The sequence below is a fragment of the Sphaerospermopsis sp. FACHB-1194 genome (assembly GCF_014696235.1).
Classification (GTDB): Bacteria; Cyanobacteriota; Cyanobacteriia; order Cyanobacteriales; family Nostocaceae; genus Sphaerospermopsis; species Sphaerospermopsis kisseleviana.
The window spans coordinates 1-57671 of sequence record NZ_JACJPU010000005.1; the positions used below are offsets into that span (position 1 = coordinate 1).

General features: G+C 36.3%; 40 protein-coding genes, 1 pseudogene, 1 CRISPR repeat array and 2 riboswitches (1 of these 44 running past the window's edge). Of the genes and pseudogenes, 24 read left to right on the top strand and 17 right to left on the bottom strand.

Annotated features, from left to right (window positions below; translation table 11 throughout):
- Positions 1–497: 497 nt before the first annotated feature.
- The 3 genes from H6F45_RS04425 to H6F45_RS04435 all read right to left on the bottom strand — a co-directional run bounded on the left by H6F45_RS04425 (position 498) and on the right by H6F45_RS04435 (position 3034).
- On the bottom strand, positions 498–2141 hold the full coding sequence (locus H6F45_RS04425) for a DNA methyltransferase (protein ID WP_096572711.1): 1644 nt from the start codon (positions 2139–2141) through the stop codon (positions 498–500).
- Between the two features lie 258 nt (positions 2142–2399).
- Positions 2400–2783: a type II toxin-antitoxin system VapC family toxin gene (locus H6F45_RS04430; protein WP_190346572.1), complete on the bottom strand. Its 384-nt coding sequence runs from the start codon at positions 2781–2783 to the stop codon at positions 2400–2402.
- The gene (locus H6F45_RS04435; protein ID WP_228051855.1) at positions 2780–3034 is read right to left on the bottom strand and encodes a hypothetical protein; all 255 of its coding nucleotides are present in this window, start codon (positions 3032–3034) and stop codon (positions 2780–2782) included. Before H6F45_RS04435 ends, H6F45_RS04430 begins: the two co-directional genes overlap by 4 nt.
- A 253-nt stretch (positions 3035–3287) precedes the next feature.
- On the opposite strand from H6F45_RS04435, the gene H6F45_RS04440 reads away from it, so the two are divergent.
- Complete coding sequence (locus H6F45_RS04440; protein WP_096568799.1) at positions 3288–3521, top strand: YgiT-type zinc finger protein; 234 nt, start codon at positions 3288–3290, stop codon at positions 3519–3521.
- Between the two features lie 32 nt (positions 3522–3553).
- Positions 3554–4927, top strand: coding sequence for an NB-ARC domain-containing protein (locus H6F45_RS04445; protein WP_190346574.1), 1374 nt, complete (start codon positions 3554–3556; stop codon positions 4925–4927).
- Positions 4928–5018: 91 nt separating this feature from the next.
- Here the strand turns inward: H6F45_RS04445 and H6F45_RS04450 are convergent, their stop codons facing one another.
- The 3 genes from H6F45_RS04450 to bchD form a co-directional block, all read right to left on the bottom strand.
- Positions 5019–6071, bottom strand: coding sequence for an MAE_28990/MAE_18760 family HEPN-like nuclease (locus H6F45_RS04450; RefSeq protein WP_096568792.1), 1053 nt, complete (start codon positions 6069–6071; stop codon positions 5019–5021).
- Between the two features lie 6 nt (positions 6072–6077).
- The gene (locus H6F45_RS04455) at positions 6078–7250 is read right to left on the bottom strand and encodes a DUF262 domain-containing protein (protein WP_190346576.1); all 1173 of its coding nucleotides are present in this window, start codon (positions 7248–7250) and stop codon (positions 6078–6080) included.
- A gap of 139 nt (positions 7251–7389) precedes the next feature.
- Positions 7390–9411, bottom strand: a complete 2022-nt coding sequence (bchD, locus tag H6F45_RS04460; RefSeq protein ID WP_190346577.1) for a magnesium chelatase ATPase subunit D — start codon at positions 9409–9411, stop codon at positions 7390–7392.
- 263 nt (positions 9412–9674) lie between these two features.
- On the opposite strand from bchD, the gene H6F45_RS04465 reads away from it, so the two are divergent.
- Positions 9675–10331, top strand: coding sequence for a Uma2 family endonuclease (locus H6F45_RS04465; protein WP_190346579.1), 657 nt, complete (start codon positions 9675–9677; stop codon positions 10329–10331).
- Positions 10332–10515: 184 nt separating this feature from the next.
- Here H6F45_RS04465 and H6F45_RS26355 read toward each other — a convergent pair whose 3' ends face one another.
- Both H6F45_RS26355 and H6F45_RS04475 read right to left on the bottom strand, forming a co-directional pair.
- Positions 10516–15045, bottom strand: coding sequence for a tectonin domain-containing protein (locus H6F45_RS26355; protein ID WP_242052555.1), 4530 nt, complete (start codon positions 15043–15045; stop codon positions 10516–10518).
- A gap of 1060 nt (positions 15046–16105) precedes the next feature.
- Positions 16106–17419, bottom strand: coding sequence for a LamG domain-containing protein (locus tag H6F45_RS04475; RefSeq protein WP_190346581.1), 1314 nt, complete (start codon positions 17417–17419; stop codon positions 16106–16108).
- Positions 17420–18009: 590 nt separating this feature from the next.
- On the opposite strand from H6F45_RS04475, the gene rnc reads away from it, so the two are divergent.
- The 6 genes from rnc to H6F45_RS04510 all read left to right on the top strand — a co-directional run bounded on the left by rnc (position 18010) and on the right by H6F45_RS04510 (position 25309).
- Positions 18010–18693: a ribonuclease III gene (gene rnc / locus H6F45_RS04480; protein WP_190346583.1), complete on the top strand. Its 684-nt coding sequence runs from the start codon at positions 18010–18012 to the stop codon at positions 18691–18693.
- Positions 18694–18846: 153 nt separating this feature from the next.
- A riboswitch (cyclic di-AMP (ydaO/yuaA leader) is annotated at positions 18847–19042 on the top strand.
- A 98-nt stretch (positions 19043–19140) separates the two neighbouring features.
- Positions 19141–19992: a nitrate ABC transporter permease gene (gene ntrB / locus H6F45_RS04485; protein WP_190346585.1), complete on the top strand. Its 852-nt coding sequence runs from the start codon at positions 19141–19143 to the stop codon at positions 19990–19992.
- Positions 19993–20197: 205 nt separating this feature from the next.
- The gene (locus H6F45_RS04490; RefSeq protein WP_190346587.1) at positions 20198–21640 is read left to right on the top strand and encodes an ABC transporter substrate-binding protein; all 1443 of its coding nucleotides are present in this window, start codon (positions 20198–20200) and stop codon (positions 21638–21640) included.
- Between the two features lie 41 nt (positions 21641–21681).
- Positions 21682–22518: a nitrate ABC transporter ATP-binding protein gene (locus H6F45_RS04495; RefSeq protein WP_190346588.1), complete on the top strand. Its 837-nt coding sequence runs from the start codon at positions 21682–21684 to the stop codon at positions 22516–22518.
- A gap of 247 nt (positions 22519–22765) precedes the next feature.
- Positions 22766–22901: riboswitch (cyclic di-AMP (ydaO/yuaA leader) on the top strand.
- Between the two features lie 296 nt (positions 22902–23197).
- On the top strand, positions 23198–23833 hold the full coding sequence (locus H6F45_RS04505; protein ID WP_137668494.1) for a universal stress protein: 636 nt from the start codon (positions 23198–23200) through the stop codon (positions 23831–23833).
- Positions 23834–23971: 138 nt separating this feature from the next.
- Positions 23972–25309, top strand: a complete 1338-nt coding sequence (locus H6F45_RS04510; protein WP_096568735.1) for an SLC13 family permease — start codon at positions 23972–23974, stop codon at positions 25307–25309.
- Positions 25310–25699: 390 nt separating this feature from the next.
- Here H6F45_RS04510 and H6F45_RS04515 read toward each other — a convergent pair whose 3' ends face one another.
- Positions 25700–25903, bottom strand: a complete 204-nt coding sequence (locus H6F45_RS04515; RefSeq protein WP_096568732.1) for a chlorophyll a/b-binding protein — start codon at positions 25901–25903, stop codon at positions 25700–25702.
- Between the two features lie 771 nt (positions 25904–26674).
- On the opposite strand from H6F45_RS04515, the gene H6F45_RS04520 reads away from it, so the two are divergent.
- A complete protein-coding gene (locus H6F45_RS04520; RefSeq protein ID WP_190346665.1) occupies positions 26675–29722 on the top strand; it encodes a YrzE family protein in 3048 nt (1015 codons plus the stop codon).
- A 243-nt stretch (positions 29723–29965) separates the two neighbouring features.
- Here the strand turns inward: H6F45_RS04520 and H6F45_RS04525 are convergent, their stop codons facing one another.
- The 3 genes from H6F45_RS04525 to H6F45_RS04530 form a co-directional block, all read right to left on the bottom strand.
- Positions 29966–30604 (bottom strand): transposase, encoded by a 639-nt coding sequence (locus H6F45_RS04525; protein ID WP_137668493.1) that lies wholly within the window; start codon positions 30602–30604, stop codon positions 29966–29968.
- A gap of 195 nt (positions 30605–30799) precedes the next feature.
- Positions 30800–30928, bottom strand: a complete 129-nt coding sequence (locus H6F45_RS26890; protein ID WP_277876955.1) for a hypothetical protein — start codon at positions 30926–30928, stop codon at positions 30800–30802.
- A gap of 1133 nt (positions 30929–32061) precedes the next feature.
- Positions 32062–33006 (bottom strand): WYL domain-containing protein, encoded by a 945-nt coding sequence (locus H6F45_RS04530; RefSeq protein ID WP_190346592.1) that lies wholly within the window; start codon positions 33004–33006, stop codon positions 32062–32064.
- Between the two features lie 152 nt (positions 33007–33158).
- Here H6F45_RS04530 and H6F45_RS04535 point away from each other — a divergent pair, with 152 nt between their 5' ends.
- From H6F45_RS04535 to H6F45_RS04585, 11 genes and pseudogenes are all read left to right on the top strand, one after another.
- Positions 33159–33773, top strand: a complete 615-nt coding sequence (locus H6F45_RS04535) for a Uma2 family endonuclease (RefSeq protein WP_137668204.1) — start codon at positions 33159–33161, stop codon at positions 33771–33773.
- A gap of 324 nt (positions 33774–34097) precedes the next feature.
- The gene (gene cas3 / locus H6F45_RS04540) at positions 34098–36152 is read left to right on the top strand and encodes a type I-D CRISPR-associated helicase Cas3' (RefSeq protein ID WP_199301752.1); all 2055 of its coding nucleotides are present in this window, start codon (positions 34098–34100) and stop codon (positions 36150–36152) included.
- A 54-nt stretch (positions 36153–36206) separates the two neighbouring features.
- Entirely contained in the window at positions 36207–39161 is a 2955-nt protein-coding gene (cas10d, locus tag H6F45_RS04545; RefSeq protein ID WP_190346595.1) for a type I-D CRISPR-associated protein Cas10d/Csc3, read from the top strand.
- 27 nt (positions 39162–39188) lie between these two features.
- Positions 39189–40172, top strand: coding sequence for a type I-D CRISPR-associated protein Cas7/Csc2 (gene cas7d, locus H6F45_RS04550; RefSeq protein ID WP_137668197.1), 984 nt, complete (start codon positions 39189–39191; stop codon positions 40170–40172).
- 66 nt (positions 40173–40238) lie between these two features.
- Positions 40239–40952 (top strand): type I-D CRISPR-associated protein Cas5/Csc1, encoded by a 714-nt coding sequence (gene cas5d / locus H6F45_RS04555; RefSeq protein WP_190346596.1) that lies wholly within the window; start codon positions 40239–40241, stop codon positions 40950–40952.
- Complete coding sequence (gene cas6, locus H6F45_RS04560; RefSeq protein WP_190346597.1) at positions 40949–41743, top strand: CRISPR-associated endoribonuclease Cas6; 795 nt, start codon at positions 40949–40951, stop codon at positions 41741–41743. The genes cas5d and cas6 overlap by 4 nt, the downstream gene beginning before the upstream one ends.
- Before the next feature lie 19 nt (positions 41744–41762).
- Positions 41763–42347, top strand: a complete 585-nt coding sequence (gene cas4, locus H6F45_RS04565) for a CRISPR-associated protein Cas4 (RefSeq protein ID WP_096568709.1) — start codon at positions 41763–41765, stop codon at positions 42345–42347.
- A 4-nt stretch (positions 42348–42351) separates the two neighbouring features.
- Complete coding sequence (gene cas1d, locus H6F45_RS04570) at positions 42352–43329, top strand: type I-D CRISPR-associated endonuclease Cas1d (RefSeq protein WP_137668200.1); 978 nt, start codon at positions 42352–42354, stop codon at positions 43327–43329.
- Positions 43326–43619 (top strand): CRISPR-associated endonuclease Cas2, encoded by a 294-nt coding sequence (gene cas2 / locus H6F45_RS04575; protein ID WP_096568703.1) that lies wholly within the window; start codon positions 43326–43328, stop codon positions 43617–43619. The genes cas1d and cas2 overlap by 4 nt, the downstream gene beginning before the upstream one ends.
- Before the next feature lie 211 nt (positions 43620–43830).
- A CRISPR array of direct repeats spans positions 43831–47253; the repeat unit is 37 nt; unit sequence GTTTCTAATTACCTAATCCCCGCAAGGGGACTGAAAC.
- Between the two features lie 134 nt (positions 47254–47387).
- A pseudogene (locus H6F45_RS04580) lies at positions 47388–47564 on the top strand (CRISPR-associated endoribonuclease Cas6); the annotation flags it as partial.
- A 154-nt stretch (positions 47565–47718) separates the two neighbouring features.
- Positions 47719–48585, top strand: coding sequence for an alpha/beta fold hydrolase (locus tag H6F45_RS04585; RefSeq protein ID WP_190346598.1), 867 nt, complete (start codon positions 47719–47721; stop codon positions 48583–48585).
- A 212-nt stretch (positions 48586–48797) separates the two neighbouring features.
- Here H6F45_RS04585 and H6F45_RS04590 read toward each other — a convergent pair whose 3' ends face one another.
- Positions 48798–49490 carry a rhomboid family intramembrane serine protease gene (locus H6F45_RS04590; RefSeq protein ID WP_190346599.1) on the bottom strand — a complete coding sequence of 231 codons (693 nt, stop codon included), beginning with the start codon at positions 49488–49490 and terminating at the stop codon, positions 48798–48800.
- 82 nt (positions 49491–49572) lie between these two features.
- Between H6F45_RS04590 and H6F45_RS04595 the strand changes: the two genes are divergently transcribed.
- Together H6F45_RS04595 and H6F45_RS04600 are read left to right on the top strand one after the other, a co-directional pair.
- Positions 49573–49890: a hypothetical protein gene (locus H6F45_RS04595; protein ID WP_190346600.1), complete on the top strand. Its 318-nt coding sequence runs from the start codon at positions 49573–49575 to the stop codon at positions 49888–49890.
- A gap of 8 nt (positions 49891–49898) precedes the next feature.
- Complete coding sequence (locus H6F45_RS04600; protein WP_190346601.1) at positions 49899–52001, top strand: serine/threonine-protein kinase; 2103 nt, start codon at positions 49899–49901, stop codon at positions 51999–52001.
- Between the two features lie 157 nt (positions 52002–52158).
- Here the strand turns inward: H6F45_RS04600 and H6F45_RS04605 are convergent, their stop codons facing one another.
- From H6F45_RS04605 to H6F45_RS04620, 4 genes are all read right to left on the bottom strand, one after another.
- Entirely contained in the window at positions 52159–53811 is a 1653-nt protein-coding gene (locus H6F45_RS04605) for a serine/threonine-protein kinase (RefSeq protein WP_190346602.1), read from the bottom strand.
- Between the two features lie 829 nt (positions 53812–54640).
- Positions 54641–56161 (bottom strand): GTP-binding protein, encoded by a 1521-nt coding sequence (locus H6F45_RS04610; RefSeq protein ID WP_137668620.1) that lies wholly within the window; start codon positions 56159–56161, stop codon positions 54641–54643.
- Between the two features lie 334 nt (positions 56162–56495).
- Positions 56496–56921, bottom strand: coding sequence for a PIN domain-containing protein (locus tag H6F45_RS04615; protein WP_096568684.1), 426 nt, complete (start codon positions 56919–56921; stop codon positions 56496–56498).
- Positions 56914–57180: a hypothetical protein gene (locus H6F45_RS04620; RefSeq protein WP_199291226.1), complete on the bottom strand. Its 267-nt coding sequence runs from the start codon at positions 57178–57180 to the stop codon at positions 56914–56916. Before H6F45_RS04620 ends, H6F45_RS04615 begins: the two co-directional genes overlap by 8 nt.
- Positions 57181–57621: 441 nt before the next feature.
- On the opposite strand from H6F45_RS04620, the gene fni reads away from it, so the two are divergent.
- Positions 57622–57671 carry the start of a type 2 isopentenyl-diphosphate Delta-isomerase gene (fni, locus tag H6F45_RS04625; RefSeq protein WP_190346603.1) on the top strand. The gene runs 1000 nt beyond the window's last position, so 50 of the gene's 1050 nt are visible here — the first part of the coding sequence; its start codon is at positions 57622–57624; its stop codon lies beyond the right edge, outside the window.

Consider the following 57671-nt stretch of genomic DNA (forward strand, 5'->3'; position numbering starts at 1 on the left):
CATAATTGGCTGTTGTTTGGTTCATGTTTAGGTTTTTTAGTTTTTTATTTGCTGGTTAATTGTATTTGATACTGATGTATTAATAAGAATTTTTATGATTTTTTAATTATTTGATTTGGTGGAGGTAGGGTAAATTATGGGTAGTATAGCGATCGCTTCAGGGAGTTACCGCTAACGCATTTCCAAAGTATCACTAAATCGTGCATCATTGATAAATTAAAAATAGTGAATTATTTACATCTGCAATTTATTTATAAGCTGTTGTGCATTTAATTTGTATAAGTTTAACAGGCAAGATGCCTGTTCCACAAGAGCTAAGAATATTATGATTATAGAATTTAGCTGCGTAACAGCTTAAAAACCGATATTTTTGTAGGGGTTTAGCAATGCTAAAGCCCTACATGATGTTCTGATGAAATAGGTTAACTGATGAAAATTTATTAAAAGTTAATATATGTGTTGGGTTTCGTTTCCTCAACCCAACCTACCAGATATTATTAAATATCTAACTCAATTTGACTTGCTTTTACTTCTTTTTGTTTTTCTGCACTTTTTAAAACTTCATAAGCTAATGTCATAGTTAATCGTTGTTTATTTTCAATAATATCTTGCACTGTGACAATTTGAATTTTATCACAACTATGAGGCATGAGTTTATTTTGATAAAAACCAGCAGACTTGGCAGTTTTTAACATATCTTTGGTAGGATCTTCTAAGGTGATAAATATGGCAATTCTGGCATTTTCTAAGGTCATTGTTCCTAATAAATCGCGGATATCTCCTGATTTTACCTTCCCAGATTTAACTTGTAAGATGATTTTTTCTTGATCTCCTTTATCACCGTAAAAATAAACAATTCCGTCTACTCCTTGATCTGATCCTTTTTTGATGTTAATTATTCCTCGGTTATTTGTATAGGTTAAAATTGCCCATTTTTCAAATTCTTTACGAGTGCGATCGTCTTTTTTATTTGCTAATGCTATTGCGCTTTCGATATCTTTGGGTATACCATGTAATTTAATGGTGTCTAAAACTCCTTTACCAAAGCTGTCTTCTAATCTTTTTAAGACTAAACTTATACTTTGATAAGTGATGTCTATTCCTATCCATTGTCTGTCTAATTTTTGAGACACTGCAACTGTTGTACCACATCCACAGTAAGCATCTAATACGATATCATTTTCGTTGGAACTGGCTTTTATTATTCTTTCTAATAATGCTTCTGGTTTTTGTGTTGGATATCCTAAACGTTCTTTCGTAGTAGGGGGAAATGATATATCTGTCCAAATATCTTGTAATACAGGATTTTTTGTTTCATGTAAATATTGTTTTAAACCATCCTTTCTAGGTCTACCATCCTTTTGTAGTAAAATATCACCATTTTCATATAATTCTTCTAGCTTTTCAATAGAAAATCTCCATTGTCTATTATTTCCAGGATGAACACCTTTCCATTCTACAGTTCTTGTTTCTGAAAATTTTGGAGCAGTTAAGTTTTCTGCTCTATATAAACCTTTTTGATCTGAATACTTATAACGAGATAATTGTTTATCCGAATGAATATTATCTATATAATTAAATATTTTTGACTGTGATTTGCTATAAAATAATATACGATCCTGAATCCTACCAAATCTTTGAGAATCGTTATGTGCGGTGGTTCTTTTCCAAATAAGTTCATTTAAAAAATCTCCACCTTGAGAACAAAAAACAGCATCTAAAACTAACTTTAAATAATGACTAGAGGTAGGATCGCAATGTAAATAAAAACTACCTGTAGGTTTTAAAACTCGATGAATTTCTGTTATTCTTAAAGTCATACTCACTAAATAAGCAAGTAAACTACCTGTTCCTAAAACATTACTTAAACCTGTAATTAAAGCTATACATTGTTGAGTAAATAAACCATGATAATTACTGGTGATTTCACTTAATCCCTTAATAGCGTGATCATCCCATTCCCAAGTATCAATAAATGCTTGCGCTTGTGCTTTATCTTCTGAACCAATATTATTATAAATTTGATTGTAATTGCGTTTAGAATTAAAAGGAGGATCAATATAACATAAGTCTACCGATTCATCTTTAATATACTTTCTTAAAACTTCTAAGTTGTCTCCATAATAAAGTTGATTAACCATAGTTTTCCTCAAAGCATTGTAATTGAATACACCTTGATTAATCATTTTTATAGATTGTTACTTTTTTGTCACCTCAGAAAATCCCTGATATTCCTTGATGTATAATTAATAAATATTACAAAAATACCTGAAAATACCTGATTTTTTGGAATCAATCTAAGTTATAATACTTGAACAGCTTATAAAATCTGGTAGGATAGGTCAGACTGCATCAATCCTGTAAATAAGCGGATTCTTGATATCTGACACATCTTACAACTAATTAATAGAAGGTTGATGTAAATTTAAGCCTTTAATAAAACGAAAATATTTAACATTTAATGTATATAAATCAATCTGATTAACTAATGCTGTTGCAGCAATTAAAGCATCAGGTATACTTAATTTATGACTAAGAGAGTAATTTTCCATTAGTGTAATAAACTGAGTAGATATCATGACATCAATAGGAAAAATATGGAGTAATTGTAAATGGGTTTTAATTTTTTTCAACTCCAAATTATTAATAGCACCATAATATAATTCAGCTTGAGTAATAGAACTAATAGCTAATTGATTAATTCCCTGAAACCGCAGTTCAGAGATAACTTGAGAATTGTTTTTATAAAATTCTATGATAATATTTGTATCACATAAAATCATTTATTTTCTGTTCTCCATGCTTCTTGACGAATGGATTGAGTGCTAATATCTCTATTTTCCCAAATTCCCGCTAAATCAAAAAATTCTTGCTCACTATCAGCTATATTATTGTTATCCTCTACTACTTCTACAGATTTGACAAAATCTAAAGCAGAAATAATTTTTAGTAGCATCTCTGCTTTTTCTTTATCAGCAACTTGAATGATTAATTGTTGCATATTTTTATAATTAATTCTATGATTATTATACATTATTTTTCTGGATTACGTCTAGTCGCAGGAAAACCATTATTTTATATGGGTTTAACAATGCTGATATTACTTGATATTTAATGAAAAAATATTAAAAAAATACCTGAAAATACCTGATTGTTTGGAAGCAATATAAGTTATAATACTTGAACGGCTTATAAAATCTGGTAAGGTGCGTCAGACTGCATCAATCCTGTAAATAAGCAGATTCTGATCCAAAAGAATGGATTAATTATTGTCAGAGGAGGTCATAATGTTGAGTTGTCATATTTGTGGTTCAGAAAATTTTACTCAAGAGTTAGTAAATGAAACTTTTGAAATTAACGGTAAACTAATTTTAGTTGAGGGTATTCCCGCTAAAGTTTGTTCTCGTTGTGGAGAAATAACTTTTAGTAGTGAAACTGCGGAAAATATTCGCTCACTGCTGAATAGTAATAAAAAATCTCATAAAAAAATTGAGATTGATGTTTTTGCTTTTTCTGCGTAGCGGATAATATCAATTTATAACATCTAGTTTTTATGACTATTACAGAAATTTTGCAATTTGTAGATAATTTAATTTTCACAGAAACAGATCAGCATTTAGATGATCTGCAAAAAAGAATTATTGAAGAATTATTTAAGGGTAAAACTTATAAACAAATTGCTGAACTTTATAATTATGATGAAGGTTATATTGGTGATGAAAGTAGAAAGTTATTTAAAACATTATCGGATAAGTTGGGAGAAAATATTAATAAATCTAATTTTGCTTGGACTATAGAAAGAGTTATAAATTCTAAAATTGTTAGTTTTGGTGGAAATCATAATATTAATTCTTATTCTAATTGTCAAAATTCAAATCATCCATCAAATAATAAAAATTCCCAAGAAACAGAAATACAAAAATCTTCTTACCATGATTTAACTTTATCACCGAGAATTATTAGATTTTATGGAAGAGAGAAAGAATTAGAATATTTATCTAATTGTATTCTCAATCAAAACACCCCTTTAATCTCTATTTTAGGTTTATCAGGAATTGGTAAAACTACTCTAGTTAAAAGATTTGTAGATTTCAACTTAGATAAATTTGAAGTCATAATTTGGAAAAGTTTAAAATATCCCAAATCTCTAAATTTACTCATTGATGATTTATTGCAAGTCTGTAAACAACAACCTGAAAAAAATCTAGATGATAAAATCAAACAACTATTTAATATTCTCTCTACACAAAAATGTTTAATCATCCTTGATGATATCCAAAATATCTTTACACCTGGTGAACTTGCGGGAAAATATCAACCAGAATATCAAGATTATCAACCCTTATTCAAACTTGTTACAGAAACCCAACATCAAAGTAATATTATCTTAATTAGTCAAGAACAATGTCCAGAAATGGAATCTTTATATCCAGAATTATATCCCATCAAATCTTTAGAAATCTCAGGTTTATATCATTCCGATATTCTCCAAAATACAGGATTAAAAAATCAGGATAGTTGGTTAGATTTAATCAAATTATATACAGGTAACTTAATGTTTTTAAAAACTATTACCGTCTTAATTGCCAAAAATTATGATGGTGAAGTTGTTGAATTTTTAGCAGAGAATACATTACATATTACCCAGCAAATCCAGTCTCATTTTCAAGAGATATATAACCGTTTATCACCTATAGAACAACAAATAGTATTACAACTGAGTAAGTTTGAAAACCCTATTTCTAGAGAAGAATTAAGACAAACGTTAATAGAAACCTTAAATTTATCCTCAGTTGATTTTAATAACGGTTTACAATCTTTACAACAACGGTATTTAGTAAGTAAACTGAAAGAAGATAAAGTGATGTTTTCATTATCTTCTGTTTTTCGGGAATATGTGAGAAATCTCTCGTTTACATTAAACTAGATCCCCGACTTCTATCATGAATGATCAATTATGAAGATCATGATCAAAGAAGTCGGGGATCTGATACCCCTATTTAGATTTTATATCTGCTTTAAGTCGTTAATTTATACAAACGCAAATCTTTTCTGGCCTCAACATCAAATTTTAACCCTACCTCCATTCCTGTGGTTGTTTTAATCTCATCAGTAATTGACTGATCATTATATTTAATACTCTCTATTTTAGCTTCTTGACAGTAGGATTCTCCTACTAAAATAATAGTGCTACCAACTGATAATGAACATTCTATATATGCTGTGAAAACACCAGCTTGAGGTTTTTTAAACCACTCTGTAATTTTACCAACTTCTTGTACTTGTCCAATTGATTCTTTACTTTGAAGCACCTGATAATTGACTAATTCAGTTAGTGCTTGACATAAACTTTCAACAAAATCACATAATTCTAACAGTGGTTTAAATCCTAACCAATCTTCTATCTTTGTACTATGTGCAGCGTCGTTGCGATAACTAATTAATGTATTAAGTTCTTTTTCCATCGAAGTTTCATTTCCTCTAATTTCTTCAATAAAATATTTTACATATCTATGTTTTATGATCCAACCCCAAGTATCAGAAATACCAGCATTTGCTAATAATCTTTCTAAGCTATTTTTGCGTAAATTCTGTTCATGAAAGAGAAAAGCATCTGGTAATAGTTGATATTTATCTTCTCCAGTTTCTCCATTCAATAACCCCAGCATGACCTTTTGTACAGATAGGTTCTTGTATCTATTATTATCTTCTTTCAATATTTCTTGCAGCAGTCTTCCTACTCCAGTTTGGTGAATCCTACGAATAGTTTCGTTTAAGTCTGAATAATTTGGATATAAACTTGGTAAAATAATTAACCAATCTCGAATTAAGTCTTCTACAAAGGTTTCATAAATAGCATACAAACGAGTGACGACAGCACAATGATCATAAACACGCCAATCAGTTGCTTCCGGGATATCTTGAAACATATCCATGAGGACTATTTTTGTTTCTTCTGGATATACAGAAACATCTCCAAAAGCAATGTCTCGAATTTTCTCATTCGTTTTGATAATGGCACGAATTGTAGAAATATTAGCTTTTACAGCCATGAGCAGATTTTGAAACATTGCTTTTTACTCTGCTATGACTTGAGATAGCATATTATCAAATATACTGATTCTTTCTTGAATATCAGTCTTGGTTTTTCCACCTCCAGTAAACAGCTTTGATGTATCTTCTCTAAACAGAATTTTAGTTTTTTCAATTACTTTTGACTTACGTTCCCATAAAATATTTGAATCTTCTAAATGTCTACTAAAACCCACCATTACTGCATCATAATAAGCTTTGTATGCTCTATCCTTCCAAGTATCAGACTGAGGATCAAAAGGTTTGAATAATTTCTCTCCATATATGTGGTGAGCTAGATTGATAGTTTTGAAAAAAATGTCTTTTAGAAATTCGATATCTTGAGCAGAAAATGATAGACTTTTCATCATATATAAGTCGAGAAATCCCTCCATACCTCTACTAAACTTATCAGTATTACGCAATGCAAAAAAACGCAGAATTAGTTCCGCATCTTCCATCTTTTTGTAGAAGTTATTTTTCTGAAGTTCTTCTTTATCATCAATGGGAATATTCCAAGCTGCTGCAAAAATTGGATTAGCTGCTAACTCTAGCAATAACTGATTAAACTGACCATAAAATGAACAATTACGTATTTCCTGATGACTGAGTGCTACTCCTCCAGTGTTGATACGCGCAAAAGCAAGCTGTTTTAAAAACAGTGCATCTTCTGGACTAGATGTTGACTCTGTAATTAAAACTATAGTCGAAATAGAACGACGATCAATTCCTGCTTTAATATTTCCAGGAAGTTCATTATATGTACGTCCATTCAGTTCTGGCCAAAGTTCTAAACCTGTTAATTGCAGACGATTTTCATAAAAATCTTTAAGAGCAGTAATTCTCTGTTGACCATCCATTACTTCATAAACATTATATTTCTTTTCATACAGAATAATTGGAGGTACAGGAATATTAATCAAAAAAGATTCTATTAGTTGAGACTGTTTTTTCTTATTCCATCTATTTCTTCTTTGATAAAAAGGTCTAAGATCCATATAACCGGGTTTTTTTAACGATTCTACAAAAGCTGGTAGCTTTTCCCGGTTCATTTCAGTTAATATTCGTTGTTCACCTTTTTCATATTTTGCATTTATTTCTTGATCAGACATTTTTACATAGTTTGTAGATGCTATTTTTTCCCACATCTTTTCTTCAGTTGGAGCTAGAAGTTGCATTGACTACATTCTCCTTCAATGGTAGTAAAAATCAATAGACTTATCTACAAATTAGCTTAACCTAAACTAGATCCCCGACTTCTTTGATCATGATCTTCATAATTGATCATTCATGATAGAAGTTGGGGATCTGATACCACTATTTAGATTTTATATCAGCGATCGCTCCTCTAGCCATAGATGCGATCGCCTTATCTGTCGCTTTCGGTAACTGGTAATATTTACCTCCCGCAGTTTTCGCTAACTCTTTCGCAAAACCAGTAGAAACAAACTTACTTTCTGTATCAATCACCAGTAATTGCATCCCTGCGGCTCTAATCCTCGCTGCAATATCTAGCAATTCCGCTTTGATATCCGGTTTTTCTCCTGGTTCTTGGGGTTCACCTAAAGAACGAGATAAAGGAATATTACCACGACCATCAGTAATTGCCACAATCACAACCTGACCGATATCTCCGCCCATTTGAGCATTAACACCAATTCTCACGGCTTGAGTTAACCCATGTGCTAACGGTGAACCACCACCACAAGGTAATTTTTCTAACCTGTTTTTTGCTAAAGCGATGGAACGGGTAGGAGGTAATAACACTTCCGCTTGTTCACCCCGGAAAGGTATCAAAGCAATTTGATCACGGTTTTGATAGGATTCGGTTAAAAGCTGCATTACTGCACCCTTCGCAGATTGCATCCGGTTTAATGCCATTGAACCAGAAGCATCAACTACAAATACAACTAAAGCGCCCGCTTTCCTAACTAACCGCTTTGTCCGCATATCACCCTGTTCAACAATTACCTTTTTATTCGGCTGTCTGGCGCGACGTGCTTTTTGATACGGGGCTGCGGCTCGCAATGTGGCATCTACGGCAATACGTTTTACCTTTCCTTTGGGTAACATTGGCTTGATATAACGTCCCCTGTCTTCTGAGAAGATTAAACTACGACTTCCAGATTTACCTTGACGTTGGGACATCTGAGCAAAATATAATACATCAGAATCCAAAATTACCCCTTCAGGATCAAATACAAATTCTTCGGGAATATCTGGGGGTTCTTGTTGTTCCTGTTCTTCCTGTTGTTCTTCTTTGTCTTCCTGTTCTTCCTCTTCCTCTTGTTCTTCCGAGTCGTCTTGACTTTGGGGTGGTGGGGGTGGTGGAGGTGGTTGATCGGGGGGTGGGGTTTGAATTATGGTAGTGCGGGGAACGATCACCAACTCTACCGCACGTCGCAAGTCTTCCGCGTTAACGGTATTACGTCCTTCTAAAGCTGCTGCTGCTTTGGCAACTCTGACAGCAAACAATTCGGCGCGATGTCCTTCTACTCCAGCGCGGATACATTCATTAACAAGGTATGTGATTTGTTCTAAAGAAATGCTGACTTCTTTTAACCATTCCCGTGCGAGAAGTATTTGGGTTTTGAGTGCGTCTATATCTTCGCTGTATTGGTTTAAAAATTCTTGGGGAGAACGGGAGTAAGCAATGACCTGTTCCACTGCTTCCACTCTTTGATCTAAACCCAGAACACCATCAGCAGAAAGGGCGATCGCAATTCTATCAAGTAAATGCTCCCTTAAAGCGCCTTCCTCTGGGTTGTAAGTTGCAATAAACAACGGTTTACAGGGATGTTGAAAACTGATACCTTCCCGTTCTATCTGGTTGCGTCCCTCAGATAATACCGCTAACAGTTGATTACTAATTTGATCATCTAATAAATTGATTTCATCCACATATAACACACCTCTGTTACAGGTGGCCAGTAACCCTGGTTGAAAAACTGTATCACCTTGTTTAACCGACTGTTCCACATCCACAGAACCTAAAAGTCGATCTTCGGTGACACCCAAGGGTATTTGAACAAAAGGAACGGGTTTTACTTCTGTTTCTATTTCCTGTCTTTGTTCCGCTAACAGTTTATCATCCCATTCTTCCGGGTGGTTTGGATCACAGTTGCTAATGGAATCTTTCACAACTTCTATAGGTGGTAACAAGGCGTGAATGGCACGCGCCATCACAGATTTAGCCGTACCTCGACGACCAGCAATTACCACACCCCCCAAACCGGGATCTACTGCTGTTAACAGTAATGCTATTTTAATCGCTTCTTGACCGACTACAGCAGTCAATGGAAAAGCTGTTGTTGTTGGGGTTATCGTAGGCGCTGGCATTTTGTTTTTATTGGTTATTATATTTTTTAGGATAGCATTTTTATGTCTCACGCAAAGACGCAAAGACGCAAAGAGAAGAAGGTAAGGGTTTTTTTATTATAATGTTTTGTGTATTTCAGACTTCTTTTTTTGTAAGAACTCCATACAATAAATTATTTAAAACTCTATTCCCTATTTATTCCCTGTACAATAATAAATAACTTGATTGAGTACCACTGTCAAATAAAACAATTATTTACCTTTGGTAAAATGGAGATATAGATATGGTACAGCAAATTACACCAGAAACCCAATCAGAAATAATCTACCCTGATAGTGATGGAAAACCGATGGCAGAAAATACAGAACACTATGAATGGATAGTTAAAATTAAGGAGAATTTAGAAATACTATTTGCATCAAACCCTGATGTATTTATAGCAGGTGATTTACTTTGGTATCCAGTTGAGGGAAGTGTAAAAACCCGTCAAGCACCTGATGTCATGGTGATTTTTGGTAGACCAAAAGGTAGACGTGGTTCTTATAAACAATGGGAAGAAAATAATATTGCTCCCCAGGTGGTTTTTGAAATATTATCTCCCGGAAATCGTAGTCAAGAAATGGCGAGAAAGTTACTTTTTTATCATCGTTATGGAGTAGAAGAATATTATATTTACGATCCAACAACCCTTGAATTAACCGGACTTATTAGAGAAGAAGAATGGTTAGAAGAAATTGAAGAAATGAATAATTGGGTAAGTCCACGTTTAGGAATACGTTTTGAATTAACATCAGATAATTTAGAAATTTATTATCCTGATGAAAGAAAGTTTCTCACATCTCTGGAATTAAATCAACAATTGGAACAGGAGCAGCAAAAATATCAAGACTTATTAGCGAAATTGCAAGCTAAAGGAATTGATATCAATACACTTTCATAACTTGAAAAATTCAGATCCCCTACTTATCAAATAATTCGGGGATCTGGTGCTGGACATTCAAAGCTGAATACCTTTCAACAATGGACAATTAACAATTAACAATTGACAATTACCCATCCATTAAACCTTGAATGAAACAATTATCAATTATCAATTATCAATTATCAATTGATAAAAAACCTACCTATAAAAACCCATAGTTATAGACTTTTTTATCACCGGAACGGGGTACAATTGCCCAAAAGATGACATCACTCATTGCATCTAGTGATAACTCAAAAATCCAATTTTCATCTACAGTTTCGCCATTTTCTGCGGTGCTACGTTTCGCGGTAGGATATAAAGTTAATACCCCATTTTCGTTGAGATAAGAACGCAGTTCTTCAGTAGCGACTGCTTTGGTAACATCATTTGGTAAATCAAAACTATCAGGATCATTGAGAATTAATCCTAAAGGACTTTCAGCATCACTTTCATCTTCTAAGAAACTGCGAATTGCTAGAGATACAGCTTCGGTAAATGTCACTTTTCCACCTAAAGACATTTGTTTGTTAACTGCATTATAAGTAGCAACAAACTTGAGTTGAGGAACTTTTAATTCTTGTTTGATACCTGCAATGGTATTTTTACCATAAGCTAAAGTAGAAACATTATTTCCTGCTGCATCAAACAATTTTGCTTCATCCCCTGCATCATTCCAAATTGCAGAACGACTACCAAAAGAGAAACCACCGGTTTCAGGATGTACTTCATTTGTGTAAACACGGAAACTCTTACCACCTTCTAACACAGTTCCTTGGGGGAAAATGAATACTTGTTTAGCACTACCCGCAGAAGTAATTTTCCAACCAGAAATATCAGCAGGAATGTTACCAAAATTGCTAATTTCTATGTATTCATCGGACTGAGTACGTTTGACTTGACCTTTGTAAGATAGTTTGGAAATGGTGACACCTTGAGTAGCAGTAATGGTAAATTCTTCTGAGTCACTAACTGGAGTTTCCGGTGTACTTTCAACCGTGGTTTCTGGTTTAACTTCTGGTGTTGGTTCAGCGACAGGTTGTGGTGTTGGTTCTGGTTTAACTTCCGGTGTTGATTCAGCGATCGGTTCTGGTGTTGGTTCTGGTTTAACTTCCGGTGTTGATTCAGCGATCGGTTGTGGTGTTGGTTCTGGTTTAACTTCCGGTGTTGATTCAGCGACAGGTTGTGGTGTTGGTTCTGGTTTAACTTCCGGTGTTGATTCAGCGACAGGTTCTGGTGTTGGTTCTGGTGCAGAAGGTTTAACAAATTCAGCAGTACCTATTAACCCTTTTCCACTACTATGAGCAAGAATGATTTGATTTAGTTGTGAATCAGTTTGTAAATCAGTAATGAAATTACCATTGTTTTGATAAAGGGTTTTGACTTCTGCAAATAGAGGATGATTGGGATTATTAACTGCTATATTACCAGTAATTGCGTTGTAGATTCCCTGGATTTTCAAACCAAAAGCAGCTAAGAAAGTATTCCAATTATTTGCTTCTGCTTGCGCTCCTCCTTGACCAGTACCAGCACAAAGGTAAACCTTACCTCCATTTTTCACATATTCAATTAAAACTTGGTTCTCTACAAGATCACCACCAATAAAAATCCCGTCATATTTTTGCAGGGTTTCTAGGTTAATAGGAATATTCATTCCCTTAGTCCAAGTATGACCTGCTTTGGTCATTGTTTGTTCTAGAGATGCTCCTGTTAACCCAAAATTATTGGAAAGTACATGAAACTTACCTTTGTTTTCTCCTACAAAATATTTGGCAATATTCAGAGCAAATGTAGCTGCATCAGGTGTAGTTTTGATTCCTGCATCACTTATAGTCCATTCGTCTGCATTAACGACAATTCTACCTAAAGATTTCAACACTGCTGTAGTGTCTGCTTTAACTTCTGTTGTAACTTCTGTTTGATTCTTGGGTGCTAATGCTACACCTGAATAACATACAATCCCCAATACAGAACCACTATTAGCAATATGTTCCCAATTACTGGTTAAGGTCTTTCTGGTATATAGTTGATTGTTCATGCCTATACCAACTATTGTACCGTCTGGCATTACGGTAATACCTAAGACAGAACCACTATTAGCAATATGTTCCCAATTACTGGTTAAGGTCTTTCTGGTATATAGTTGATTATTCGTGCCAATACCAACTATTGTACCGTCTGGCATTACGGTAATACCTATTACAGAACCACTGTTAGCAATATGTTCCCAATTACTGGTTAAGGTCTTTCTGGTATATAGTTGATTATTCGTGCCAATACCAACTATTGTACCGTCTGCCATGACGGTAATACCTATTACAGAACCACTGTTAGCAATATGTTCCCAATTACTGGTTAAGGTCTTTCTGGTATATAGTTGATTGTTCATGCCAATACCAACTATCGTACCGTCTGACATTACGGTAATACCTAAGACAGAACCACTGTTAGCAATATGTTCCCAATTACTGGTTAAGGTTTTTCTGGTATATAGTTGGTTGTTCATGCCTATACCTATCACACCTGGTATGGTTTTATCACTTGTAGAAATAATTTCTACTACCCATTCATTACCGATACCAGTACCCCAAGATGTAACGCCTTGTGCTGAGTCAGGACGATGTAAGTAATCTCCTTTCCAAGATTTGAGTTGAATTTTGTTCTCACCTATGAACTCAATTACCCATTCATTACCGATACCAGTATTCCAAGATGTAACGCCTTGTGCTGAGTCAGGACGATGTAAGTAATCTCCTTTCCAAGATTTGAGTTGAATTTTGTTCTCACCTATGAACTCAACTACCCATTCATTACCGATACCAGTATTCCAAGATGTAACGCCTTGTGCTGAGTCAGGACGATGTAAGTAATCTCCTTTCCAAGATTTGAGTTGAATTTTTGTTCCTGTAGCAATATTCGGATGTGCAGGAGGTTTAATAAATTCAGCAGTACCTATTAATCCTTGTCCATTACTATGAGCGAGAATGATTTGATTTAATGGTGAATCAGGTTGTAAATCAGTAATGGAATTACCATTGTTTTGATAAAGGGTTTTGACTCCTGCAAAGAGAGGATGATTGGGATTATTAACTGCTATATTACCGTCAATTCCGTTGTACACTCCCTGGATTTTCAAACCAAAAGCAGCTAAGAAAGTATTCCAATTATTTGCTTCTGCTTGCGCTCCTCCTTGACCAGTACCAGCACAAAGGTAAACCTTACCTCCATTTTTCACATATTCAATCAAAACTTGGTTATTTACAAGATCGCCACCAATAAAAATCCCGTCATATTTTTGCAGGGTTTCTAGGTTAATAGGAATATTCATTCCCTTAGTCCAAGTATGACCCGCTTTAGTCATTGTTTGTTCTAGAGATGCTCCTGTTAACCCAAAATTATTGGAAAGTACATGAAACTTACCTTTGTTTTCTCCTACAAAATATTTGGCAATATTCAGAGCAAATGTAGCTGCATCAGGTGTAGTTTTGATTCCTGCATCACTTATAGTCCATTCGTCTGCATTAACGACAATTCTACCTAAAGATTTCAACACTGCTGTAGTGTCTGCTTTAACTTCTGTTGTAACTTCTGTTTGATTCTTGGGTGCTAATGCTACACCTGAATAACATACAATCCCCAATACAGAACCACTATTAGCAATATGTTCCCAATTACTGGTTAAGGTCTTTCTGGTATATAGTTGATTGTTCATGCCTATACCAACTATTGTACCGTCTGGCATTACGGTAATACCTAAGACAGAACCACTATTAGCAATATGTTCCCAATTACTGGTTAAGGTCTTTCTGGTATATAGTTGATTATTCGTGCCAATACCAACTATTGTACCGTCTGCCATGACGGTAATACCTATTACAGAACCACTGTTAGGAATATGTTCCCAATTACTGGTTAAGGTCTTTCTGGTATATAGTTGATTATTCGTGCCAATACCAACTATTGTACCGTCTGCCATGACGGTAATACCTATTACAGAACCACTGTTAGGAATATGTTCCCAATTACTGGTTAAGGTCTTTCTGGTATATAGTTGATTATTTGTGCCTATACCAACTATCGTACCGTCTGACATTACGGTAATACCTATTACAGAACCACTGTTAGCAATATGTTCCCAATTACTGGTTAAGGTCTTTCTGGTATATAGTTGGTTGTTCATACCTATACCTATCACACCAGGTATGGTTTTCTCACTTGTAGGTTGTATTACTTGTGCAACACCTTTTACCCTGATGGAATAAACGCGATTACTTGAGCCAGAAAAGGCTGTAGCACCAGCACCAGTGTTAGTGAAAAGAACTTTACTAGTTAAATTTCCCAAGTCCGAAGCTTCTTTATCTGTTGTGAGGTTGAAACTTACTGAACCTCCTCCAGGATAATAAATCCCAACAAAGTCACCTTGTTTAACTGTCATGGGTGTAGATAGGGAAAACTGGTTAAGTCCCACTACAGGAGTTTTCATATCACTCTTACCTACTACTGACCAAGAACTACCGTCTTTTCGGTAAATAATCAGTTGTAGAGGAGCTGTTGTATCTGCCCAAATTTCCCAGCCATTAATATCGCCATTAATATTAATGGGATTGTTAGTATCTACTAAATAAAAGTTCGTTCTTGTATCACAAACTCCACGGCTTTTCAGTTCATTTCCACCGGTTAAATCGTTGCTCATGTTGATGATCCTTATAATTTTGAGCCAAAGGTTTTTGGTTTTTGATTATGATTAATGCAACATCTTCAGCCTGTTGGAAGTATAATGATTTAACACTATACCTTTTGGCAATTTGTCTGGTTTTGGGATAATTGTGGCTGAATTTTTAAGCTCATTTCTGGCTTTTAGCCTTCGTGGAACACGATATCAAAAAAAATACATCATGTCAAATTTTTGATATTTAATTAATATAAGTTTACGTATTATTAGCAATAATATCTAACTCACATTTTTGATTAAAAATATTAAATTTTAATGAATTAAAATAATTGTATTGTATGGAAAATTAAACATTAAAAATTATTTACAGCACACATTTGATTTAGATAAGGTACACAAGGGCAGGCAGGACTTGTACCTCATTGATATGCAATCTGCTGTATTTAGCTAATATGAATTGATTATTTAAAGGATGTTTGAAAAGTCGGAAAGGATGTAAAAAAGCTCTATTGGTATAAGCTGTGAATAGATATATAGGAGATGCTAAATAAACATGAAAATATTCCATGCAAAGAATTTTAGGCAATTTGAAATGGAAAAAGCCGCGCCTGAGAGCAGGCAGGTACAAGCTTTTATGACTTATGAACTGGAAAACCTTACACTTTGTTGGTTTTTTACCTCGTTTCAAAATCCAAAAAACTCCTTGATATCCTTTAACTCCTGACTCCTTGATAGCGACTTGTACTGAGCCTGTCCTGAGCCTGTCCTGAGCCTGTCCTGAGCGGTGTCGAAGGGCGGTGTCGAAGTAAGCGTGGCGTTAGCCATACTCCTTAATCTTCACGGAAAGACTTTTATGGCTTACGCTACGCTATCAGCAACCCCTATATAGACATCTAGCGAAAATGAATGTAGAGACAATTCATGAATTGTCCCTACAAGGGTTTCAAATTACGGATATTGAATTACCGGAGATATCTAATAGACAGCAGCGAGAGAGTAACATGAATAAAATATACCCGTGACTTAGTTGGGGTTGGTTGAAAAAGTTGAGAAAAAAAATTGAGGATAATTAGGTGGTTAGTCAGGCAGGAGATTTTGGTGCAGAAGGTTTAACAAATTCAGCAGTACCTATTAACCCTTTTCCACTACTATGAGCAAGAATGATTTGATTTAGTTGTGAATCAGTTTGTAAATCAGTAATGAAATTACCATTGTTTTGATAAAGGGTTGTGACTCCTGCAAAGAGAGAATGATTGGGATTATTAACTGCTATATTACCAGTAATTGCGTTGTAGATTCCCTGGATTTTCAAACCAAAAGCAGCTAAGAAAGTATTCCAATTATTTGCTTCTGCTTGCGCTCCTCCTTTACCAGTACCAGCACAAAGGTAAACCTTACCTCCATTTTTCACATATTCAATTAAAACTTGGTTCTCTACAAGATCACCACCAATAAAAATACCGTCATATTTTTGCAGGGTTTCTAGGTTAATAGGAATATTCATTCCCTTAGTCCAAGTATGACCTGCTTTGGTCATTGTTTGTTCCAGAGATGCTCCTGTTAACCCAAAATTATTGGAAAGTACATGAAACTTACCTTTGTTTTCTCCTACAAAATATTTGGCAATATTCAGAGCAAATGTAGCTGCATCAGGTATAGTTTTGATTCCTTGATCACTTAAAGTCGATTCGTCTGCATTAACGACAATTCTACCTAAAGATTTCAAAACTGGTGTAGTTTCTGGTTTAACTAGAGGGATTTCTTCTTGTTGCCAAACAGCACCATTAATTGTGCCGTTAATGCCGTTACCTGTCTTTTCTTTAACAAGATTGCCCGAACCTTCATTCAAGGGCAAATAAGCAACTAAACCATCTTCCTTCCCAGTCAGATACTGATTCATCTTTGCCTGAATTTCAGCCGCTGTCAGAGCTTTATTCCAGACACTAACTTCCGTAATTTGACCAGAATAGAAATATCTTGGATTTGCTTCGGTGGCACCAGCACCGATTCGCAGAGGGCATCGCGTATTCGGTGCATAAACTACATTTTTACTACCAACTTCTTTGCCATCGACATAAAGTTTCAATTGCTTGCCATCAAAGGTACTTGCTATATGAGTCCAGACATTGAGAACTACAGGAATATCATTATTATTAACAATTTCCCAATCACTTCCGTTACCGACCCAAGCTTGCCATTTATTATTATCTCCTGCATAGATAATGTAACCTGCGGAATCTTTGGTAACACGGCTGGTAATTACAGAACGAAAGCGGCCTTGCCCACCGGTAACTTTTACCCAACTGGAAACAGTAAATAAGTTGGGATTAAGTGACTGGTTATAAGGAATTTCTACATAATCATCCTTACCATCAAACATTAATACTGATTGCATATTTTTCTATACCTTTTGGCAATTTGTCTGGTTTTGGGATAATTGTGGCTGAATTTTCAAGCTCATTTTTGGCTTTTTATCTTCGTAAAACACGATATCAAAAAAAATACATCATGTCAAATTTTTGATATTTACTTAATATAAGTTTACGTATTATTAGCAATAATATCTAACCTCACATAATGGCGTTTTTGATTAAAAAAAGATTAAATTTTTATTCATTAAACGAATTATATTGTATGAAAATCTGTATTGAAAAATACGTTAAATACAGTATTGACATTCCAGTTTCACTACGTAATTATACAAATCTAACAGGCAAATATAAATGCTATGTGAGAAATGTCAGAAATCCCATCTCAAGCAGAATTATACACCACAGGTTTCAGTAGTTGTCTCAACAGCAGGATTCCTTTGTGACAAGTCTTGCTTTGTTCCTTCCTTTGAACACTTGGTCTAATGTGTTAATTTTATATAGCGTTTCCCAGTCTTATGAGGTACACCCTAATTTATTTACTTGCTATAAAATATCAGTTTATAGAAATTTTCCATATTTCACATTCGCTACAACAGGAAAAAGAAAAAATAAAATGCAAAAACTACTGTCATTCAATAACGAAAAACTCCTGCGTCAAGCATTAACCCATCGTTCTTATGTGAACGAAAACCCCGGAGAAGGAGAACACAACGAACGCTTAGAATTTCTCGGTGATGCAATTTTAAACTTTCTCAGTGGAGAATATTTGTACCGTCGTCACCCCGAAAAAGGAGAAGATGAATTAACCCGTCGCCGTTCTGCATTAGTTGAAGAAAAACAACTAGCAAAATTTGCTTTAGAAGTTGGTTTAGATTTTAGAATGCGATTAGGAAAAGGTACAATTAGAGATGGAGGTCTTCAAAATCCTAACCTTTTAAGTAGCACCTTTGAAGCTGTAATTGGTGCATATTATTTAGATAATGATTGTAATGTTGAACCACTCAAAGTCATTCTTGAACCATTATTTGATTCTGTATCGGAAGATGTGGTAGAACCGAGATCAAATGTAGATTCAAAAAATAGATTGCAAGAGTTAACCCAAGCTCAAGGTATCCAAGAACCTCCTAAATATGTAACAGAAAAAGCCGGAGGTCCAGATCATGCACCGGAATTTATTTCCAAAGTATTTGTAGATGGTAAAGAATTAGGAGAAGGAAAAGGAAAGAGTAAAAAAGAAGCTGAAAAAGCTGCTGCTGAAGATGCGTTAGCTAAATTGAAAAAACGAGATTTATTGTAAGAATTGTAATCATTGATGAGCGACATATATCTAAGGTACAGCGCACAATCAATTAAACTGCTTGATGTCAGTAGTTAAGTAACTAATTTTTATTTTAAATACTGATGTTATTACTATTCATCAATGTTAGATTTTTGCTGTTACTATTAATTATGAGTAAGTCAGCCTAATCCAACGCACCAGAGTCAACAGCGTTGGAACGGAGGAACCAAGTTTTGGGGCGTATTTTTGTGGCGATTGGTTAATAAATTCCTAAGTTAATGTTAGGAAATCAGCCAAAATTGCCCAAAAAGGGGTATCTCTCAACCCTAGTCCGTCAGCTAACTTCGTAGGCATTGAGAGGGGACTGAAGAGACAGCATTTGATAATGTTTTGATCTCATCAGTGTCCAAGGCTGGTACTGCTCAGATTCAGTGTATCTGTACTGAACTCTGTTGAGGTTACAATATGATTTTACAACTGAATTTAGCTGCAATTTTTGCTGTGGCTGGACAATTGGCGTGGAAAAAAGCAAAACCTGTCATTTTTCGTGATGATTTCTTATTGCCCGTTGTGGGTTTTTCAGGAATAATTTTACTCTGGTGGGTAATAGCATTTGCTAATCATGAATTAATGCCTACACCACCTGAAGCTTTAATTGCCAATCTTGACTACATTTTAAATCCCTTTTATGAACGAGGACCCGGTAATTTAGGAATTGGTTGGTTACTATTAGCAAGTTTACGCCGGGTAATATTAGGTTTTGGTTTAGGTGCATTAGTAGCAATTCCCTGTGGGTTTTTAATAGGGATGTCTAGACCAGCAATGCTGGCTTTTAATCCCATCATTCAGATATTTAAACCTGTTTCACCCCTAGCTTGGTTGCCTATCTCCTTAGCTATTTTCAATTTGGCAGATCCTTCAGCTATTTTTGTGATTTTCATTACTTCCCTTTGGCCGACTATGATTAATACTGCCTTGGGAGTTTCTAGCGTACCCAAAGATTATATAGATGTGGCACAGGTGTTAGAAATGCCACGTTGGCGGCAGATTATTAAAATTATTTGGCCTGCCAGTTTGCCTTATATTTTCACAGGTTTAAGGATTAGTTTAGGTATTGCTTGGCTGGTAATTGTGGCTGTAGAAATGTTAACAGGTGGTATTGGAATTGGGTTTTTTGTTTGGGACGAATGGAGTCGTTTAAATCTCAGTTCTGTATTTTTGGCGGTGTTTGTAATTGGTTTAACTGGTTTAGTTTTAGATTACGCGGTGGGTAAACTTCAAGAATTTGTTACCCATCGTCCAGGAAGTGTGAAGTAAACAGGGAAAACGTCAAAAATTTAGTTACAGCTATGACAGGCAAGATAGTTAAATCTTAAATCTATGACAGGCAAGATGCCTGTTCCACATTGAGAGATAAAACTGATACCAATTTGCAAAATGATGTCAAAAGATGGAAGCTGACAAAGCTTATCCATTGAATTTTTCATCATCTAAAATCTAAAATTCAAAATTGTAGACAATTATGAGTGAAAATAATTGGACTCGCAGAGATTTTATCAAGGGAATAGGTTTAACGACTGCGGGAATAGCGTTGTCATCCTGTGCTGTTTCTGGAGATAGGTCTGCTAAAGGACTGACAGCAGAAGCTTTAGCTGTAGAACCAGTAGTTAAACCTCAAGAATTAGAAAAACCTGATCTTATTATTGGTTATGTTCCTGTTAATGATTGTGCGCCATTTGCGATCGCCTGGAAAAAAGGTTTCTTCCGCAAATATGGCTTAAATGTCAAACTCAACCGCGAAGCTAGTTGGGCAAACTCCCGCGACGGGTTAATATTTGGTCGTCTCGACGCTTCCCCCGTCGTCTCTGGTGCAGTCACTAACGCTCGAATAGGTGCAGAAGGTGCGCGTCATGCCCCCCTATGTGCAGCTATGACCATACACCGACATGGTAACGCCATGACCATGAATAAAGATATGTGGGACTTTGGTATACGTCCTTGGTATGAATATCAGCAACAATACGGTGATGGGGCATTAGAAGCATTTGGGCGAGATTTTCGAGGTTATTTTAACCAACAACCCCCAGAAAAGAAGGTTTGGGCAGTAGTTCTGAGTTCTGCTATTTATGAATACTTTGCTCGCTATCTTGCTGCTGCTGCTGGTGTTGACCCATTTAAAGAATTTCGCATCATTATTACTCCCCCACCGCAAATGGTGACAAATATGAGAATTGGGGCAATGCAAGCATATATGGTCGCCGAACCTTGGAACACTAGAGCAATTACAGGTAACGAAGGTATTGGTTTTACATTCGCTCAAGGTAAAGAAATTTGGCACGGACACCCAGACCGACTATTAGGAGTAATGGAATCTTTTATAGTCAATTATCCCAAAACTTACCGATCCTTGGTAAAAGCAATGATAGAAGCTTGTCAGTATTGCAGTAAACCCGAAAACCGCCAAGAAGTAGCCGAATTATTAACAGATCGTTCTTTTACTGGTGCAAAACCAAAAAAGCAAGATGCGCCCATTAGTAAATTGACTGCTCCAGGAATTATTGGCAATTACAACTATGGTGGTTTTGATGGTAAAGACCGCACAATCAAAGCTGAAGATACCACAATTTTTTATGATCTGCCTGATAACGTTCCTCAAGAACCAGGAGAACATTCCACCTTTTTATGGCGTTCTCGCAGTATTTGGTTAATGACTCAAGCAGCACGCTGGGGACAAATTAAAGAAATCCCTAAAAACGCTGAACAAGTAGCCGAAAAAGGTTGGAGAACAGATTTATATCGAGAGATAGCCACAGAAATGGGGATTCCATGTCCCAAGGATGATTATAAAGTTGAACCCCCAGAAGTATTCATAGATAAAAAAGGCTTTGATCCCAGTGATCCTGTCGGTTATCTCAATAGTTTTGCTATCAAAGCAAATGCTCCCATTCGTTTCTTCATGTCTTAATTTTCACGACAAACTATTAACTAATTCAGGAGAATTTAATCATGAGATATACTTCCTTAGAAAATGATAATTATCAACAAGTTCAGCCCCGTCACGGATTTTTAGAAATTGAAAATTTAGTGAAGTCTTATCCCACAGCAGATAAAGGAGAGTTTGTTGTTTTAGATGGCGTTAATTTGACAATTGGTGAAGATGAATTTATTTCTGTAATTGGTCATTCTGGTTGTGGAAAATCAACACTACTCAAAATTATTGGTGGATTTCAAAAACCCACATCAGGCTCAGTAAGCTTAGATGGTAAAGAAATCCGCAAACCAGGTGCAGATAGAATGATGGTTTTTCAAAATTATTCCTTGTTACCGTGGTTAACTGTGCGGGAAAATATCCGTTTAGCTGTGGATGAAGTGCTAAAAAGTGCAAATCGTGCCGAAAAAATTAGCATTGTGAATGAACACTTGGCAATGGTAAACTTAACGGCAGCCGCAGATAAATATCCCGATGAAATTTCTGGAGGTATGAAACAAAGGGTGGGTATTGCTAGAGCTTTAGCAATTCGTCCGAAAATGTTATTAATGGATGAACCATTTGGAGCTTTAGATGCTTTAACTCGTGGAAAATTGCAGCGTCAGGTATTAGATATCTGGGAAAATCATCGTCAAGCAGTCATGATGATTACCCATGATGTAGATGAGGCAATTTATATGTCCGATCGCATTGTTCTAATGACCAATGGACCATGCGCCACTATCGGAGAAATTCTCAAAGTTCCGTTTAAACGTCCACGCGATCGCAGTGCGATCCGCAATTCTAAAGAATACTTTGAATTACGCAACCACGCCTTGAATTTTTTAGACCGTTACTTTACTTCAGAGGAGTAAAATAAATTATTATTTCCTGGGTATACAAATTCAGAAATATAAGCTACAATTCAAAAAGTAGAAATTTAAAATTTTGAACATTTAAAATTTTGAACATTTAAAATTTTGAATTTCTACTTTTAACGTCAGTATTCAGGATTGAGGCATCAGTATTTCAGAATATTTGATAAATCGGTAGATGATCAAATACAGATTTTGGGCGTAACCATTAAAAAGCTGACTGCTGATTACTGATCGCTGAATGCTTATCTGTGGGTAGCCTAATTCAAATTCATGAAAGCTGGATTTGAAGCGGAGGAACCAAATAATTGGGGCGAATCTTAATTGAAAGACACCTTCCAGTCTTAGCCCGTCAGCTAACTCCGTCGGCAATGGAAGGAACTCCCAAAACCTTGGCTGTAATACCAGTTGTTATTGGGTTTTCCTTAATCAATCTGCGATTTTAGTCAATGATTTTGGATGAACTAGGAATGTAAGAATTAACGAGTCAGAAATCAGAATCCTTGATTAGTCATTTGGTGATAAAATGGTGGTTTTTCATGGTGCGTTTAAAAAAGCTGATTGCTGATTACTGATAGCGGAATACTTACTTATGAATCCAAAATCTAAAATCTAAAATCTAAAATTGGCATCCCTGCTTCTCATTCATCATTCGTTTCAAGGGAGAGAAGTTAAAGCTGTGACAATCAAGCCATTGTTAGCACGTTTGCAAGGTGCTATTGGTCGCCATGACCTGATTGAGCAAATGGTATTACTACCTGCTCCAAAAAAATGCCTGAGTGAGAAAAATTCACCGGTAAAATCCATCAAGTTAATTGTTGGTTATGATGGTTCTCCTAATAGTCATACAGCCTTAGATATTGCTTTTTGTATTGCACATCAAACCCATTTAGCAAGCAATATTCAAGTCAATGTTCAGGCTGTTTATGTGTTAGAAGAACAGGCAAGTATTTCTGATTATCATAAATTCAATTATCCACCAAATTGGGCTAGTTTGACACATCAATATTTTGAGTTAAGCCAATCAACAACAATGGTGTTAACGCCATCAAAACCTCAGTTACTTACCACTTCAGCACCGGAAAAAGCAGATAAAATTCTTTGGCAAGCCAAAAATTTAGCCCAAGAATGGCAGAGTGATTTTAAATCTCATCTACGATTTGGTAACTTATCTACTGAACTGAAAAAAGTTGTAGAATTAGAAACTGCTGATGCTCTAGTTTTAGGTTGTCAATCTATCAATCATCCTGTGATTGAAAGTTTAGATCCTCATTTTCCCTGTGCTGTTTTGGGTATTCCTCGGTGTCTTGATTAATCACCTAATAATTACTTAATACATTTTTAATGCCCATGCACCAATAATCAACTATTAAGTCGCCTATAGTTACATATAGGTGGCTTTTTCGCTCTTTTTCACACAATAAAAAACAATCACATTATCAGGGAAGATGATATGGAAAACTGGCAAGCTGTTTTCAGCGTTATCACATTTATCACCGTCATTGTGGTAATCATGACGGAATGGATTGATCTAATGGTAGCTGCTTTTTTGGGAGCATTAATATTAGTCTTTGCTAATATCATGACTTTACCAGAAGCCGTTAGTTATATTGGTAAAAGTCATGGAACTTTGGGTTTATTTTTTGGTGTGATGGTATTAGTAAGAGCATTTGAACCGACTAATATCTTTAGTTATATAGCTACACAAATAGTCATTCTTGCTCAAGGAAGTGGCAAAAAATTACTATTAGGTATTGTGGCATTAGTTACGCCAATTTGTGCTGTTTTACCTAATGCTACTACAGTCATGTTATTAGCTCCATTAATTCCGCCAATAGCAGAAGAAATAGGAGTTAATTTTGTCCCTTTATTAATTTTGATGGTGTTTGTTGCTAATAGTGCCGGATTATTAACATTAGTAGGAGATCCTGCAACATTTATTGTAGGTGATGCTGTAAATATTAGCTTCATAGATTATTTAGGGAAATTAAGTTTAGGAGGAGTAATTGCTGTTTTGACTGTTGTAGTAACACTACCAATTTTATTTAGAAAAATTTGGCATAAAAACTTAGATGATTTAGCAGAATTACCCCATCCCCAAATCAATCATCCACGAGTTTTAATAGTAGGGGGAGTGATAGTAGCTTTTGTGTTAACATTTTTTGTAATTGGTGAATCTTTACCAATACCGATTTCCCCTGCGGCAGTGGCTTTGTTAGGTGCTGCTTTAGCTTTATTACTGGCACACAAAAGCAGAATTGATTCAGTTCATAATATTTTGCGAGATGTAGATTGGAGTACCTTAATATTTTTTATGAGCATTTTTGTCCTGATCGGAGGACTGGATAAAACAGGTGTGATTAAGAGTTTATCAGGTGTTTTAGGGCTGATTTTAGGTAAAAATATTTTGCTAGGTTCTGTACTTTTGTTATTTGTAGTAGGAATCTTATCAAGTGTTGTACCGAATATTCCTTTAGTTGTGGCAATGGTTCCTTTGCTTAAACAATATCTTGTGAATGTGGGATTAGCACCAGCAGAAGTTTTATCACCAGATTTTCAAGGACAGTTTCCCCCAGAAGTTTTACCACTGTTTTATGCCATGATGTTTGGCGCAACTTTGGGGGGAAATGGCACCTTGGTGGGAGCATCTTCTAATATTGTTGCTGCTGGTATTGCTGAACAGCATGGTAGAAGAATTTCTTTTAAGACTTTTTTACATTATGGTATTCCTGTTACCTTATTGCAGCTGATAACTTCAGCTTTGTATGTGTTGGTGCGTTTTTTACTTTAAACATAAAACAAAATGCTCGAAAAATATAGTGTTCCGATTTGATTTATAAATTTTCCGTGGAGGCAGGGAATAGGGAATAGGGAATAGGGTTTTAGATGATTTGGGTGTACGGAGTTTTTTCAAAAATCAAATAGGAGTCCTATAGATCCCTAACTTCTTTGAGAAGTCAGGGATTTAGGTGTTACAAGATAGGGGAGATGGGGAGGAAAATTTTAGATTTTAGATTTTTTAGATTTTAGATTGGAGATGACAAAAACAATCCCTGCGGGTTCAGCAGTTGCTCATGTGGGAAACCCCCAAGGCCGCACTGCTTCACCAAAATCCAAAATCCAAAATAAATAACTCCTGACTCCTGACTCCTGACTCCTGGATCTCCTTTCTGATCTGACGTTAATATCTCAAGATGTGTAAAATGTCACGAAGAACGCTATAACCAGCTAAATCCCAAAGTAGATAAGCTAAAAATCCAATCATTGCCAAGCGTCCATTCCACAATTCTGCTTGAGGATTCCAACCAAAAATAAAGGCATTACGATCTACACCATTATAAGCTTTAGCAACGGGTGGTATATCAGTAGATGAGCGAGTTTCCATTTTTTACCTCCAAATTTCAACAAGTTTCACAAGTTTCACAAGTTTCACAAGTTTCAAGTTTAATGTTTTGAATCTTTTGTTCACTTTTTTTATGCTTAACTTTAATGTAGCTTTTACACACACAGTTGTTTTATGCCTATAGGTACAAACTATAGGCACTTCTTAGGGACGATAATTTAAAAGCTATTTACCCAGACAAATCTACCCTGAGATGGTGAAAAAAATTTTTAATTTAATTTAAATAAACGTAAACCAGCTTTCAAAAATTGAATTCCTACAATCCAAGCAAAAAAATGTTCACCTAAAGAATAGCAGTATTGATATTAATAAATCAGCTAGAATTTATATAAATTTACAATAGTAAAATCATCAACTTCTATCTAACGTTATATAAGGCTTTCCCACTTGAGATGGATGCTAAGATCCCCTAATTTCTTGGATTCTGAAGGTTGGACAAGTTGAATATTCACATCCAGCAGTGGTCATTAGTGAGGCGGTCAAACCCTTATGGTGCATAGCTTTGTAGTTATAGCAGGAGTCAGAAGTCGTAGGGGCGAAGCATTCGGAAAATATCCTTTTCATAAAATTGATAATTTATCGCCCTGTAAGGGCGAAGCATTCGGAAAATATCCTTTGGGAAATACCGATCATTAATCGCTCGAATGCTTCTCCCCTACTTCGCCAGTACAGGAGTCAGGAGTAAAACACTAACTTGGCAGTGCAAATTTAAATTAAACTTAAAATTAAACTTAGAGGTAGGAAATAGAAATGATGCAGGAACTATACAAACACTTATTGTGGATAGCACAAGTACCTGTAACTACTCCCAACGTCACACCAGCACAGGCTTCGATTCTCACATCGGGTCCGCGCTTTTTTGTGGCTTTAATTTCTGGAGTAATTCTCGCCTTTGCCTTTCAATTAGTGTTAACTAATCTCTCAATTGCTGCGGGTATTTCCTATTTGGGACATCCTTCAGAATCTCAGGAAATTGAAAGTTTCGGTGGCACAATTCGCAAAATTGGCACGAGGTTGGGAATTTGGACATTAGTTACAGTCACAATTGCTTTATTCATCGCTTGTTTCTTAGCTGTAAAATTGAGTTTATTAATTTTAGATCCGGGATTAGGAGCAATTTTAGGTTTAGTCATTTGGGGAGCGTATTTTCTATTACTAATGTGGGTAAGTTCAACTACAGTTGGTTCTTTAATAGGTTCGGTTGTGAATACGGCTACTGCCAGTTTTCAGGCGATTATGGGTACAGCTACAGCTGCATTAGGCGCTAGGTCTGTAAATCAGCAAGTGGTAGCTACTGCGGAAGCGGCTGCCTCGGCGGTGCGTCGGGAATTAGGAAGCGCCATTCCCCCCGCAAGTATTCGCCAAAACGTAGAACATTACATAGAAAAACTACGTCCCCCAGAACTTGATATATCGCAGATTCGGGATGAGTTTAAAAGCTTACTTAATGAACCACAATTTAAAGCGATCGCCACCAGTCCAGACTTGGGAAAAATCGACCGTCAACAGTTTGTTGATTTAGTTAACAGTCGCACCGATTTATCCAAACGAGAAGTTAACCGCATTGCTGACGCTTTACAAAATGTTTGGGAACAAGTAGTGAGTCAACAAAAACCTACGAAAGAAAGTTTAGGTGAGTTGGTAAACTATCTGAAATCCCTTCCTTCGGGACAAACTAAAACCGATGAACTTAACGCCAAACTTGACCAATTAATTGCTGAAATTCACTCTACCAAAGAAACAGAACAAAAACCAGGAATGATGCAACAAGCAATATCAGCACTGACTGGGGTAGTGTTAGGTAGGGCAGATTTGTCTGATTTAGATGTAGAAAAAATTTGGCGTTCCTTAAATACTGCTAGAGAAAAAGTCATAGAACAAGTTACAGAACAACCTTATAATCCCATTCGTGCAGATATTGACAACTACTTACTTAACTCTTATCCTTGGCAACTCAGTCAAGAAAGAATTGCCCAAGAATTTCGAGATGTGATTTATGATCCTGCGGCTGATCCTGGGGTAATACGTAGGGAATTAGAGCAAATTAACCGTCAAGATTTTATCAATATTTTGCAAGCTAAGGGATTATTAGCTCAAGCACAAATTTACCAAATTGCTGATCAATTGGTAATGGTGCGGGATGAGGTTTTGGTAATAGTAACAGCGCAGGAAGAAAGAGAAATTGTCCAAGATTTGCAAAGACGAGTGGAAAGTTATTTACTGGTGACTCCGAAAGCAGATTTAACATCAGCAGGAATTGAGAATAATTTTAAACCGCTGTTGGCAGATCCAGAAGCAGATTATCAAACTTTATCCCGACGACTAGCACAAGTTGAACGGGAAGAAATGGCTGAGATTCTGTTAGCACGCAATGATATTCAAGAACGGGATTTAGATCCGATTTTAGATGAATTGGAAATGCAGCGCGATCGCGTGTTGGTAGAATCTTTAGGACTGGCACAACAGGCACAACATCAAGCGGAAACTCTCTGGTTAAATGTGGAATCATATCTGCGAAATACAGGCAAAGAACAATTAAACCCTGATGCTATTCGCGCTGATTTAAAACGACTTTTAGAAGACCCCCAAGCGGGAATTTTAGCCATTCGGGTGCGGTTATCTCGCTTTGATAGAGATACTTTGGTGCAATTATTAAGTCAACGTCAAGATTTAACAGAAGCACAAGTTTATCAAATTATTGATGTAGTAGAAGAATCATGGCATAACATCCGCCACATACCGCAATTTGTCGGGGAAAAAGCACGGGAACAATATGATTCTGTCACCACGACTATTGCAGATTACCTGCGAAATACTGGTAAGGAAGAATTGAATCCTGAAGGTATTCAACGAGATTTCACAAGGTTGTTTGAAAACCCTAGAGAGGGTGTTATGGTATTGCGTCGCCGATTATCGCGGATTGATAGAGATACTTTGGTGAAATTGTTAAGTCAACGTCAAGACTTGAGTGAGGAACAAGTTAATCAAATCATTGATAATGTACAGACATCCATTAGAAATATTGTCCGTGCGCCCCGTCGGTTAGCGACAAGAACACAACAAAGAATGCAAAATTTTCAAACTTATTTGCAGGAGTATTTACGACATACGGGTAAAGAGGAATTGCACCCGGAAGGAATTAAAAGAGATTTGCATTTATTGTTGCATGATCCCAGAGTGGGGATGGAAAGTTTCAGCGATCGCCTTTCCCATTTCGATAGAGAAACAATTATCGCTTTGTTGAAAATTCGGGAAGATATTACTGATGAAGAAGCAGCGAGAATTGCTGATAATATGATCTCAGTGCGTGAACAATTTGTAGAACAGGTGCGGGGTATTCAAAGAAGGATTCAAGATGCAATTGAAAGCATTTTTGCCAGGATTCGTAATTATCTTAATTCTCTAGAACGTCCAGAATTGAATTATGAAGGAATACAGCATGATATCCGTCAATTATTTGAAGATCCTCAAGCTGGGTTTGAAGCATTGCGCGATCGCTTGTCTCATTTCAATCGTGAAACTTTAGTAGCTATTTTCAGTTCCCGTGAAGATATTTCTGAGGCAGATGTTAACCGCATTATTGACAGAATAGAACACGCTCGGAATATGGTTTTACAAAGAGCAGAACAGCTACAACATGAAGCACAACATCGGCTAGAACAGGTAAAACATCAAGCACAACGTCAAGCAGAAGAAACCCGCAAAGCTGCTGCTAATGCTGCTTGGTGGTTGTTTGCGACGGCGGTTGTTTCTGGTATTTCTGCGGCTTTAGGCGGATCAATTGCTGTTGTGCTGGTTTAGGTTTTTCAATAATGGACAATTACCTGTACCTGAAAATCCGAGGATTAAAAAAGCTAAATTTTCTGCTTTTTTTACTTGAAAGGGGAGGTTTGAAACCGTTCGGCAGTTCGACAGGCTCACTGACCACTGACGCTCACGGCGGAAGCCTTGAATAAAACAATTATCAATTATCAATTGATAAGTTGTCTTTAGCCTCCCAACAGGGGGTTTTTTTGACTAATAATTCAATAATGAAGGCGATCGCTAATTAGCATTTACAGGATTTTCCTCATCTTCTGCCCAATTTATTGGATTGTTGACAATGTACTGACGAATATTTTGTAATTCTTCCTCATTACGAATAATATGTTCATGAAAATTACGTTGCCAAATCACATTTCCTTGAGCTTTATTGATGCGATTCAACCGCCTTGTAGAAACAGATTTATAATTTTGAATTATTGCTGCCAAAGATTGTGGTTTTGTGCCATTAATTTTCACCTGTTTAATTCCAGGGACCGTAGGGGCGAAGCATTGGCTCGATAAATTTTGTTGTTGTTGATAATTGAAATTTGCCAATGCTTCGCCCTTCCCATCAGAAAACGATTGTGAAAAATCTTGCTTTGCTTCACTTTTAACTATGATAATAATTCCATGTACATGATTGGGCATGATCAGAAATTCATCTAACTCTACACTTTGAAAATGCCGAGGAATAGATAACCAACAACCCCTTGCTACCTCACCATTTGTATTTAATTTCATTTCACCATCGACAATTTCACCAAATAAACAATTACGGTGATGGGTGCAAATAGTGACAAAATATGCTCCTATTTGAGAATAGTTATATCCTTTTAATCGGATGGAACGACGGTGGTGAATTTCGGGATTATAAGGCATAAATTAAATTCCTGTTAATAGCGTCATGGTTATGGGGAAGGGTGAAGCATTCGCTGATATAGGTTGTCTGTTTGTTGTCTATTTTTACCATGCTAATGCTTCACCCCTACAGGATTATATAATGTGGTGCGATCGCTCAATTAATACAATTTTCATTGTCCCATTTGTAGGGGCAAAGCATTGGCTCAAACATCTTTATTGATTTCGATAATGTAAAATTGCCAATGCTTTGCCCTCTTCTGTTAAACTGTCTGTTTGTTGTCTATTTTTACCATGGGAATGCTTCACCCCTACAGGATTATATAATGTGGTGCGATCGCTCAATCAATACAATTTTCATTGTCCCATCTGTAGGGGCAAAGCATTGGCTCAAACATCTTTATTGATTTCGATAATGTAAAATTGCCAATGCTTTGCCCTCTTCTGTTAAACCCCATAGTGGAACAGGGTGAAGCATTCGCTAATATAGGTTATCTGTTTGTTGTCTATTTTTACCATGCGAATGCTTCACCCCTACAGGATTATATAATGTGGTGCGATCGCTCAATCAATACAATTTTCATTGTCCCATCTGTAGGGGCAAAGCATTGGCTCAAACATCTTTATTGATTTCGATAATGTAAAATTGCCAATGCTTTGCCCTCTTCTGTTAAACCCCATAGTGGAACAGGGTGAAGCATTCGCTAATATAGGTTATCTGTTTGTTGTCTATTTTTACCATGCGAATGCTTCACCCCTACAGGATTATATAATGTGGTGCGATCGCTCAATCAATACAATTTTCATTGTCCCATCTGTAGGGGCAAAGCATTGGCTCAAACATCTTTATTGATTTCGATAATGTAAAATTGCCAATGCTTTGCCCTCTTCTGTTAAACTGCATAGTGGAACAGGGTGAAGCATTCGCTGATATAGGTTGTCTGTTTGTTGTCTATTTTTACCATGCTAATGCTTCACCCCTACAGGATTATATAATGTGGTGCGATCGCTCAATCAATACAATTTTCATTGTCCTATTTGTAGGGGCAAAGCATTGGCTCAAACATCTTTATTGATTTCGATAATGTAAAATTGCCAATGCTTTGCCTTCTTCTGTTAAACCCCATAGTGGAACAGGGTGAAGCATTCGCTAATATAGGTTATCTGTTTGTTGTCTATTTTTACCATGCTAATGCTTCACCCCTACAGGATTATATAATGTGGTGCGATCGCTCAATCAATACAATTTTCATTGTCCTATTTGTAGGGGCAAAGCATTGGCTCAAACATCTTTATTGATTTCGATAATGTAAAATTGCCAATGCTTTGCCTTCTTCTGTTAAACCCCATAGTGGAACAGGGTGAAGCATTCGCTAATATAGGTTATCTGTTTGTTGTCTATTTTTACCATGCTAATGCTTCACCCCTACAGGATTATATAATGTGGTGCGATCGCTCAATCAATACAATTTTCATGTTTAATCAATGTAATTATCATAAGCTTTTTTCAAAGCATCCTTGACTTGCTTTGCCACCCAATCAGGACTTAAAACCCTAGCACTAGCACCGTACTGTAGTATTCTTTGACGAAACCAAAATATACAGTCTTCTTGAGTTAAAATATCAACATATTCTGTAGTTTCCAGTGAGGAAATAACTGTTTCATGGGGTCTGCGGGGTCTATAACTCGCTAAATCTCCTGTCAGACGGTATTTAATATCTAAAGTAGGAAATTTACTATAGGTCCAGGGAGTCTGGGAAACTCCACCAACTCTGGTGATGCGGTCCACTCTCAAAGTAATGTTTTGTTCAGCATTGGGTCGGGTTTCTAAGTGATAACTCCGAAAGTCTGGAACTAAAGCAAACAAATAGAGTACACCGTTATGTAATCTCAGTTCTGACTTATCTAAATCCCAGAATGTTTCTTTACCTTGTTTGCTGCGATACCAAACTACAAAGCGGCGTTTTTGCTGAAACCGTTGCTGTAAATGACGTACAATTTCATTGATTTTATCTTCACTGTAGTCTGTGGGTGGATGAAAGTCTGTTATCAGATTAGGGGACTTGAGTTTTTCATTAAAGTTACCAATCTGGTAAATGTGTCCTGCTTCTGCGGAAAACCCCAGACTCGTCAATAACTCAGAGGCCATTGATAGTGCTTGTCTTTGTTCTTCAGATAAAATCACCGGAAACACTGATGTCACTAACTCATAAGGGCGGTTGGGTGCAGCTTTAATTTCAAAACCACAGTCTCGGAGTTTACCAATGGCACGAGTAATTTTCTGTGATAAATCACCAGCTTCAAAACCGCGATCGCTCAATTTTACCATTAATATATCTTTTTTTAATGGTTGTTCCGCTAGTAGTTTTAATATTTCTAATGCAAATATTAATTGATTAGATTTATCATTTATAGATGACATTTTAACTGGTATAATATATCTATGTTTGGGAATCTGCAAGCGATCGCCTAACCGTAGGATGAATTAGGATTAATTCTGTATTTTCAAGGTTTCTTCTGCTAGTAGCTTCAATGTTCATCTGAAACTAATACAAAAAGAATTAGGAGGGAATGATGGCACAAACTAATGTAAAAAATAATATTTATCCAACAGTTATGGTCAATATTCCTACTACAATAACATTGAAAATTTCCCATGAGCAGTTTTTAGATTTGGCGCTTGCTAACAGAGATTTACAATTAGAAAGAAATGCTACGGGAGAATTAATTATTATGCCTCCTACTGGAAGTTATACTGGAAAAAGAAACTTTGATATTGCTGGACAATTATGGTTTTGGAATCGTCAAACTAAATTAGGAGAAGCGTTTGATTCTTCCACTGGTTTTCATCTTCCTAATGGTAGCGATCGCTCTCCTGATGCAGCTTGGGTAAAACAAGAAAAATGGGATACTCTCAGTTTAGAACAAAAAGAAACTTTTGCACCTATTTGTCCTGATTTTGTTCTAGAACTACGTTCTAAAACTGATTCTTTAGAAAAATTGCAATCTAAAATGAGGGAATATATAGAAAATGGTGCTAGTTTAGGTTGGTTAATTGATCAAAAAAATCAACGAGTAGAAATTTATCGTCCAGGTAAAGATGTGGAAATTTTAGAACATCCTACGAGTTTGTCTGGGGAAGATATTTTACCTGGGTTTATTTTGGATTTAACTGAGGTTTGGAAATGAGAATATGAATATAAATATAAAACTATGTATCTCTTAGGGATTCAGCAAGGTTAAACCCTTACAATATGGGTATAATCATAAATCTTTTTATGGTGTTATTTGCTGATAATTGCTTATAGAACTCTATTTACGCTAATTCGAGTATAATAATATTGCTCAAATCTACCCAAAATTTCTGAGATATAGTCATTTTTTGATAACATCTCTGTTTCCAGAAGTAATAAATTAGTCACATCCAACAAATACTGAACTACAGTGAAAATTTCTTTACTGCCATTATACTCCAAATTGAATAGGGGTGTGGGGGCTTGTGCTTTGGGATGTATGCAATCCTGCAAAGTCAAACAACAAGCGCCCAACTTTGGAGAAGGTAACAATTGTCCTTTATCTTCCCACCAAGCAGAAACTTATCACGCCATTATTAACAGCGATGCAGAAATTATATTTAATACCTCTGCTACAGGTGATGGTAAATCCTTAGCTGCTTATTTAGCAAGTTTATTAAATAGTGATTTTCAGGTAATATCACTTTATCCCACCATTGAATTAGTTGCAGATCAAAAAAGACAGATTATCAATTATTATCAAAAATTCAATCTTCTAGAAATTGATGAGATAGAAAGTCTTTATGGTGCAAAGTTAGCAGAATTAGTAGAACAGGGAGAAAAAACTAATAAATTTAAAGAATTATTGAGAATAATCAAACATAAATCTGTGATTTTGACTAACCCTGATATTTTCCATTTAGCTACCCATTCTCGTTATCAAAATCCTGCTTATAGTCGCGCAGAATTAGCGATTACTTTAGGTAGAAATCCTGATTTATATATAGCAGATGAATTTCATATTTTTGGTTCACATCAAGAAGCTGCCATTCTCAATAGTTTATTACTAATTCGCCATAATCGTCCTAAAAAACGACCGCTGCGAGTTTTATTTACTTCCGCAACTCCCAAGGACAATTTTGTTAAACTCCTTAAAAATGCTGATTTTAAGGTAACATCAATTAAGGGAGAATATGAAAGTAAACCTAATCCTGGATATCGGCAAATTTGTCAACCTATTGATTTAGAATTTGTACAATTAGACAGAGAAAGCGACGCTTTCAACTGGTTAATTCAAGAACATGAACAAATTAGAAATATTCTCCACCAAGAAGGTAAAGGTAGAGGCGGAATTATTCTTAATTCTGTGGCTTTAGTGAGTAGAACTGTGAGAGAATTAAACAAACTAATGTCTCCTGATGTGAAAGTCCTAGAAATTAGTGGTAGAATTGATAAACAAGAGAGAGAAAAAATACATAATGATTTAGAAAACTCTGAGCAACCTGTGTTAATTGTGGGAACTTCTGCGGTTGATGTGGGTGTTGATTTTAGGATACATTTATTAATTTTTGAAGCGAGTGATTCTGCTACATTTATTCAGCGTTTGGGGCGTTTAGGTCGTCATTCTGGATTTAATCATTATCAGGGTTTTGTACTTTTATCTGGTCGTACTCCTTGGATAAAATCAAGATTAGAAGAGAAATTAACTAACTTAGAATATGATCGTGATCAGTTTCAAGAAATTATTACAGAAGTGTTTAACGCACCTACAGTTTTTACAGAATATCCTAAATATTGGGGTGCTTTACAAGCGCAAGGAATGTTATTTAGTATGGGTAGTAAAAAAGCAGGAGTTATTGAACAATTAAAAGATAAAATATCGGAAGATTTACGCTTAGTTTACGGTGAACAACTAGATAAAAAACGTGGACATTGGTTTGCTTTAGGTAAGGATGAAAAAGGAGTAGGAAAAGCAGTACAACAGGAGTTATTAAGGTTTAGAGGTGGTTCTGATTTACAAGCTGCGGTGTGGGATGAAGGACGTTTTTACACTTATGATTTATTGAGGTTATTAGCTTATGCAGAAGTAGAAATAATTGAGAGGGAGGAGTTTTTAAAAGCTGCGGTAAATGCTGATCATTCCCATACAGAATTTCCAGAGAAATATATTCAAGTTTATCTGAAAGTTCAAAAGTGGTCAGATCAAAGATATAATATTGAGTTAGAATGCGATCGCTCTAGTGATGAAATTCAACAATGTATCCTTACTTTTGTGGATAAATTAAGTATTGTTGGACATCCACAAACAGAAGTTAATCGTTGTTTAAAAAGACAGAAATTATTAGGTTTTTTAGTTCCGGTTAACCGTACTCCTAATAATAGTCATTGGCAAATTAGCCAGACTTTGTATTTAAGTCCTACCTTTGGACTTTATAGACTTAAAGATAGTGATGGACAATTTTATGGTTGTGCTTTTCATCAAGATGCTTTGTTATTAGAAGCTGTAAAATGGAAAATTAGACGATGTGAAAGAAGTAAATCTTACATTTTTTAAAAACCACAAATAAAAACCACAAATAAAAACCACAAATAAAGTGATTTTACAACTATGCCTACATTATTACAAGCCTTACTGATTGAAACTTTACCAGCAGACACAGATCCGATTTTAACTTTATTTGTTAACACTATTTTGCCGGCAATGGAAAGGGAATTTGCCCTTATTCCTGCTATGGGAGGTTCAGAAATAGTACATTATCATAATTTAGTGAAATTGGGTGATCAACACGCCCAGGAAAATGCTCAACGTTGGGCAAATAAACCTGATCAAAGTTTATTAGTTCATGTTTTAAATGGGTTATTAATTGCGTGGAATTTGAGTCTGCATTTATCACCACGTCAGCAATTAAAAGATGAGGAAAAGAGATTATTATGTTTAGGAATTGCCTTACATGACTATAATAAATATGTGAAAGCACAAGGGGAAGAACAAGCACCACCAAAAGCCCATGAAATTGAGGAAATTATTAATTTATGTAGGGAATTGGGGACAAAATTAAACTTTACAGAATTTTGGACAGAGTGGCCAGATTATTTGTTAGAAATAGCATTTTTAGCACAAAATACCCAGTTTAATGTAGATAGTAGTTCTATTATTTCTCTGTGGGAAAATGAGCAGCGACAATTCACTATTAAGGATAAAAGATTAACTGATATTTTACGGCATTTATTAGCCTTTGGAGATATTGCAGTACATATATCTGATCCTGCGGAAATTATCACAACTACAAAAGGTGATAGATTACGAGATCACTTATATTGGTTAAATATTTCCAAGAAATTAGTTTACCATCGTTTACGAGATTGTCGGGGATTAATTACCAATCAAATTCATAATGCAGTAGTTAATTTTGCCCATGAATTAGGATGGGAAGAAATGCTCTGTTTTGCTCAAGGTGTGGTTTATTTAGCTCCTAATGATGTCACAAAACCACAATTTACAGATGTACAAACTGCTGTTTGGGATAATTTAATTAATGGTAATGAAGAAAGAAATCAAAAAGGACTAGCAGAGTATTTTCAAAGTGGTGATGTGGGTTATGTTCGTGATGGTAAAGGTTTAAAAATTGCTCCCCAAACCTCAGAATTATTCACACCTAAAGATTTAATTTGCCAACTTCCTGAAGTTGTACAGGTGAAAGTTGCTAATACTAAATCACCTGCAACACCAAAAAGGTTAGAAAAGTTAGATTTAAACCCAACAGAAATACAGTTTTTAAATACTGGTGCTGATATTCGCGCTGATAGGTTAGCGGAGTTTATCATATTAGCTCAAAAAGAATTTTTTGCTAATTCTTCAGATTATATCAATTGGATACTTAATACTTTAGAATTAGCTGCGGAAATATCCCCAGAAGCTACACAAAAACAGTCAGGAGGAGTTAATTATGGTTGGTATCAAGTGGCGGCTCATTATATTGCTAAAAATCCCACTTTAGACGAAAATCAAGTTAGGAAATATTTGCAAGATTTAGCGAATAAATTAGCAAATTGGGCTGAAGAAAATAAATTGTTGGCAGAAAATAGCAGTCCTACCTATCAAGCATTTATTGATTATTTGTCTGAATATTTGGAAATATTTACCACTGGAGATAAAAATAGTGATTTTACTCAAGAATTAACAGCTTATACCCAAGCTAAAATCACTAATAAACCTCTGTGTTCTTTCAGTAGTGGAGAAGCATTAGCTGAGGAACAGTTAGATACTGTAGTTTTGTTTAAACCTCAACAATATAGTAATAAAAACGCCTTGGGAGGAGGGAGAATTAAACGAGGAATATCAAAAATTTGGTCTTTAGAAATGTTATTGCGTCAAGCATTTTTAGGCGCACCCGCAGGAAAGTTAGAGGAACAACAACCAGTATTTCTTTATATTTTTCCAGCTTATGTTTATTCTCCCCAAGTAGCTAAAGCTGTGAGGTTATTAGTGAAGGAATTTAAAAGAGTTAATTTGTGGGAGGTGCGTAAACATTGGTTAGATGCAGAAATGCAATATCAAGGATTACAAAATTTACCTTGGAGAGAACATGATGATGTAGAAGAGGGAAGATTTGCCAAATCTAAAAATTATTCAGTTACAGACTTACCTTTTATGGCGATGACTTATACCACAACTAGAGGTAAAACAGTTACAGATGCGTGGGTAGAACCGATTTTTTTAGCATTATCTTTACCGCTTTTGTTAGGTGTAAAAGTTGTGGCTACTGCTAGTCCCGATCCGCTTTATGCAAGTGATCAAGAGTTTTTACAATCAGCAGTTGTAGATGGTGCGGCGGGTTTTTGGCAGTTACTCAATACATCATCAAATGTCAGAATCCAGGAGTTATCACCTGCTTTAAATAGGCTATTAATTACCTACAGTTTACATTTAGATAATAGGAGTAAAAAACCCGATGCTAGATGGCAAGCATTAACCGGAACTGTGAGAGATTTAGTCACAGATGTTTTAAATATCTTTGCTATTTCTGATCAAGGATTTCGTAATAGTAAAAAAGAACCAGGAAACAATGATGTTAAAAGAATTTGGAATTATGCCCAAATCTGGGTAAAAGGAGACAAACAAATGCAAGAAAAACTGAAATTAATTGAGCGCATTGTTCAAGAATATCGTCAATTTTATCAAGTGAATGTTGGTGAATCTAGTCACTCAATTCTGTTACCAATTTCTAAAGCTCTAGAGGTAATTTTGACTGTTCCTAATCACCTGGAAACCGATGATATCATCTTACAAGGTGCCGGTCAATTATACGATGCTCTCGAAAGACAGGAAGCATTTAAACGCCCATTGTTGATGAATAAAACTGTGGAGTATTCTGAACGTAAAAATCAAGAATTAATGGCAATTCGTCAGTTTATGACTACCTGTGTTAATGATTTATTTCTGGGACTTTATAAAGGCGATCGCGCACTACTCCAAGAAAACCGCAATCGCATCAAATCCGGTGCTGAATTTGCCTATCGTTGGTTATCTTTGCCATCAAAAAACACTGAACAAAACACTTAAAAATCTGAATCATAAGGAATTAAAAACATGAACTTAAAAACCCTGAAACCTGAATTTCATACTGCTTTCCCCCGGTTAGCATCTGGTAAATATGTCCACTTTTTAATGTTACGTCACAGTCAATCTTTTCCCGTGTTTCAAACTGATGGTGTTCTCAATACTGCACGTACTCAAGCAGGGTTAAAAACCTCCGATTCTATCAGTCGGTTAGTAATGTTTAAACGTAAACAAATCACCCCAGAAAGATTAGCAGGAAGGGAGTTATTACGTTCTTTAAATTTAACCAGTGCTGACTCCACAGATAGAGAAAAATTCTGTGAATATAATGGTGAGGGTTCTTGTAAAAAATGTCCTGATTGTATTATTTATGGTTTTGCCATTGGTGATAGTGGTTCAGAGCGTTCTAAGGTTTATTCTGATTCTGCATTTTCACTTAGTTCTTATGAACAATCTCACCGGAGTTTTACCTTTAATGCACCATTTGAAGGTGGAACAATGAGCGAAAAAGGAGTGATGAGAAGTGCAATTAATGAATTAGATCATGTTCTCCCAGAAGTCACATTTCCCACTGTAGAAACTCTGAGAGATCCAACATTTGAAGGCTTTTTATATGTCTTAGGAAATCTCCTCAGAACCCGGCGTTATGGCGCACAGGAATCACGTACAGGCACAATGACTAATCATATTATTGGTATTGTCCTTTGTGATGGGGAAATTTTTAGTAATCTTCACCTCACCCAAGCATTATATGATGCTCTCAAACCAGATATTAATGCCCCAATTGCAGATATCATTACCACAGCAACAGAGGTGACTACTAATTTATTGAATCAAGAACCAGTGCGTAAAAATCAGGTAATTATGGGTTCTCAATTAACGGATTTATTGACTGAGATTTCCGCTATTTATCAAGATGAAACTCAGTTACAAAGTACCATAACAACACTATATCAGCAAACAAAAACCTATGCTGAAACCTATGGTGCTGCTGCTAAAAAGAGTAAAAAATAGTCCACTGTAAAAACATCACTGGGGGTCTTTCCTCCAGTATTATCTATCTTCAAATTTAGGAATGATATGATTATTTACCAATGTGATTTAACCCTACATGATAATGTATTCTTTGCCAGTCGTGAAATGGGTATTCTCTATGAAACTGAGAAATATCTACATAATTGGGCTTTGAGTTTTGCGTTTTTTGAAACTGCTTATATTCCCAGACCTTATAGACTTCAAGGTGAAGCAGCCCAAAAACCTACTTATTTAGAAGTTAATCAAGAACAAAGTCTTTTACATCTAAATAAAGCAGGAATTTATGTTTTTCCAGCTTTACCTATTACTTGGTCATATCAAGTCAATACCTTCAAGGCTGCCCAAGTTCCTTATTATGGAAAATCAGCACAATTCGGTGGTGAAGGTGCAAGAAAAAATTACCCTGTTAACTATGGTCGTGCTAAAGAATTAGCTATAGGTAGTCATTTCCAAACCTATATCTTGGCTAATAAAAATATCATCATTCCCCATTGGATTCGATTAGGTAAATGGTCAGCAAAAATTAAGGTTGATACCACAATAATAACAGATGTTAAACAAAAATCTGGAGAATATATAACCAGACATCCTTTAAATCCCCTAGACCTATCTACAACAACTAGATTATTACTTTACAATCGTATTGTTATGCCTCCTTCGAGTTTAGTTAGTCAAGCTCAATTATCAGGAGAATATTATGAATTATCTGATCAAACTTGTTTGCCTTTAGGAGTTGCTTATGGGGCTAATATCAAATGAATTTACACAGTTTAGTTATTGAATTAGGTGCTGCTAGTGAAAAGCCTATTCCAGCTACATTAAATAGGGCGATTCATTCTCAATTTATGGCATGGTTAAGTTTAGGAAATCCACACATAGCTAAATCAGTTCATGATAGTCAGGAATCTCCTTTTAGTTTATCAGGATTAATTGGTTATCGTCGTCTACATGGTACAAGATTAGGTGATAATTTTATCATTCGTATTTCTCTGTTAGATGATAATTTAATTTATCCACTTCTACAGGGTATAGAACTCTCTCAAAATCAGTCTCTTTATCTTGGTAATTTTCCTTTTGTAATTCGTGGTATTTCTACTTTTCCTGGTTCTCATTCTTTAGTGAATGTTTCTGATTATTGTATTTTAGCAAATACCAATGATTTCAATTCTGAAATTGTGCTAAATTTTGTATCACCCACGAGTTTCAAACAACATCAAAATATCCAACCTTTCCCTTTACCGGAGTTAGTATTTAATAGTTTGTTACGTCGTTGGAATCATTTTGCACCTTCAGATTTACACTTTCCTGAAATTAAATGGCAAGGTTTGGTTTCTGCTTTTAACCTCAAAACCCATGCTTTAAAAATGGAAGCAGGAGCAGAAATTGGTTCTGTAGGCTGGGTGAAATATCGTTTTTTAGATTCTGAACAAGCGAGAATTGCTACTATTTTATCTCACTTTGCTGTCTTTTCTGGTGTGGGGAGAAAAACAACTATGGGAATGGGACAAATCAATTCAAAAGTCAAAAGTCAAAAGTCAAAATTAAACTAATTACCAATTACCTAATAAAATGAATGAAGATTATTTACCCCTAGCTTATCTCAATGCTTGGGAATATTGCCCCCGGCGTTTTTACTTGGAATATGTGTTAGGTGAAATGGAAGACAACGAACACATTATTTTAGGTCGTCATATCCACCGCAATATTAATGAAGATGGTACTTTTCAAGATGGTGAAACTTTAATTCATCAACAACAATGGGTATGGTCTGAACGTCTCAAGGTTTCCGGTGTTATTGATGCGGTGGAAGAATGTGATGGTCAACTTGTGCCGGTGGAATACAAAAAAGGTAAGATGGCACAACATCTAAATGACCATTTTCAATTATGTGCTGCGGCTTTATGTTTGGAAGAACGGACTGGTAGAAATATTACCTATGGTGAAATATTTTATCATGCCAATCGTCGTAGACAAACTGTGGTTTTTACTCCCCAATTACGACAAATGACTGAACAGGCTATAGCATTAGCTCAAGTTGCCAGTCAAAACCAAATGCCAGCACCTATTGATCATACCAAAAAATGTCAATCCTGTAGTTTACAACGGATTTGTTTACCTTTTGAAGTCAAACAATTAAAATCTCAGGAGTTCTAAAATTATGACTACTCTGTATGTAATTCAACCTGATGCTATTCTTAGCAAAGATTATGAGGCTTTTGTAGTAACTTTAAAACAAGAAGATGGTACTTGGAAAAAACATAAAATCGCTGCTCAAACTGTGAATGAAATTGTCTTAATGGGTAATCCCCAAGTGACTGGTGATGCCTTTACCTATGCTTTAGAATTAGGAATGCCCATACATTATCTTTCCTGTTTTGGTAAATACTTGGGTTCAGCTTTACCTAAATCTTCTCGTAATGGTCAACTGCGATTAGCACAATATCAAGTTTATTCCGATCCTGTGAAAAGATTGGAATTAGTGAAAACCATTGTCACTGCAAAAATTCATAATCAATATCATGTATTGTACCGACATAATGAAAAGGATAATCCCCTCAAAGAACGCAAAAGTTTAGTTAAAAATCAACAAACTTTAGACCAAGTTCGGGGTGTGGAAGGTTTAGCAGCTAGGGAATATTTCGCTTGTTGGCAGAATATGGTAGGCAAACAATGGACATTTAATGGTAGAAATCGTCGTCCACCAACTGACCCGGTAAATTCATTATTGAGTTTTGCTTATGCTTTATTACAAAGTCAAGTAATGGCAGCAGTAAATGTGGCAGGTTTAGATCCTTATATCGGTTATTTACACGAAGTCCATCATGGACAACCAGCGATGGTGTTCGATTTAATGGAGGAATTTAGAGCATTGATAGCTGATAATTTGGTGTTGTCTATTTTAAACAAGCAAGAAATTAAACCTAATGATTTTAATGAAAGTTTAGGTGCTTATCGTTTAAAGGATAATGCTAAAAAAACATTCCTGCAAGCCTTTGATAAAAAGATGAATGATGAATTTAAACATCCGGTGTTTGATTATCGTTGTACCTACAGACGAGGAATAGAATTACAAGCACGGTTATTGAGTCGTCATTTACAAGAAGGTGTACCCTACAAACCATTATCATTAAGATGACAACACATTTTTATCTCATAATTTACGACTTACCAGATAGCAAAGCTGCTAACAAACGCAGGACAAGATTACATAAAATGTTGGGTGGTTACGGAAAATGGACTCAATATAGTGTGTTTGAATGTTTTTTGACTGCGGTGCAGTTTGCGACACTGCAAACCAAGATAGAACGATTGATTAAATCTGAAGAGGATTCGATTAGAATTTATGTACTAGATGCTGGGAGTGTGAAAAAAACTATCACTTATGGTTCGGAAACCCCTAGACAAGAGCAAGCGATAATCATATAATTGATATATCAGCTTGAATTTTTGGCAAACCTAGAGCGGGGTCAAAAACCCTGGGGGGTCCGCCAAATCGCCAGAACCTTGATAATTGAATAGTTCCAGCGTTTCATCAGTTTCAGTTGGCGGTTAACCCGAAGCCTGAAATGAGGTTTTTTCAGAGGTCCGCCAAATTCCCCCCTACAGTCTGCTCCCAGACTATGTTTCAGAGGGCGGGGTTTCTAATTACCTAATCCCCGCAAGGGGACTGAAACCTGCTATCTCTTTTTCTGTCATTATGAGATCCTCTGTTTCTAATTACCTAATCCCCGCAAGGGGACTGAAACACGACTAAATTAATGGATGAATCGGGAAGCGATCGCATGTTTCTAATTACCTAATCCCCGCAAGGGGACTGAAACATGTTAGTAGCTGCTTTAGGACAGCACTATACCCAGTTAGTTTCTAATTACCTAATCCCCGCAAGGGGACTGAAACTTTATATTGGCTACAAAAATTACTTGGGAGAATCTATGTTTCTAATTACCTAATCCCCGCAAGGGGACTGAAACTATTAGATACAGGTGGTACTCCATTCGCCACAGAAGCGTTTCTAATTACCTAATCCCCGCAAGGGGACTGAAACACTCCCTCTACTTCCATTTTTTTTGACTTGCTCATGTTTCTAATTACCTAATCCCCGCAAGGGGACTGAAACATAATGTTGAACTTAGGAAAAAAGCTTATATCACCTAGCTTGGTTTCTAATTACCTAATCCCCGCAAGGGGACTGAAACCACACTCACCATCTGCACTACGACACCAGATTTATCGTTTCTAATTACCTAATCCCCGCAAGGGGACTGAAACACCATTTTATTTGTCTCCTGAAAATTTGTTTCCTGAAAGTTTCTAATTACCTAATCCCCGCAAGGGGACTGAAACTTACCCATCGTTGCAACTGCCTTGATCTATAAATCCAAAGTTTCTAATTACCTAATCCCCGCAAGGGGACTGAAACTTGATTCTTGATTGGGATATCTACATTTTCAGAATGTTTCTAATTACCTAATCCCCGCAAGGGGACTGAAACTTGACTGAGTTGATCGCGGCTTCGCAGGAAACCATAGGTTTCTAATTACCTAATCCCCGCAAGGGGACTGAAACGAATTAACGTAGGGTCAGCTTATCTAATTTGTTACGAGTTTCTAATTACCTAATCCCCGCAAGGGGACTGAAACGACACCAAAAAAGAAACTTTACCTAGCTTTTTAATGTTTCTAATTACCTAATCCCCGCAAGGGGACTGAAACAACAATATAGTCATTAATTTGGAAAAAAAATGAAGAGTTTCTAATTACCTAATCCCCGCAAGGGGACTGAAACAAACGGATCGCACTTCCCCCTATTGGGGAATACTACTCGGTTTCTAATTACCTAATCCCCGCAAGGGGACTGAAACCTGCGTCAGACATGGCATTAGATAAAAAGATTAGGTTTCTAATTACCTAATCCCCGCAAGGGGACTGAAACTTTTGTTATTCTGGAAATGCGCTAAGAAATGGATTAGTTTCTAATTACCTAATCCCCGCAAGGGGACTGAAACTTTTTATTATTTGCTTAAATAGTTAGTTTGTATATGTTTCTAATTACCTAATCCCCGCAAGGGGACTGAAACCATATCCTACTAATTAGTAGGGTTTTGTGAATAGTTTCTAATTACCTAATCCCCGCAAGGGGACTGAAACACAAATTATGTTCACAGTTACGCCCTGTTGAGTTAACAAGTTTCTAATTACCTAATCCCCGCAAGGGGACTGAAACTATCAGGGAGATATCCCGGAAGAAGATGAGGATGAGTTTCTAATTACCTAATCCCCGCAAGGGGACTGAAACTTAATTTGGTAGGAACTATGAAAAAATTACGATCTCGTTTCTAATTACCTAATCCCCGCAAGGGGACTGAAACTCAAATTTTAGGACATACATTTTAAATCAATCCTAGTTTCTAATTACCTAATCCCCGCAAGGGGACTGAAACACAATAAAGGAAGATTGACAATCGATATCCATACCATAAAGTTTCTAATTACCTAATCCCCGCAAGGGGACTGAAACATAAAAATACCGCTGGCTGGCTGGTCAGAGATAAGTTTCTAATTACCTAATCCCCGCAAGGGGACTGAAACCCTCGGAAGTATGTACCTTAAAGTGGAGCGACTTGTTTCTAATTACCTAATCCCCGCAAGGGGACTGAAACCCTTGATTAAAATGATCGCACTAGGCGAACTCACTGTTTCTAATTACCTAATCCCCGCAAGGGGACTGAAACAAAAAGAGCGTGACCTTAAACTTGCAGAACGGTTTAAGCGAGTTTCTAATTACCTAATCCCCGCAAGGGGACTGAAACCATCTATTTTCCTTGTTTATGTTCCAGGTTTATGTTAGGTTTCTAATTACCTAATCCCCGCAAGGGGACTGAAACAAGATTGAAGTATCGGGGGTTAAGTTTTCTTAGATTGTTTCTAATTACCTAATCCCCGCAAGGGGACTGAAACTTTTAGTCTACCAACTTCTTGAAAAGAATAACCTACTTAGTGTTTCTAATTACCTAATCCCCGCAAGGGGACTGAAACCCCCATTTATTAACTATTAATATATATGACCATCTATAGTTTCTAATTACCTAATCCCCGCAAGGGGACTGAAACATAAATGATTTACCTTACCTTAATAGCTATGATTACGTTTCTAATTACCTAATCCCCGCAAGGGGACTGAAACTACTCTCCGTAAGGCTCAAAGTAGCCTACATGATCTGTTTCTAATTACCTAATCCCCGCAAGGGGACTGAAACTAGAAAGCATCAAGGTCAATGCTTGGAATGTTGCCGTTTCTAATTACCTAATCCCCGCAAGGGGACTGAAACTAGTTAGCAGGAACTTTCACAAATTCCCTATCAGTGCCGTTTCTAATTACCTAATCCCCGCAAGGGGACTGAAACCAAACATACTATTAAATTAACGCCGTTAGGGTGTGTTTCTAATTACCTAATCCCCGCAAGGGGACTGAAACGATTCTTCCATCATGATTTTTTGCTCCTCAATTTTGTTTCTAATTACCTAATCCCCGCAAGGGGACTGAAACAATTGACTCCGGCTTTCTCGAAGTCAATCATTTTTGTTTCTAATTACCTAATCCCCGCAAGGGGACTGAAACTAAAATAAAACGCGATTTTAGACCATCGAACAATAGGTTTCTAATTACCTAATCCCCGCAAGGGGACTGAAACTCACCCACTTTATACCCCAGTTATACCCCAGTTTAGTTTCTAATTACCTAATCCCCGCAAGGGGACTGAAACTTGGATGGATAGAATCAAATCCAAACCCACGACATTGTTTCTAATTACCTAATCCCCGCAAGGGGACTGAAACAAGACCCTACGAAGTTTGGCTAGTTTTTCTTCATCGTTTCTAATTACCTAATCCCCGCAAGGGGACTGAAACCCTTTAATAGATTTAATCATGGTTTTTGTAACTTTACCTAGTTTCTAATTACCTAATCCCCGCAAGGGGACTGAAACTTCCCAACAAAAATCACCAATTCTATAATCGTCGTAGTGTTTCTAATTACCTAATCCCCGCAAGGGGACTGAAACATCATTTTTAATCTCCTTGTGTTTGTTTTCCGTCTTGTTTCCAAGACTAGGGCAAACTAGTTTAGAATGGATAGAACCAACATCCAATATATCAACAGAAATTACAACTAATTTATTACCAGAACATATAAAACACAGGAGGCGATCGCACGGAAAAAATAGCTACAACTTGGGCAACAATATTAGCAAGAAGGGAAATGGGAGAATCATTACAAATCATAGCTCAAGATTTAGAAATACCATACACCACAGTTAAAACTTATGTTAAATTAGCACCACGGGCGCTGAAAGATAACCAGAGCAATATTTAACATGATTATGTATTTGGTGAAATTAGTGATCGCTTTTTCCAATATGTGAATTATATTAAATTAGCGATCGCCAAAAAAGATTAAATATTAAATATTAAATATTAAATATTAAATATTAAATTTAATCTTGTTTATTTTGAGGAGTAAATTAATAGTGAAAGCAAAAATCAGAGATACAGAAATCTATTTTGATATTGACGGTTGTGGGTTAGCAGTTGAAGAACAGGGAATACGTGAAAAACCAGTTGCTTTCATCATTCATGGTGGACCTGGAGTAGACCACACCAGTTATAAACCTTGTTTTTCTCCCCTCAGTCATCACCTACAAATGGTCTATTTTGATCATCGGGGTCAGGGAAGGTCAGCACGTGGATCAAAAGAAACCTATACCCTAGAAAATAATGTTGAGGATATGGAAGCTTTACGCCAATATTTGGGGTTAGAAAAAATCATTTTAATTGGTTCTTCCTATGGGGGTATGGTTGCCCTTTCCTATGCTATCAAATATCCGCAAAATGTTTCTCATTTAATAGTAATTGCCACAACCGCCAGTTCCCGTTTTTTACAACGCGCTCAAGAAATTTTAGCACAAAGAGGAAACCCAGAACAAAAAGCGATCGCCTCCAAACTTTGGGCAGGTAATTTTGAAAACGAAGAACAGCTACGGGAATTTTTTAAAATCATGAATCCAATGTATTGCCAAACCAATAACCGCAAAACAAATTCTCCAGACTCAGACCAAACTATCCTCTCAGTTGATGCCATTAACATTGCCTTTAGTGGCTTTTTAAGAAACTATAATATCCTCAACGAATTACATAAAATTACCTCACCAACACTGATAATTGCCGGACGACATGACTGGATCTGTCCCCCAGAATTTTCAGAAGAAATTGCCGAAGCTATTCCTAACGCCCATTTAAAAATATTTGAAAATAGCGGTCATTTAATTCGTGTTGATGAACCGCAATTACTCTTAGATGAAATTATTAATTTTCTCACTAAGCTGTTACACAGCTAAATTGTATAATCCTAATATTCTGAACTCTTGTAGAACAGGCAAGATGCCTGTTCCACTTATACAAATTAAATGCAAGGTTTTTAAGTTCTCACAGCCTAAAGGCTTGCACTTTTTCAATTTCAAATTCACTGAAATCCTTTACCTGTAAGGTTTTCGTATTTATTCAGCAACCCCCAATCACCAATCACCAATCACCAATTACCAATCACCAATCACCTTTTTATCATTTTGATAAAAGCCGCACCTGTAACTAATCCGGCAAACTGTCCCCAATAACCAGGATTAGTAAAACCACCATCAATATTTAAACTACCAATTCCATAAAATGACTGTTGAATAAACCACCAAAATAAATACCAAAAAGCAGGAATTTCCACAGGAATAAAGATAATAATTAAAGGTAAAATCGAATCTATTTTCACCTTCGGAAACTTGATAATATAAGCCCCTAAAATAGCAGCGATCGCCCCATTTGCACCAATCACAGGTACACTTAACTTAGGATTCATAAAAATTTGCATCATCCCCCCAAACACACCAGCAGCTAAATACAGCAATAAATATCTTTGTTGTCCTAAATTTCTTTCTACCGTCTTACCAAAAACCCACAGAAATAAAATATTACCCAAAATTTGACTAAAACTACCATGCACAAACAACGAAAGTGGTAAGGCAATTAACCGCCAAATTACAACTATCCAAGCCGCCGAATTATAAAAAATAGCATTAGTTAAAGCAGTGTTAGTTTGTTCAGGAATAATCCCCCAATTGCTGACAAAGTTACCTAATTTCCCACTTACATCTAATTGTAATTCCCAACAAAATATCCCCAAATTAATGCCAATCAACCAATAAGTAATAATTGGTTTCTTCCAACTATAAAAGTTATCACTAATAGGAATCATGATCAATGGTAATGGGTAATTGGTAATAGGTAATTGGTAATTGGTAATTGGTAATAGGTAATTGGTAATAGGTAATTGGTAATTGGTAATTGGTAAAAATAAAATTGATTACCCAGTCCCCAGTCCCCAGTCCCCAGTCCCCAGTCCCCAGTCCCCAGTCCCCAGTCCCCAGTCCCCAGTCCCCAGTCCCCAGTCCCCAGTCACCAGTCACCAGTCCCCAGTCCCCAGTCACCAGTCACCAGTCACCAGTCCCCAGTCCCCAGTCACCAGTCACCAGTCCCCAGTCACCAGTCACCAGTCACCAGTCACCAGTCACCAGTCACCAGTCACCAGTCCCCAGTCACCAATCACCAGTTACCTGTGGCAATATTGTAATGAAGTAATATTACACTCAACTTAGCAACCGAGATGATAGGAAACACACTTGTAGGAAGATACCAGATTATCCGCCATCTGGGAGGAGGGGGATTTGGAGAAACTTATGTTGCTTCTGATACTCACTTACCTGGTTCTCCTCAGTGTGTTGTCAAAAAACTCAAGCCTCAGTCTAGTAACGCTGCAACTTTAGAAATAGCCAGACGTTTATTTGATACCGAAGCGCAGGTTTTGTACAAGTTAGGTACTCATGATCACATTCCCCAACTTTTAGCATACTTTGAGGAAAATGCCGAATTTTACCTTGTTCAAGAATTTATTCCTAGTCATGATCTCTCCCAAGAGTTATTACCAGGAAAAACCCTCACTCAAGATCAGGTAATTTCTCTATTACAAGAAATTTTGGAAATTTTAGACTTTGTACATCAACAAAAGGTAATTCACCGTGATGTTAATCCCCGCAATATCCTCAGACGTGATCAAGATAGTAAACTAATTTTAATTGATTTTGGGGCAGTTAAAGAAATTACCACCCAAGTCATTATACCTTCTGGTCAAACTCCCGCTACTGTTGCTATTGGCACACCTGGTTATATGCCTGGAGAACAAGCCCAAGGTACACCAAAATTAAGCAGTGATATCTATGCTTTGGGAATTATTGCTATTCAAGCAATGACTGGTTTATTACCTCAGCAATTAGAAAGAGATGCAGATACTAATGAAATTATTTGGCGGAATCATACCACTGTCACGCCAGAATTTGCAGAATTTATAGATAAAATGATTTGTTATGATTTTCGTCAACGTTATGCTTCAGCAACGGTAGCATTACAAGCACTGCAAGAATTAGTTAAACCTCTCTCTGGAACAATAGTTTTTAGTCCTCCTGCGCCAGTTAATCATATCAAACCTCAACCATCTAAAAAATTTCTATTGTTCAAATTAGTATCAGGAATATTTTTATTAAGTTTAGGGGGAATTGCATCAATATATATCTTTAATAAAATCAATACTCATAACGCAGTTGATTTATATAACCAAGGGAATACACTTTTACAACTCCAAAGATATGAAGATGCACTGGCAAATTATGAAAAAGCAGTAAATATCAAACCTGATTATTTTCCAGGATGGTATGGTCAAGGTAAAGCATTATTTGAATTGAAAAAATATCAACAAGCAATCAAAGCTTATGACAAAGCAATTCAAATTCAACCTGATTATTTAGAAGCTTGGATTGGTAGAGGTTTTGCCTTATCAAGTTTACAGCGATATACAGAAGCAATTTCTGCTTTTGATAAAGCCTTACATGAAAAAGATGATTATCCAGCAGTGTGGAATGCTAAAGGTGATGCTTTCAGAAATTTAAAACAATATGATAATGCTATTAAGTCTTATGATCAAGCAATTGAATTGCAATCCGATAATTATGAATCTTGGTATAAAAAAGGTTTATCTTTACAAAATATCAAACAATATAATGATGCAATTACAGCTTATACACAAGCAGTAGAACTAAAACCAGACTATACAGCAGCTTTATATAATTTGGGTAATTCCCTAGTAAATTTAAACCGCTATGAAGATGCTTTAAAAGCCTATAGTCAAGTCGTGCAATATCAACCCAGTCATTACCGATCTTGGTTTTCTAGAGGTAATATTTTAGTGACATTAAGAAGATATGCTGAAGCAATTGACTCATTTAAGGAAGTGATTAAATATCATCCTAGTAATTATCAAGCTTGGTATACTTTGGGATGGTCACTACATCAAAGTCAACGTTATACAGAAGCGATCGATGCTTATCAAAAAGCAATTTCTTTGAAAGCAAATGATTATCAAGCATGGTATAATTTAGGAAATTCACAATATAAGTTACAGAGATATGAAGATGCTTTTGCATCCTATAATAAAGCAGTTAATTACAAAAAAAACCACTATGAAAGTTGGTACAGCATGGGCAATGCGTTATTCAATTTACAACGATATCAAGAAGCGATAAAATCCTATGATCAAGCTATTAAATATAAGCCCGATTACCAACAAGCAATAGAAGCCCGCAAACAGGCAGAAAATCAAATCCAACCCGACAAATCTCTCCCAATTGTTGTACCTATTTTGCCAATGTCTAATTAATGAAAACCCCTCGACACCTGAAAATTAAATAAGTAGAAAGGCACAAAAAAACCGCAGTATGTAACGAAAAGTAAAGTTACCTAAAAGTCTCTTCCCTCCTGCTTTCTGCCTCCTGCCTTCTGGCTTGCCATAACGACCATTTTTAACGCCTACCTACTTAGGGGATGCTGAATAGTTGCTTTTCCTTATACTCCTGGATTTTGATTTGAGCTTGAGCATAAGCATCAGTATCTTCAGGAATTTTTTCCAGGAATTTGATTGCACCAGCAAAGTCTTTCCTTAAAGCTTTATGATAAGCTGAATGTAAAAAATATTCGGCTCTAATTTGCCTTTTCTGATTGTATTCAGCTAATTTTTGTTGCACTATAGCACCAGCAGAACTTTCTGGAGGAATTTGGCGCAGATATTCTAAAGCAGCCGAAAAATCTTTCTTTTCTGCGCTGGCGTAAGCTTTATTTAATAAAGTTTGTGTTTTTGCTTCTAGGTTAGTTTCTGTTTTTTCAATTAGTTGTTCTCGTTTAGAACGCCAATAGGAAGTGTAGGGAATTTGCGTAACAGCGTGCATGGCATCTAACAAATTACCTTCATCTAATGCTTGTTCAGCTACTAAATAATTTTTAGTATCATTGTGCCATTGCTTTTGCCATTCTGCAATTGTCTCTTGAGCTTCTGGATAGACGTTGCTATAGGAGGGAATTGTTTTAGCTAAACTAATTGCTTTTTCTAAATTACCGGTTTGATATTCTGTGATTGCTTCAGATAAAGTTGCTGTTTCTGAATTAGCTTGATAACTATTAGCTAAAGCATAAACTCCCAAACCAACTACCAAAGAATTAATGGTGATTCCCCATTTCATTCCTGCTAATAATGGATCTAATTTTTTATTTTTATCTGCAACAGCTTTTTTGGTAGTAATGGGAAACTTTGAAGTCGCAATTGCAGATGCCCGATGCTTCCATGTTATGTGTTTAAATACCCATAGTGCTTCGCTGGCAGATTGAAATCTTTCCTGATAATTATAGCGAATCATTTGGCTGATAAAAACAGCCAGATATTCGTCAATGATCGTATCTTCACAAGTCCAAGGAATTTCATTATTAGCAGGGTCAATTTTTAATTGCAGTGGTGTTAATCCTGTTAAACCTTGGAGTACAATCATTCCCAAAGCATAAATGTCACTATTGGGTTGTGTTTGTCCTAAAAATTGTTCTGGTGGAATGTAACCCAATGAAGTCACGGGAATCTGGGAAATAGGTAATTCGGCATCAGTGCTAAAATCAATGGGTTGAATTGAACCAAAATCTATTAGCACTAATTTATCATCACTAGAACGTCTGATTAAATTTTCTGGTTTGATATCACAGTGAATAAAACCTTGAGAATGGACAAATTCGAGGATATTTAATCCATCTTCGAGAAATGTCATCGCTTGAGTGGTACTCCACTTCTGTCCCTTGTTTTTATTTATCTTTAATTCTGCGGATAAGGGTTGTCCGTAAATATATTCCTGTACTAAATAAAACTGTTCATTTTCTTCAAAGCAGGTGATCAGTTTAGGAATTTGGTCATGTTCTCCTAAATCCTTCAGGGTTTCGGTTTCGGTCAGAAAACTTAGTCTGAGGTAGTCAAAGTAGGAATTAGATTGATAGTGGTTGACTTTTAGCTGTTTAACAACGTATCTGGGTCTTTCTGGGTAATCAACATCTTTGGTATCTTCGGCAATATAAGTTTGCCCAAATACACCTGCACTAAGGCTTTGAATAATTTGGTAGCGACCTTGCAATAATTTTCTGGCGATTTGTTCAGTCATAAGTTCCTTACTGAGAAATCTATTAGATCAGTTGTTACTCACCTTTTCTCAAATTTCTTCCTCTCTCCGGAATAGGGAGAAATGATTTTTTGTAGCTTTAAATAAGGGGGACTTTAAATAAAGACTGCTCTTAAATCTCTATAAATGCCGGTATATAGCCAAAAATAACCCAATATCAACTTTTTACTGGGTTTTTCTATCTCACGATTAATCAAAATATTCGTCACATAAAATACATACAAATCCCGATGTTTTATTAACACCTGAAATAAGTCATATTACTTACATATATGTCTATTTATTTACTTTTTTGACATTTTTCAGCAGTCTGATGGGTTTTAGGTCTTAGGATCAGGATGGGAGGAATTGAAATCGGTTTGGTGCAGAAATCAAAAAGTGGTAATTTACTTGAGCGATCGCTATTGATATGTAGGGTTTGCTGAATAAACCTAAAACCTTGATATATCAAAGGTTAGAGGCTGATAAACACAGAAATTAGTGCAAGGGTTTTGAAGGGTATACCGGAATGTGCATTTTTTGGGATTTCAAGAGATGGCAAAGAAATTTTCAAATCTTCTCCTGACTCCTGACTCCTGACTCCTGACTCCTATGCCCTCACGGAAAGACTTTCTCAGCAACCCCTATGTAGACGCAGGACTTTTTCAGCATCCCCTAATTAGATACATCACCATTTCCATCAATTTTGCAATTTTGCAATTGAGTCTTGATTTATGAGTCTTGATTTATGAGTCTTGATTTCTTAGCTATTAGTTGCCGGTTATTTTCTCCCCTACTTCTCCATCTTGCCATCTGCCTCAGGTTCTAGCTTTTATTCACCGTCTGTCAAAGGTTTTACGACTTTAGCGATCGCCTCTTGGATAAATACTTTTATAAACTCGTCTCGGCGATTCATCTGAAATTGCTGCTGTACTACTTCCGTCATTCCCCCATCACCCCAATCTTGATCATGGCGAAAATACTCAATAAAGCTTTTGCCGGCAATGCGCGTTAAATAAGCTGCTGTTACTCCTTGAATAGCGCGACCAATGATAAAAGTAGCAACATGAAGTTGCAAAGCCGTTGATAGTAATTCAATAGCTCCTTTAACAATACCTAAACCAGCAATGGTTTTTCCTAAAGATAAGGCTAATTCTCGCCCCCGTTCCATATTCAAATCACAACCGTAAACCCTGCCAATTTCTACCACCATTTGGGCGTTAACTGCGGCGGTAGCTAGTAAGTCTACCACTGGTAAAGGAGTTACAGAAACCACACCAGCGCCGATCCATTGATAGCGGTCTACAATTTTATCAGCTTGACGGCGACGTTGAGAATCAATTAATTTTCGGGCTTCTTCTCCTAAGCGGAGAGATTGTAAAAGAATATTATCTGCAACTAAATCTTCACCTTCAGCCCGTAGTACAGAAGCCATACGTCGCAATAAGGAGACTATATCTGGTTCTGGTTGGAAAATTTCCCCGGTTTCTAATTGTGCGGGTTGGGGGTTAGCAGCGATCGCCACCACATCATTACTAGCAATATAATCTTTTACCCGTTGACGCAACTTAGTTAAGATAGCTTCTTGATCCTCATCTGTATATAAATCAGTTTTATTGAGAACCAAGAGCGATCGCTTACCAATTTCTGCTAAACCCTTCAACGGCTCATATTCAGAACGCCGTAAATCATTATCTACCACAAATAATAATAAATCTGCTTCCGTCGCCAAAGCCCTGGCCAGTTGTTCTCGTTCTGTGCCGGCAACTCCCGCTTCTAAAATTCCTGGCGTATCGGTAATTAAAATTTTTCGTTCTAATCCCTTTAAGCGTAAACAATAGGTTTCACCAACCTGAGTTGTACCCATTGGCGCATTTACCTGCCCGACTATCCGCCCCATAATCGCATTTACTAAGGAAGTTTTGCCAGCACTCCCTGTTCCAAACACCACTACTTGAATTTCCCCCCGTGCTAAATTCGCTTCTATTTCCTTAGTGCGACTCAGTAAAGCTTGACGGGTAACTTCATCTTGAATTTGTGCCACCTGTTGACGTACAGCTTGCAGAGTGCTAGAAGCCGCATCAGACTTAGCCGCAGGAATTTGGCTAGGGGTAACGCGTCTGCGATTACGTCGTGATTTTTCCTCACCAGACCGCAAAACCAAAACATAATATATAAAGGCTGCAACCAACCCTGCCAAAAGAACAATCAGCAGCAACAGCAGCAGATTACCTAATAGGGGAGAATAGGATAGTTGCCAATAAAGCCGAGTCAGGGAATCAATCAGCCACAGGGCTAACCCCAAAATGATAATCAAACCAACAATGAGCGTGACTAGGCGAGACAGAGGCATGAATCACAAAAATGAGAGGATATTAAGTAGGCAGATGCTTCTGATCTTAATCGTCGTCATCAACTACGTACAGTACAAAAAGACAAATTTTGCTAAACTCAGATGCAGTGCATATCCAATGTTCCCTTAAATTCAGTCAACAGCGAATAGTGCAGAAGATTGGTAATATAATGTTAAGAATCCGCGTTTAGTTGGTTCGCGGAAGTGGGGAGTTAGAGGATTTGAAAAGCATCTAATTTTTTATTTAGAAAGGGATGAGTATATTTAAATTGTTCGATTAATTCATGCTGCACGGGATATTTCACAGATTTTAGCTGAAGAAGAATAGTTATGATTAAGGTAAAAATATACGATCAAATGGTTGCTTGCGATAACGCCGATAAATATTAAAGTCTTTGTCTAGAGTTGCAATAGCAGAGATATTTAATCTTTCCGAAATAGCAATCAGCGATAAATCGGTAAAATCTCCTGGTAGATCCTGATAACTTGTGTTAAGTTCCTGGATTCTTTCATAGTCCGATGGCAGTAAATGTTCACATAAAAATACTTCCAGTGATAAAGCAGATAAAAATTCGTTCTGCACTTTTGTATTTGGGGCAAGTAACCACATCACTTCTGTAACACAGGCAATTGTTGTGATGAGTTGACTGGTACAGGTACTAAAAAAATTAATAACTTTTTGGTGATACTTGTCTTTACGGTCATAGAAGGCAACAAGAATCCCAGTATCAATTAATATTAGGGGATAATTATTATTCATGAGTTCTTGTTTGATGTCTTGCTTGAATTATGTCAGAAATTGCTTTTTTGCGTACATCTCTATCTGACAAATCTCCTGATCCTTCTAGTAAAAATTTGGGATAACCGCCCATTCTTTCTAATACTGTTTTAGGTGGAGCTTGATAGTTGTTAACAGATGTTTCTAAAGATGAGATAAATTTTAAAACAAGTGAAATTTGTTGATCATCAAGGTTGGCAATCGCTTCTAATAGTTTTTGGTGTGGACTGGTGGAGTACATAGAAATTTATTACTGTTGTGATAATTTACAGTTTAGCAAATAAGAAAAGCGATCGCATCTTTTCACATTTTTCAAATAGCGATACCTTCGGTAAGCTATCTCTACGAGACGCTACGCGAACGCTAACGCACTCCCCACATCCCCAAAAAGCGATCAATCTCTCATTCTCACTGTAGCAGAATAGCAGTTTTAGGTATTGGGTTTGAATAACAAAAGTATAGTCATATATCCATATTTTGTTATCTCAACCCAAGCTATTGCTAAACCCGTACAAATTCAACGGATAAACCCCCTCTAAGTATTAACACAAATAAATAAGTCTAAACTCAACAATTCTTAAATCTTAACGCCTATACACAATTATAAAATGCTTCCCAAAAATTCAAGAAGATTCTTAATATTTGCAACAATAATGAAGATAACAGCTTGGAGTCATTACCCGTGAACCCTCCTACCACCACCCCAACACAAACCCAAAATCGCAAAGCGGA

Coding starts and splice junctions, on each gene's coding strand:
- H6F45_RS04605 (WP_190346602.1), bottom strand. CDS start 53,811: ATGACTGAACAAATCGCCAGAAAATTATTGCAAGGTCGCTACCAAATT.
- ntrB (WP_190346585.1), top strand. CDS start 19,141: ATGATTTTACAACTGAATTTAGCTGCAATTTTTGCTGTGGCTGGACAA.
- cas5d (WP_190346596.1), top strand. CDS start 40,239: ATGATTATTTACCAATGTGATTTAACCCTACATGATAATGTATTCTTT.
- H6F45_RS04425 (WP_096572711.1), bottom strand. CDS start 2,141: ATGGTTAATCAACTTTATTATGGAGACAACTTAGAAGTTTTAAGAAAG.
- H6F45_RS04510 (WP_096568735.1), top strand. CDS start 23,972: ATGGAAAACTGGCAAGCTGTTTTCAGCGTTATCACATTTATCACCGTC.
- H6F45_RS04490 (WP_190346587.1), top strand. CDS start 20,198: ATGAGTGAAAATAATTGGACTCGCAGAGATTTTATCAAGGGAATAGGT.
- H6F45_RS04450 (WP_096568792.1), bottom strand. CDS start 6,071: ATGTTTCAAAATCTGCTCATGGCTGTAAAAGCTAATATTTCTACAATT.
- cas1d (WP_137668200.1), top strand. CDS start 42,352: ATGACTACTCTGTATGTAATTCAACCTGATGCTATTCTTAGCAAAGAT.
- H6F45_RS04455 (WP_190346576.1), bottom strand. CDS start 7,250: ATGCAACTTCTAGCTCCAACTGAAGAAAAGATGTGGGAAAAAATAGCA.
- H6F45_RS04535 (WP_137668204.1), top strand. CDS start 33,159: ATGGCACAAACTAATGTAAAAAATAATATTTATCCAACAGTTATGGTC.
- H6F45_RS26355 (WP_242052555.1), bottom strand. CDS start 15,045: ATGAGCAACGATTTAACCGGTGGAAATGAACTGAAAAGCCGTGGAGTT.
- H6F45_RS04600 (WP_190346601.1), top strand. CDS start 49,899: ATGATAGGAAACACACTTGTAGGAAGATACCAGATTATCCGCCATCTG.
- cas6 (WP_190346597.1), top strand. CDS start 40,949: ATGAATTTACACAGTTTAGTTATTGAATTAGGTGCTGCTAGTGAAAAG.
- H6F45_RS04590 (WP_190346599.1), bottom strand. CDS start 49,490: ATGATTCCTATTAGTGATAACTTTTATAGTTGGAAGAAACCAATTATT.
- cas2 (WP_096568703.1), top strand. CDS start 43,326: ATGACAACACATTTTTATCTCATAATTTACGACTTACCAGATAGCAAA.
- H6F45_RS04530 (WP_190346592.1), bottom strand. CDS start 33,006: ATGTCATCTATAAATGATAAATCTAATCAATTAATATTTGCATTAGAA.
- H6F45_RS04515 (WP_096568732.1), bottom strand. CDS start 25,903: ATGGAAACTCGCTCATCTACTGATATACCACCCGTTGCTAAAGCTTAT.
- H6F45_RS04620 (WP_199291226.1), bottom strand. CDS start 57,180: ATGTACTCCACCAGTCCACACCAAAAACTATTAGAAGCGATTGCCAAC.
- H6F45_RS04440 (WP_096568799.1), top strand. CDS start 3,288: ATGTTGAGTTGTCATATTTGTGGTTCAGAAAATTTTACTCAAGAGTTA.
- H6F45_RS04445 (WP_190346574.1), top strand. CDS start 3,554: ATGACTATTACAGAAATTTTGCAATTTGTAGATAATTTAATTTTCACA.
- H6F45_RS04475 (WP_190346581.1), bottom strand. CDS start 17,419: ATGCAATCAGTATTAATGTTTGATGGTAAGGATGATTATGTAGAAATT.
- cas7d (WP_137668197.1), top strand. CDS start 39,189: ATGAACTTAAAAACCCTGAAACCTGAATTTCATACTGCTTTCCCCCGG.
- bchD (WP_190346577.1), bottom strand. CDS start 9,411: ATGCCAGCGCCTACGATAACCCCAACAACAACAGCTTTTCCATTGACT.
- rnc (WP_190346583.1), top strand. CDS start 18,010: ATGCAAAAACTACTGTCATTCAATAACGAAAAACTCCTGCGTCAAGCA.
- H6F45_RS04610 (WP_137668620.1), bottom strand. CDS start 56,161: ATGCCTCTGTCTCGCCTAGTCACGCTCATTGTTGGTTTGATTATCATT.
- H6F45_RS04430 (WP_190346572.1), bottom strand. CDS start 2,783: ATGATTTTATGTGATACAAATATTATCATAGAATTTTATAAAAACAAT.
- H6F45_RS04465 (WP_190346579.1), top strand. CDS start 9,675: ATGGTACAGCAAATTACACCAGAAACCCAATCAGAAATAATCTACCCT.
- H6F45_RS04615 (WP_096568684.1), bottom strand. CDS start 56,921: ATGAATAATAATTATCCCCTAATATTAATTGATACTGGGATTCTTGTT.
- cas4 (WP_096568709.1), top strand. CDS start 41,763: ATGAATGAAGATTATTTACCCCTAGCTTATCTCAATGCTTGGGAATAT.
- H6F45_RS04525 (WP_137668493.1), bottom strand. CDS start 30,604: ATGCCTTATAATCCCGAAATTCACCACCGTCGTTCCATCCGATTAAAA.
- H6F45_RS04520 (WP_190346665.1), top strand. CDS start 26,675: ATGCAGGAACTATACAAACACTTATTGTGGATAGCACAAGTACCTGTA.
- cas3 (WP_199301752.1), top strand. CDS start 34,098: ATGCAATCCTGCAAAGTCAAACAACAAGCGCCCAACTTTGGAGAAGGT.
- H6F45_RS04495 (WP_190346588.1), top strand. CDS start 21,682: ATGAGATATACTTCCTTAGAAAATGATAATTATCAACAAGTTCAGCCC.
- H6F45_RS04435 (WP_228051855.1), bottom strand. CDS start 3,034: ATGTATAATAATCATAGAATTAATTATAAAAATATGCAACAATTAATC.
- cas10d (WP_190346595.1), top strand. CDS start 36,207: ATGCCTACATTATTACAAGCCTTACTGATTGAAACTTTACCAGCAGAC.